The 57671-nt window shown below is 68.3% G+C and carries 45 protein-coding genes and 1 pseudogene (2 of these 46 cut by a window edge); 20 read left to right on the forward strand and 26 right to left on the reverse strand.

Going from position 1 to position 57671, the window contains the following annotated elements; translation table 11 throughout:
* On the reverse strand, positions 1-314 hold the start of the coding sequence (locus tag ACFTWF_RS27475; RefSeq protein WP_378464303.1) for a penicillin-binding transpeptidase domain-containing protein. 1495 nt of this gene lie to the left of the window's left edge; the window shows 314 of its 1809 coding nt (coding positions 1-314); its start codon is at positions 312-314; the stop codon falls past the left edge of the window.
* Positions 315-408: 94 nt separating this feature from the next.
* On the opposite strand from ACFTWF_RS27475, the gene ACFTWF_RS27480 reads away from it, so the two are divergent.
* Both ACFTWF_RS27480 and ACFTWF_RS27485 read left to right on the forward strand, forming a co-directional pair.
* Positions 409-975: a hypothetical protein gene (locus ACFTWF_RS27480; RefSeq protein ID WP_378464304.1), complete on the forward strand. Its 567-nt coding sequence runs from the start codon at positions 409-411 to the stop codon at positions 973-975.
* 140 nt (positions 976-1115) lie between these two features.
* Positions 1116-2714, forward strand: coding sequence for an ABC-F family ATP-binding cassette domain-containing protein (locus ACFTWF_RS27485; RefSeq protein WP_378464305.1), 1599 nt, complete (start codon positions 1116-1118; stop codon positions 2712-2714).
* A 39-nt stretch (positions 2715-2753) separates the two neighbouring features.
* Here ACFTWF_RS27485 and ACFTWF_RS27490 read toward each other — a convergent pair whose 3' ends face one another.
* Entirely contained in the window at positions 2754-3233 is a 480-nt protein-coding gene (locus tag ACFTWF_RS27490) for a nucleoside deaminase (protein WP_378464306.1), read from the reverse strand.
* A gap of 99 nt (positions 3234-3332) precedes the next feature.
* On the opposite strand from ACFTWF_RS27490, the gene ACFTWF_RS27495 reads away from it, so the two are divergent.
* The 3 genes from ACFTWF_RS27495 (at position 3333) to ACFTWF_RS27505 (ending at position 4850) form a co-directional block, all read left to right on the forward strand.
* Positions 3333-3623, forward strand: a complete 291-nt coding sequence (locus ACFTWF_RS27495) for a MerR family DNA-binding transcriptional regulator (protein WP_378464307.1) — start codon at positions 3333-3335, stop codon at positions 3621-3623.
* Positions 3518-3808 (forward strand): aldo/keto reductase, encoded by a 291-nt coding sequence (locus tag ACFTWF_RS27500; protein ID WP_378464308.1) that lies wholly within the window; start codon positions 3518-3520, stop codon positions 3806-3808. The genes ACFTWF_RS27495 and ACFTWF_RS27500 overlap by 106 nt, the downstream gene beginning before the upstream one ends.
* A 238-nt stretch (positions 3809-4046) precedes the next feature.
* Positions 4047-4850 (forward strand): alpha/beta fold hydrolase, encoded by an 804-nt coding sequence (locus ACFTWF_RS27505; RefSeq protein WP_378464348.1) that lies wholly within the window; start codon positions 4047-4049, stop codon positions 4848-4850.
* 4 nt (positions 4851-4854) lie between these two features.
* Here the strand turns inward: ACFTWF_RS27505 and ACFTWF_RS27510 are convergent, their stop codons facing one another.
* The 4 genes from ACFTWF_RS27510 to ACFTWF_RS27525 form a co-directional block, all read right to left on the reverse strand.
* Positions 4855-5232, reverse strand: coding sequence for a VOC family protein (locus ACFTWF_RS27510; protein WP_378464309.1), 378 nt, complete (start codon positions 5230-5232; stop codon positions 4855-4857).
* Between the two features lie 70 nt (positions 5233-5302).
* A complete protein-coding gene (locus ACFTWF_RS27515) occupies positions 5303-6541 on the reverse strand; it encodes an acyl-CoA dehydrogenase family protein (RefSeq protein ID WP_378464310.1) in 1239 nt (412 codons plus the stop codon).
* Positions 6542-6645: 104 nt separating this feature from the next.
* Positions 6646-7371 carry an ABC transporter substrate-binding protein gene (locus ACFTWF_RS27520; protein ID WP_378464311.1) on the reverse strand — a complete coding sequence of 242 codons (726 nt, stop codon included), beginning with the start codon at positions 7369-7371 and terminating at the stop codon, positions 6646-6648.
* A gap of 27 nt (positions 7372-7398) precedes the next feature.
* Complete coding sequence (locus ACFTWF_RS27525) at positions 7399-8703, reverse strand: alpha/beta hydrolase (protein WP_378464312.1); 1305 nt, start codon at positions 8701-8703, stop codon at positions 7399-7401.
* Between the two features lie 67 nt (positions 8704-8770).
* Here ACFTWF_RS27525 and ACFTWF_RS27530 point away from each other — a divergent pair, with 67 nt between their 5' ends.
* Positions 8771-9358 carry a phosphoribosylanthranilate isomerase gene (locus ACFTWF_RS27530; protein WP_378464313.1) on the forward strand — a complete coding sequence of 196 codons (588 nt, stop codon included), beginning with the start codon at positions 8771-8773 and terminating at the stop codon, positions 9356-9358.
* A gap of 1 nt (position 9359) precedes the next feature.
* On the opposite strand, the gene ACFTWF_RS27535 is transcribed toward ACFTWF_RS27530, so the two are convergent.
* From ACFTWF_RS27535 to ACFTWF_RS27555, 5 genes are all read right to left on the reverse strand, one after another.
* A complete protein-coding gene (locus tag ACFTWF_RS27535) occupies positions 9360-10256 on the reverse strand; it encodes an alpha/beta fold hydrolase (RefSeq protein ID WP_378464314.1) in 897 nt (298 codons plus the stop codon).
* Positions 10257-10297: 41 nt separating this feature from the next.
* On the reverse strand, positions 10298-10927 hold the full coding sequence (locus ACFTWF_RS27540) for an alpha/beta family hydrolase (RefSeq protein ID WP_378464315.1): 630 nt from the start codon (positions 10925-10927) through the stop codon (positions 10298-10300).
* Positions 10905-11888: an alpha/beta hydrolase gene (locus ACFTWF_RS27545; protein ID WP_378464316.1), complete on the reverse strand. Its 984-nt coding sequence runs from the start codon at positions 11886-11888 to the stop codon at positions 10905-10907. Before ACFTWF_RS27545 ends, ACFTWF_RS27540 begins: the two co-directional genes overlap by 23 nt.
* Before the next feature lie 28 nt (positions 11889-11916).
* Positions 11917-13263 (reverse strand): MFS transporter, encoded by a 1347-nt coding sequence (locus tag ACFTWF_RS27550; RefSeq protein WP_378464317.1) that lies wholly within the window; start codon positions 13261-13263, stop codon positions 11917-11919.
* Positions 13264-13387: 124 nt separating this feature from the next.
* Positions 13388-14293, reverse strand: a complete 906-nt coding sequence (locus tag ACFTWF_RS27555) for a LysR family transcriptional regulator (RefSeq protein WP_378464318.1) — start codon at positions 14291-14293, stop codon at positions 13388-13390.
* 112 nt (positions 14294-14405) lie between these two features.
* Between ACFTWF_RS27555 and ACFTWF_RS27560 the strand changes: the two genes are divergently transcribed.
* The 6 genes from ACFTWF_RS27560 (at position 14406) to couL (ending at position 19687) form a co-directional block, all read left to right on the forward strand.
* Positions 14406-14897, forward strand: coding sequence for a hypothetical protein (locus ACFTWF_RS27560; protein ID WP_378464319.1), 492 nt, complete (start codon positions 14406-14408; stop codon positions 14895-14897).
* Between the two features lie 57 nt (positions 14898-14954).
* Positions 14955-15161, forward strand: coding sequence for a hypothetical protein (locus ACFTWF_RS27565; protein WP_185727959.1), 207 nt, complete (start codon positions 14955-14957; stop codon positions 15159-15161).
* Between the two features lie 33 nt (positions 15162-15194).
* On the forward strand, positions 15195-15350 hold the full coding sequence (locus ACFTWF_RS27570) for a DUF6131 family protein (RefSeq protein WP_005263616.1): 156 nt from the start codon (positions 15195-15197) through the stop codon (positions 15348-15350).
* A gap of 129 nt (positions 15351-15479) precedes the next feature.
* On the forward strand, positions 15480-16646 hold the full coding sequence (gene couH, locus ACFTWF_RS27575) for a dihydro-p-hydroxycinnamoy-CoA dehydrogenase (protein ID WP_378464320.1): 1167 nt from the start codon (positions 15480-15482) through the stop codon (positions 16644-16646).
* A 121-nt stretch (positions 16647-16767) separates the two neighbouring features.
* Positions 16768-18096, forward strand: a complete 1329-nt coding sequence (couT, locus tag ACFTWF_RS27580) for a p-hydroxycinnamate MFS transporter (protein WP_378464321.1) — start codon at positions 16768-16770, stop codon at positions 18094-18096.
* 52 nt (positions 18097-18148) lie between these two features.
* The gene (couL, locus tag ACFTWF_RS27585) at positions 18149-19687 is read left to right on the forward strand and encodes a p-hydroxycinnamoyl-CoA synthetase (protein WP_378464322.1); all 1539 of its coding nucleotides are present in this window, start codon (positions 18149-18151) and stop codon (positions 19685-19687) included.
* Between the two features lie 7 nt (positions 19688-19694).
* Here couL and couR read toward each other — a convergent pair whose 3' ends face one another.
* On the reverse strand, positions 19695-20144 hold the full coding sequence (couR, locus tag ACFTWF_RS27590) for a MarR family transcriptional repressor CouR (RefSeq protein WP_378464323.1): 450 nt from the start codon (positions 20142-20144) through the stop codon (positions 19695-19697).
* A 114-nt stretch (positions 20145-20258) separates the two neighbouring features.
* Between couR and couN the strand changes: the two genes are divergently transcribed.
* From couN to couM, 3 genes are read left to right on the forward strand one after another with little or no spacing between them, the layout of a single operon-like run.
* Entirely contained in the window at positions 20259-21170 is a 912-nt protein-coding gene (gene couN, locus ACFTWF_RS27595; protein WP_378464324.1) for a 4-hydroxyphenyl-beta-hydroxyacyl-CoA dehydrogenase, read from the forward strand.
* On the forward strand, positions 21167-22057 hold the full coding sequence (couO, locus tag ACFTWF_RS27600; RefSeq protein WP_378464325.1) for a 4-hydroxyphenyl-beta-ketoacyl-CoA hydrolase: 891 nt from the start codon (positions 21167-21169) through the stop codon (positions 22055-22057). The genes couN and couO overlap by 4 nt, the downstream gene beginning before the upstream one ends.
* 29 nt (positions 22058-22086) lie before the next feature.
* Positions 22087-22560, forward strand: coding sequence for a p-hydroxycinnamoyl-CoA hydratase (couM, locus tag ACFTWF_RS27605; protein ID WP_378464326.1), 474 nt, complete (start codon positions 22087-22089; stop codon positions 22558-22560).
* 61 nt (positions 22561-22621) lie between these two features.
* Here the strand turns inward: couM and ACFTWF_RS27610 are convergent, their stop codons facing one another.
* Entirely contained in the window at positions 22622-22801 is a 180-nt protein-coding gene (locus tag ACFTWF_RS27610) for a hypothetical protein (protein WP_185727946.1), read from the reverse strand.
* 341 nt (positions 22802-23142) lie between these two features.
* Between ACFTWF_RS27610 and ACFTWF_RS27615 the strand changes: the two genes are divergently transcribed.
* The 3 genes and pseudogenes from ACFTWF_RS27615 (at position 23143) to ACFTWF_RS27625 (ending at position 26516) form a co-directional block, all read left to right on the forward strand.
* Complete coding sequence (locus ACFTWF_RS27615) at positions 23143-23907, forward strand: pirin family protein (protein WP_378464327.1); 765 nt, start codon at positions 23143-23145, stop codon at positions 23905-23907.
* A 70-nt stretch (positions 23908-23977) separates the two neighbouring features.
* Positions 23978-24478, forward strand: a pseudogene (locus tag ACFTWF_RS27620) (protocatechuate dioxygenase); the annotation flags it as partial.
* 88 nt (positions 24479-24566) lie between these two features.
* The gene (locus ACFTWF_RS27625; protein ID WP_378464328.1) at positions 24567-26516 is read left to right on the forward strand and encodes a M13 family metallopeptidase; all 1950 of its coding nucleotides are present in this window, start codon (positions 24567-24569) and stop codon (positions 26514-26516) included.
* A 4-nt stretch (positions 26517-26520) separates the two neighbouring features.
* Here ACFTWF_RS27625 and ACFTWF_RS27630 read toward each other — a convergent pair whose 3' ends face one another.
* From ACFTWF_RS27630 to ACFTWF_RS27680, 11 genes are all read right to left on the reverse strand, one after another.
* The gene (locus tag ACFTWF_RS27630) at positions 26521-27585 is read right to left on the reverse strand and encodes an ABC transporter ATP-binding protein (RefSeq protein WP_378464329.1); all 1065 of its coding nucleotides are present in this window, start codon (positions 27583-27585) and stop codon (positions 26521-26523) included.
* A 17-nt stretch (positions 27586-27602) separates the two neighbouring features.
* Positions 27603-28922, reverse strand: a complete 1320-nt coding sequence (locus tag ACFTWF_RS27635; protein ID WP_378464330.1) for an ABC transporter substrate-binding protein — start codon at positions 28920-28922, stop codon at positions 27603-27605.
* Positions 28923-28939: 17 nt separating this feature from the next.
* On the reverse strand, positions 28940-29794 hold the full coding sequence (locus ACFTWF_RS27640) for a carbohydrate ABC transporter permease (RefSeq protein WP_378464349.1): 855 nt from the start codon (positions 29792-29794) through the stop codon (positions 28940-28942).
* A gap of 44 nt (positions 29795-29838) precedes the next feature.
* Positions 29839-30792, reverse strand: coding sequence for a carbohydrate ABC transporter permease (locus tag ACFTWF_RS27645; RefSeq protein WP_378464350.1), 954 nt, complete (start codon positions 30790-30792; stop codon positions 29839-29841).
* Between the two features lie 75 nt (positions 30793-30867).
* A complete protein-coding gene (locus tag ACFTWF_RS27650; RefSeq protein WP_378464331.1) occupies positions 30868-31767 on the reverse strand; it encodes an Ig-like domain-containing protein in 900 nt (299 codons plus the stop codon).
* A 169-nt stretch (positions 31768-31936) separates the two neighbouring features.
* The gene (locus ACFTWF_RS27655) at positions 31937-33616 is read right to left on the reverse strand and encodes an FAD-dependent oxidoreductase (protein ID WP_378464332.1); all 1680 of its coding nucleotides are present in this window, start codon (positions 33614-33616) and stop codon (positions 31937-31939) included.
* 92 nt (positions 33617-33708) lie between these two features.
* On the reverse strand, positions 33709-33930 hold the full coding sequence (locus ACFTWF_RS27660) for a dodecin (protein WP_073362425.1): 222 nt from the start codon (positions 33928-33930) through the stop codon (positions 33709-33711).
* 18 nt (positions 33931-33948) lie between these two features.
* Entirely contained in the window at positions 33949-35154 is a 1206-nt protein-coding gene (locus ACFTWF_RS27665; RefSeq protein ID WP_378464333.1) for a serine hydrolase domain-containing protein, read from the reverse strand.
* A gap of 93 nt (positions 35155-35247) precedes the next feature.
* Entirely contained in the window at positions 35248-35763 is a 516-nt protein-coding gene (locus ACFTWF_RS27670; protein ID WP_378464334.1) for a DUF6764 family protein, read from the reverse strand.
* A 53-nt stretch (positions 35764-35816) separates the two neighbouring features.
* A complete protein-coding gene (locus tag ACFTWF_RS27675) occupies positions 35817-36845 on the reverse strand; it encodes a DNA polymerase domain-containing protein (protein ID WP_378464335.1) in 1029 nt (342 codons plus the stop codon).
* Positions 36846-37889 (reverse strand): ATP-dependent DNA ligase, encoded by a 1044-nt coding sequence (locus ACFTWF_RS27680; RefSeq protein WP_378464336.1) that lies wholly within the window; start codon positions 37887-37889, stop codon positions 36846-36848.
* A gap of 147 nt (positions 37890-38036) precedes the next feature.
* Here ACFTWF_RS27680 and ACFTWF_RS27685 point away from each other — a divergent pair, with 147 nt between their 5' ends.
* Complete coding sequence (locus ACFTWF_RS27685) at positions 38037-38633, forward strand: hypothetical protein (RefSeq protein ID WP_378464337.1); 597 nt, start codon at positions 38037-38039, stop codon at positions 38631-38633.
* 43 nt (positions 38634-38676) lie between these two features.
* Here the strand turns inward: ACFTWF_RS27685 and ACFTWF_RS27690 are convergent, their stop codons facing one another.
* Positions 38677-39807 carry a magnesium and cobalt transport protein CorA gene (locus ACFTWF_RS27690; RefSeq protein WP_378464338.1) on the reverse strand — a complete coding sequence of 377 codons (1131 nt, stop codon included), beginning with the start codon at positions 39805-39807 and terminating at the stop codon, positions 38677-38679.
* Between the two features lie 304 nt (positions 39808-40111).
* On the opposite strand from ACFTWF_RS27690, the gene ACFTWF_RS27695 reads away from it, so the two are divergent.
* Complete coding sequence (locus ACFTWF_RS27695; protein WP_378464339.1) at positions 40112-40807, forward strand: 3'-5' exonuclease; 696 nt, start codon at positions 40112-40114, stop codon at positions 40805-40807.
* A 6-nt stretch (positions 40808-40813) separates the two neighbouring features.
* Here the strand turns inward: ACFTWF_RS27695 and ACFTWF_RS27700 are convergent, their stop codons facing one another.
* Positions 40814-57671, reverse strand: partial view of a non-ribosomal peptide synthase/polyketide synthase gene (locus ACFTWF_RS27700; RefSeq protein WP_378464340.1) — the 3' portion only. The gene runs 9737 nt beyond the window's last position; only the last 16858 of its 26595 coding nucleotides appear in the window; its start codon lies beyond the right edge, outside the window — the gene reads right to left on this strand; the stop codon is at positions 40814-40816.

Here is a 57671-nt window from a genome sequence, read left to right on the forward strand (position 1 = left end):
CCGGCGTCGTCGCCGGACTTCTGCGCCTCGGTGCGGGTGAACGTGCCGTCCTTGTTTCCGAGGCCGTCGTACATCGCCGTGATCGCGGCGGCGGCCGCAGCCGGATCGGTGGTGAGGTCGGCGGCGGCCTGCACGTCGTCGCTGTTCAGCGCGTCGGCGAACTGCTGCGACACGGTGTCGGGCTGATCGGGGCCGAACAGCCCGCAGGCGGAGAGCACGGACGCCAGGACCGCGATTCCGGCCACTGCCTTGCGGGTCGAGGTGGGACGGGTGGGGCTGTGACGAACGGTTGAGGTGCGCACGGACTCGATCATGCCTGACGCGGTGGCGCGCTTCGAATAATCGGTGTAATCATGTAATCAGTGCTTCATCACCGTGATCGGGGCACCCGGCTCCCAGGAGGACGCCATGAAGAACGCACACGGTCCGGGTGGCCGCCGCTTCGGTCGGCCCGGTGGATGGCAGCAGGCGGATGTCCCCGACGCGAGCGATGCCACCGACTGGTTCACCGGACGCCTTCCCGGCGACTGGTTCACCGGCCCCGCGACCGTCGAGGTCGACCGCGAAGAAATCGTGGTCGTGGGCGAACTGCCCCCCGTCGAGTCCGCCGACTCCGGTTCCGACGCGGCGATCGACGGACGCATCTCACGGTTCCGGGAAACAACGCGGGCGGATCGGATGCGTATCGCGGACGAGGCCGAGGCGCGGTACGGCCGCAAGGTCGCGTGGGGCGTCAGCCTCGACGGCCACAAGACACTGTTCACCCACCTCGCCGTCCCGGTGATGACCCGGCTCCGCCAGCCCGAACGCAAGGTTCTCGACACACTCGTCGACGCCGGAGTGGCGAGGTCACGATCGGACGCCCTGATGTGGACGGTCCGCCTCGCAGGCCAGCACAGCGAGCAGTGGCTGACCGAGCTGCGCGAAGCCATGGCCAAGGTGGACGAACTCCGGGCCGACGGGCCCCAGATCTAATTCGATTGCACGGGCGTCGGTGGCGTCCTATCGTGAACGTCACCGATGCGCACCGGGCGCGTCAGACAGAGGGGAACGGTCCATTGCTCCTGCCGAGGTAGTCACGCGAGTCGTCATCCGCACACACCTCGGGAGTACTCATGGCCCAGTCATACCTGTCCCTGTCCGACCTCACGTTCACCTGGCCCGACGGCGAGCCCGTCTTCGACGGCCTCGACGCCGTCTTCGGCCCCGGTCGCACCGGCCTGGTCGGACTCAACGGCGCCGGCAAATCCACACTGCTCCGGCTGATCGCCGGGCGCCTGCATCCCGACCGCGGGTCGGTGACGACGCACGGCGAGGTGGCCTACCTGCCGCAGGACATCACGCTCGACCCCAGTCTGCGGGTCGACCGGATCCTGGGTGTCGCCGAACTGCGGGCATCGTTGCACCGCATCGAATCCGGTGAGGGCACGCCCGAGGATTTCGATGCGGCGACCGGCCGCTGGGACATCGAGGAGCGCGCGGTGTCGACACTGCACCGGCTCGGTCTCGAGCGCGTGCTGGGCAGCACGTCCGACCTCGACCGCACGGTCGGCACCCTGTCGGGTGGTGAGACCGTGCTGCTCGGCCTCACCGCGGAACTTCTGCGGGAACCGGAGGTGCTGCTCCTCGACGAGCCCACCAACAACCTCGACAGCGATTCCCGCAGCAGGCTCTACGACGTGGTGCGACAGTTCTCGGGAACCCTGCTGGTGGTCAGCCACGACCGCGACCTGCTCGACCTGATGGATTCCACCGCGGAACTGCGCGCGGGCGAGATCCGCATGTTCGGGGGAAATTTCAGCACCTACCGGGAGATCGTCGAGGCGGAGCAGGAGACCGCCCGCGCTGCGGTGCGCGATGCCCGCAGCGACGTGCAGAAGCAGAAGCGCGAACTCGTCGAGGCCCGCGTCAAGATCGACCGTCGTCAGCGGTACGGGCAGAAGATGTTCGAAAACAAGCGGGAACCGAAGATCGTGATGGGGTTGCGGAAGCGCCAGGCGCAGGAATCCGCGGGAAAACTGCGGAACAACCACGTCGCGAAGGTCGACGAAGCGCGAGAGTCGTTGACGGAAGCGGAGAATGCGCTGCGGGACGACCGCGAGGTGCGGATCGACCTGCCCGCCACGGAGGTGCATTCGGGCCAGGCGGTGGTCTCCGTCCCGGACGTGCGACTGCGCAGCGGACAGCAGGTGTCGCTGGACGTCGTCGGTGCCGAGCGGATCGCCCTCGTCGGACGCAACGGCATCGGGAAGACGACCCTGCTCGACGCCGTCGTGGCCGCGGGACCGCGGGTCCCGTTCCGGGCCCTGCCCCAGCGACTCGACGTGTTCGACGAGTCGCTGACGGTCGCCGAGAACGTGGCCGCCGAGGCGCCGCATGCGTCGCAGGAACAGATCCGCGCCCAGCTGGCCCGGTTCCTGTTCCGGGGCAACGATTCCGACGTGCTCGCGTCGGCACTGTCGGGCGGGGAACGGTTGCGGGCGGCGCTCGCGACTATCCTGCTCGCCGAACCCGCGCCCCGGCTGCTGCTGATGGACGAGCCGACGAACAACCTCGACCTGCCGAGTCTCGCGCACCTGACGCAGGCGCTCCGCAGCTACCGCGGCGCCCTGATCGTGGTCAGCCACGACCGGCAGTTCCTCCACGATATCGGGGTCACCCGGTGGCTGGAACTCACCGACGAGGCCCTTCGGGCTCGTGCGCCTTTTGCGTAGCCCCAGCTACCAGAAAGGCGCACGAGCGCCGGAGGCGCCTCAGTCGGCCACCCCGATGTCCTCGTTCCAGAGTTCGGGCCGGGCCTCGATGAATTCGGTCATCAGGTCGATGCAGTGCTGGTCGCGCAGGACGGTCACGTCGACACCGTTCTCGCGGAGCCAGTCGTGGGCGCCGGTGAACGTGACGCTCTCGCCCACGACGATCGCGCCGATGTTGAACTGCCGCACGAGGCCGCTGCAGTACCAGCACGGCGACAGGGTCGTGACCATGATCGTCGAGCGGTAGTCGCGCTGACGCCCGGCCGCCCGGAACGCGTCGGTCTCACCGTGGACGGACGGGTCGCCGTGCTGGACCCGGCGATTGCGGCCCCTGCCGAGCAGGGTTCCGTCGCCGGCGAAGAGCGCTGCCCCGATCGGTATTCCACCCTCGCGTCTGCCGAGTTCGGCTTCGGCGATCGCCACGGCCAGCAGTTCCTCGGGATCCAGCGTCGTCAGCGGTGACTCGAAGGGAATCGACATGCCTCTACCTTCCATCCGGGACGCAGCTCCCACAACGTACACACCGCGCTCGCCCCGACGCTTGCGCTGGAGCGCACTCCGGGTCGTACGGTTTCAGGCATGACCACCCAGCTGGAACAGTCGACCGGAACGTTTGCGAGCATCTCGGAGGTCGCGGCGATCACGGGACTCACGCAGGACACCCTGCGCTGGTACGAGCGCGAGGGGATGATCCCCGCGATCGCGCGGGGTTCGGACCGTCGCCGCCGGTACAGCGAGCGCGACGTGCCCCCGTCTACGGCGCGGTGGAACCGGAAATCGCGCTCGCCACACTTCATCACGCGGTGGATCTCGGAGTCGGTTTCCTCGACACCGCCGACGTGTACGGCGCCGGCGACAACGAGCGACTGATCGCGCAGCTGCTGAAGGATCGGCGCGAGGACGTCACGCTGGCAACCAAATTCGGAATTTTGGGCGATCCGAGGAGACGGAGCGAGGGCGGCGCCTCCACCCGCGGCGACCGCGCGTACGTCCACGAGGCAGTGGACGCCAGCTTGCGCCGCTCGGCATCGACACGATCGACCTCTATTACCTAACGCCACGCCCGCCCAGGTGGCGCTGGCGTGGCTCTACGCCCGGGGCCGCGAGTTCGGACTGCCGGTCGTGCCCATTCCCGGAACCCGCAGCGCGGAGCGGGTGACGGAGAACGCGGGCGCACTCGGTATCGCACTCGACGCGGCGCAGCCGGCTGTGCTGAATTCGGCGCGGGATCACGTGGAGGGTGCGCGTTCGGAGGATCCGCAGTGGGTGTCGGAGGGCCGAGACATCCGAGTGATGCAGACTGGGCGGGTGCAGCACGCTACCAATCCCGTCGACGGCATCCGGATCGCGTACAGGACCGTCGGCGAGGGGGAACCGCTGGTCCTCATTCACGGCACCGCCCTGTCGCACGCCATCTGGCGCGGATTCGGTTACGTCGCCGCGCTGCGTGATCGGTACCGGCTGATCCTGGTGGATCTGCGGGGTCACGGGCGCAGCGACAAGCCGCACGACGAGGGCGCATATGCGATGGATCTGGTGAGCGGCGACGTCCTGGCGGTCCTCGACGACCTGGATCTTCCCAGCGCGCACGTGCTGGGGTATTCGCTCGGCGGACGGGTGGCGCTGGCGTTGGCGGTCGGGACGCCCGACCGGCTGGAGAGCCTGATCATCGGTGGCGGCAGCAGCCGGCCGCAGGCCGGGGCGTTCGACCGCCTGTTCTTCCCCGGATGCATCGACGTCCTCGCGCGGGACGGCATGGGTGCATTCCTCGACGGGTGGAATGCCCGGCGCTCGTGGCCGATCGACGCCGGCACCCGGGCGGCGTTCCTGGCGAACGACGCGAAGGCCCTCGCCGCGTACATGCGGCGCTCCGGTGCCGAGCCGGGGGTCGACGACGACGTCCTGCGTGGAATCGCCGTTCCCACACTGCTGTTCGTCGGTTCGGACGACGCCGAACGGCTCGGCGACACCCAGCGGGTGGCGGCGCTGATTCCCGGTGCGTCGCTGACGATCCTGCCCGGTTTCGACCATTCGACGGCCGTGGCCGCGAGCACCGAGGTGCTCGCGGCCGTCGAGCCGTTTCTCGCCGCGGTGTGAGGCGCTACATCCACTCGACCAGCTGGATGATCACCCCGTTGGGGTCGCTCATCTGGAAGTAGCGTTCGCCCCACGGCTCGGTGTCGATGGGCGTCACGATCGGAACGCCTTCCGCCTGCAGTCGCTCGTATTCGCCGTCGATGCCCTCGACGACGAGTGCGATCAGCAACCCCTGGCCGGCGTCGCCCGCGATCCGCGCGGGCTTGAACGTCTCCAGTCCGGTCTTCAGGAAGATCAGGTTGAAGGCCACGTCCGGACGCTTCAGCGACACGAAGCCTTCGGCTGCCATCTCCTCGACGAAGCCCAGGTGGGTCTTGGCGAATTCGGCCGATGCGGTGGGGTCTGCGACGTTCAGCGACAGTGCGCTCGCGGTGACCTTCACGGTGGTGTCCTTTCGTTGACGACACACCACTAACGTACGCCGTACGACATTTGTTCCCGGGCGCCGCGCATCACATCGCCAGCAGGCCCTTCGCGATGTGCGTCACCTGGATCTCGTTGCTGCCGGCGTAGATCATCAGCGACTTCGCGTCGCGCGCGAGTTGCTCGACCCGGTACTCGGCCATGTACCCGTTGCCGCCGAACAGCTGCACCGCCTCCATCGCGACCTCGGTGGCGGCCCGCGAGGAGTACAGCTTCATCGCCGACGCCTCCGCGAGGCTCACCCGATCCCCCGCCGCGGTGCGCTCGATCGCGTTGAACACCATGTTCTGCACGTTGATGCGCGCGATCTCCATCTCGGCGAGCTTGAGCTGGATGAGCTGGAACTGGGCGATCTCCTTGCCCCACAGTGTGCGGGACTTGGCGTAGTCGACGCAGAGCCGGTGACATTCGTTGATGATGCCGAGCGACAGCGACGCGATGCCGATGCGCTCGGCCGCGAAGCTCTCCTTGGCGCTGGACTTGCCGTCGGACTGTCCGCCGTCCTCGGTCTCGCCGAGCAGACGGTCGCGGGTGAGGCGCACGTTGTCGAAGAACAGCTCGCCGGTCGGCGAGGAGTTCATGCCCATCTTCTTGAACGGCGCCCCCTGAGTCAGGCCTTCCATGCCCGCGTCGAGCACGAACGCGAGAACCTTGCGGTCGCGGCGGTCGACGGACGAATCCCCCTCGTCGAGCTTCGCGTAGACGATGATGACGTCGGCGTACGGGCCGTTGGTGATGAACGTCTTCTGCCCGTTCAGGATGTAGTCGTCGCCGTCGCGGCGCACGTACGACTTCATGCCGCCGAACGCATCCGATCCGGAGTCGGGCTCGGTGATGGCCCAGGCGCCGACCTTCTCGAACGTGACCAGACCGGGGAGCCACCGCTCCTTCTGCGCCAGCGTGCCGCGACTGCGGATGGTTCCCGCCGCCAGCCCGAGGCTGACCCCGAGCGACGCGACGAGCCCGAGACTCACCCCCGCCAGCTCGGCGTTCATGATGACGCCCATGCTGCCGGCACCGCCGAGGCCGCCGGACTTCTCCCCCTTCGCGTCGGACGCGGCCTCACCGCTGCGCTCGCGTTCGAGGGACTTCGTCAGCGCGTCGCGCGCCATCTCGTCGAGACCGAACGTGGCGAAGAATTTGCGGATGATGTCGAACGGAGGCAGTTCGCCGGTCTCCAGCTTGTCGACGTGCGGTCGAATCTCCTTGTCGATGAAACCGCGGATCGCGTCACGGAACATCAGGTCGGTATCTGACCACTCATACATGCCGGGCACTCCAGTCGCCGAGAGACAAAGGGTTTCCGCAAATATAGAACACGTTCCTATTCTTGGACAGGTGTCCCGGACGGTCCCCGGTCGCCCACGGCGAATCAGGCCGAGTCGCCTGTCGTTTCACCGATCCCGAGCCACGTCGACCGCAACCGGTCGAGGGTGCCGTCCGCGGCCAGGGTGCGCTGCGCACTCTCGAGGCGTTCCCGCAGCGCGTGATCGCCGGTGCGGACGGCGACCGCGATCGCCTCACGGGAGATGCCGCGTTCGACCACCTCCACGTGCGGGCGGTCCCGGACGAGCCAGGTGAGGACCGGGGCGAGTTTCATGACGGCGTCACAGCCGCCTGAGGACAGGTCGTCGAGGGCCTGTCCGATCCGGTCGTACGCGTATACCCGGATCGCTCCCGCGCGGCCGTCCGCGACCAGCCTCTCCACGATCGGCTGGCTGGTGTTGCCGTGCTGAACCCCGACCGTCAGCCCCGCGAGGTCGCCCACCCCCCGGACTCCCGGATGCCGGGACGTGTCGACGGCGAGGGACTGACCCGACACGAGATACGGTGCGCAGAAATCCGCGCGGACCCTGCGGTCCGGGGTCACGGTGGTTCCCGACGCGATGCAGTCGAACTCGCCGTCGGCGAGAGCATCGAAGATTCCGTTGAAGTCGGTGCCCGTGTACGGGACGAGCGACCATTCGACGCCGAGGACCCGCGCGATCGCCTGGGTGTACTCGACGTCGAACCCCGTGGGGACGTCGCCGTCCCGGAACTCGAACGGCGGGTCGGGCAGTGCCGAACCCACCCGCAGGACCCGCGCGGACGCCGTCATGCCGCCCCTCTCCACCCTCGTGTGCGCCTACGAACCGATCAGCCCCAACCGCTGTGCCAGCCAGGGCATTTCCTTCTCCAGTCCCGCCGACCACACGGCGAAGCTGTGCCCGCCCGGGACCTCCACGTACTGGACGTCCATGCCCGCGGCCTTCGCCGCCTGGTACACCTTCTGCGCGCCCGGCTTGTACGCGTCGTCGCCGGAACCGATCACGAAGACCCCGGCCGAGTCCGGGTATTGCTTCGATCCCATCAGATCGAGGGGGTTGACCTTGGTGAACGCGGCCTGGTCACCGCCGAATCCGTCGTCGATGGTCCGCTGGTGGTCGCCGAGTGTGGGTTCTTCCTGACCCGAGATGTCGAGGAACGTCGGGTACACGTCGGGGTAGTTGGTGGCCATCTGCAGCGAACAGGTGCCGCCGTAGGACAGGCCGCCGATGGCCCACGCCTTCGGGTCCGGGTTCACCTGCAAATTCGACTTCACCCAGGCCGGAACGTCCTTCGCGAGGTACGTGGCCACGTTGCCCATCTTCGAATCGATGCACAGCGGATTCGCGATCTGCGAACCGGTGCCGTCGGCCACCACCACGATCGGGGCGAGTCCGTCGTGTTTCGCGGCGAACTCGTTCATCGTGGTCGCGAGCTTGCCGCCGGCGAACCAGTCCTCCGGCGCACCGGGTTGACCGGCCAGCATCACCAGCACGGGCAGCAGCGGGCGGGGGTTGGTGAAGTAGGCGGGTGGGAGGTAGATCTCGGCGTCGCGGGCACCGAAGCCCGACACCGTTCCGGGTATCGCCGCCGTCAGGACCCTTCCCTCACTGGGCATTCCGAGCGGGGCCGTCCACGACGCGTCGAGAGGTGTTCCCGTCACCACCTTCTCCGTGGTGCCGCCCAGATCGTTCATCTGCACCCGGTCGAACGGTTCCGCCCCGAACGCCGTGCCCACCGTGGGATAGGCGTCGAACACGAGGTTGATCTGCGTCGCCGACACCAGGATCACCGCGAGGACCGCGAGCACCGAGACGGCGGCCGATCCCACCGTCCGGCCGGCGCGGATCCTCGGCACCAGCAGCACGATCGCGAAGAACCCCAGACCGATCCACACATAGATGGATATCTCGATCGGATCGGGGAACGGCCGGAGAACCTTCTCGACCATCACGTACAGGACGACGGTGACGACGACCGATACGGCCAGGCAGATCGGAATCGCCTTCCTGCGATACCAGGGGGCGCGGGCCGCGAGCAGCCACACGCCGCCGAGCACGCCGAGCGCCGTGAGGATCCAGGGCAGAGGCCCGGAGATCACGCTGAGGTCGCTGAGCCATTCCACGCCACGAAGCCTAGAGCGCGAACCCGCGCCACGTCGGCGACTCGCACCGACCGGTAAAATTGCCGGGGTGACATTCATCAAGGTCTGCGGCCTGCGAGACGAGGCCTCCGTCGATCTGGCGGTGCGCCTCGGCGTCGACGCCGTGGGTTTCGTCTTCGCCGACAGCGTCCGCCGCATCTCCCCCGAGGATGCCGCACCGCTGGTCCGCCGCGTCACCGCACCGACGGTCGCGGTGGGTGTGTTCAAGGGCAGTTCGGTGGCGGAGGTGATCGAGGTCGCCGCGACCGCCGGTCTCGGGACCGTCCAGGTACACGACCTGACGTCCGCCGCGGACGTGTCCCGGTTGCGGGAGGCTGGACTACGCGTGATCCGTGCGGTCGTCGCCGGTGACGCGTCGGGCGATTTCGGCGCGGACCGGATCCTCGTCGACGGGGCGACCGCAGGCGCGGGCGTGCCCTGGGACTGGGCGAGCCAGAGCAGGCCCGACGGCGAGTGGATTCTCGCGGGCGGACTTCACCCGGGCAACGTGCGGACCGCCGTCGACGCGACCGGCGCCTGGGGGGTCGACGTGTCCAGCGGGGTCGAATCCTCGCGGGGTGTGAAGGACGCGGCTCTGATCGAGCAGTTCGTCGCCGCGGTCCGATCCGGAACCTGAGTCAGTCCGGCATCCCGGCGACGGCATCGTCCGCATCCCACGACGCCAGGACGGTCCGGATGCCCACGACCAGCGCGAGCGGCTGATCGATCATCACGTGGTGCCCGGCGTCGGGGATCTCGACCACCAGGGCGCCGGGGCCGAACCGGCGCCGCATGTCCGCCATCATCGCGTCGGTGACGATGCCGTTCTCGGCGCGGAAGTAGGCGAGACGGCAACGCGGGTCGGACGCACCCAGATGGCCACTGCCCTCTCGGGAGAAGAACGCGGAATCGAACTTCCACGACCACCCGCCGTCCACCTCCTCCATCGAGTTCTCCGCCACGTGCCGAAGTACCGCCGGCACCGCCGTGTCCTGCGGCGGGACGAAACGGAACCGCTCGAGCGCGTCCGCCCGGGACGGGTAGATCTTCTTCGGGCCGAAGGCACGCTGTTTGCGCGCTTCCTCTTCTTCCGGGGTCCGGGCGAGGACGGGCGAATCGATCAGCTGGACTCCGCCGAGATCCTCGCCGAACAGCTGCGCGGCCACGTACGACACCATTCCGCCCATGCTGTGGCCGACGAACACCGGCGTCCCCGAGATGCCCGCGGGCTTGGCCACGGCCAGGGCTTCCTCCGCCCAGCGCTCGAGGCCGTATTCGTCACGCCGGTCGCTGTCGCCGTGCCCGGTCAGGTCGAGTGCGACGACACGACGGTCGGTGGCCAGCATGGGGCCCACATGGTCCCACCACCGGCTGTGGGCGGCGCCGCCGTGCACGAGCACGATTCCCGGTGTGCCCGACGGGCCCCACGCCCGGTAGTGGACCTGCGCACCGGCGATGTCGACGCGGCCGACGTCGACCGGGGCCGCCAGCGCCGTCGTGAACCAGTGGGGCGCGTCCGTCTGCACGTTGCTCATTCACCGAACATACCGACCACCCGCAGCCGCTCTCGGCCGCCCTACAGGAGGTCGAGCATGGCCGCGACCGCGCGTTCGACCACCGGAAACTTGTCCGGGGCCAGATCGTGGCGGGCGCCCTCGAACTCGACGAGCGTCGTCGGAGCGGGGATCAGTGCGAGTGCCGCCTGCAGTTCGCCGGTGGTGGCGAACGGGTCCTTCGAGCCGTGCACCACCACGGCCGGGGTGCGCAGACCCGGCAGGTGCTCGGTGCGGAGCTTCTCCGGCTTGGCCGGCGGATGCAGCGGGTACGACAACAACAACAGTGCGTCGACGAGACCCGGCCGCTCCGACGCCAGCATGGATGCCTGACGCCCGCCGTAGGAGTGCCCGCCGGCCCACACCGGAACCGTCACCAGGTCGCGCATCACGGCCACCGCGGCCGCGACGCCGTCCCGGTCCGCCGCCGCCGTGGACGGGTGCGGCGGCCCCGACGCGCGGCGCTGACGGAACGGGAGATCGAACCGCAGGACGACGACCCCCCGCTCCACGAACCCCTCGGTCACGGCGCGCAACAGCTTTGTGTCGCAATCACTTCCCGCCCCGTGCGTCAGCGTCAGCGCCGCCACGGCCTCCCCCGCCGGGCGATGCAGATGTCCGCGCACTCCGTCACGTTCCAGCAACTCGCTCATGCGGTTCACGGTAGTGGAGGCCGTGCTGTTCCGGCGCGAGCATCTCCGCCAGTTCGTCGCACAGCCCGTTCGCGAGATCGTTCGCCCGTGGCGCGACGCCCATGCTCCAGTACCCGTGCAGCATGCCCGCGGAGATCCGCAGTCGCACCGGGACACCGGCGGCCTCCAGCGCAGCGGCATAGGCGGGCGCGTGATCGCGGAGCGGATCGAACTCGGCGCCGCACACGATCGCGGGCGCCACCCCCGTCAGGTCGCCCTCGATCGGCGAGACGCGGGGGTCGGCGGTCAGGCTGCGGTCGTCGAGGTAGCCGACCCCCATCTCTTCGTCCGCGGGCATTCTGATGAAGTAGCCGTTGGCGAGTTCGTCCATCGAGGGGTACCGAGTCCCGAGATGGACCGGCGCGTACAGCAGCAGTTGCGCCCGCAGCGGAAGTTCCGCGTCGCGGGCCGCCAGGGCCACCGCCGCCGCGAGGTTGCCACCCGCGCTGTCTCCGGCGACGGCAACCCGGGACGGGTCACCGCCCAGCCGATCGATGTTGTCGTGGATCCAGCGCAGCGATGCCAGGCAGTCGTCGTAGCCGGCGGGAAACGGATGTTCCGGTGCCAGCCGGTAGTCGACGGCGACGACGACGGAGCCGGCCCTTGTACATACCCGTCGAGCGTGCGACTCGTGCGAGTCGAGGCCGCCCATCACCCAGCCGCCGCCGTGCAGGTACAGCACCGTCGGCAGGGTCGCGGCCTCCGTGTCCGGCCGGTAGATCCGGGCGGGGATGGCACCCTCAGGACCCGCGACGGTGACGTTCTCGACCTTTCCCACGTCGAGCAGTTCGGGCTCGAAGTAGAGGGCACGCATCTCCTCGATGCGCTTGCGGGCGCCCTCGATCGTCGTCTGGGGACCGGCGGCGGCGTCCCAGTCGTTCAGTTTGTCCAGCAGTACGGCCATGTCGGCGTCGAGTCTCATGATTCTCCTTGTGATGGTTCGGAATGGTTTACTTCTTGCCCAGGTCGGTGATCGCGACGCCCCGCGTCTCCGGGGCGGTGGCCGCCGAGACGCCCGCCACCAGCAGGCAGACGGAGCCGAAGGCCGCGACCGGGATCCATCCGTACGTTCCCGTTCCGAGCAGCGCATAGCCGATGCTCGGGGCGAATCCCGCGAAGGCGAAACCGATCTGCGTCGAGATGGCGATGCCGGAGAAGCGCACTCGGGTGTCGAACATCTCCGCGAAGAACGTCGAACCGACGCCGCTCACACCGGATGCGGCGGCACCGAAGAAGGCCGACACCGCGAAGATCAGGGGAACGGAACCGGTGCTCATCGCCTCGAAGTAGAAGAAGAACGCGGCGATGGCCCCGGCGATTCCGGCGAGATACACGGGGCGGCGGCCGATCCGGTCGCCGAGCATCGCCCACAGCGGAATGGTCGACAGCTGCATGACGTTCGCGACGACGCCCGCCCACAGCAGGGTGGGGCGTTCGAGCCCGGCCTCACCGGTTCCGTAGGCGAGCGCGAAGACCGTCATGATCGTGCCCGACACGGCGAAGAGCGAGCACGCGATCACCCGAAGCATCTGCAGCCGATAATTTCGGAACAGTTCCACGACGGGGATCGCCACCAGCTCGTCGTCGAGTTCGGCCTCCCGGAATACCGGCGTCTCTTCCATCGTCCGGCGGACGAACAACGCGACGATCGTCAGGATTCCACTGGCGAGGAACGGGATCCGCCAACCCCACGTCATCAGCACGTCCTCGGGCAGCGCGGCGACGGGGATGAACAGCAGGGTCGCGATCAGCTGCCCGGCCTGCGTTCCGCTCATCGTGAAGCTGGTGTAGAACGCCCTCGAACCCTCCGGCGAATGCTCGAGAGTCAGCGAGTTCGCGCCGCTCTGCTCACCTGCCGCCGACGCGCCCTGCATGAGGCGCAGGACCACGAGCAGGATCGGCGCCGCGATCCCGATGCTCCCTAAACCGGGCAGGCAGCCGATGAGGAACGTCGAGACACCCATCAGGATCAGCGTGAAGACGAGCACGCGCTTGCGTCCGATCCGGTCGCCGTAGTGTCCGAGTGCGACGGCCCCGATGGGGCGTGCGATGTATCCCACGCCGAATGTCGCCAGTGCCGCCAGCGTGCCGGTCGCCGGACTCTCCGACGGGAAGAAGACCGTCGGAAAGATCAGGGCGGCCGCCGACCCGTAGATGAAGAAGTCGTAGTACTCGACGAGGCTGCCCAGGAAGCTCGCGAAAGCCGCTTTGCGGGGCTGGCGCGGAGGCACACTCGCCGGGGCACCGACAGATTGCCGCGCGTTCGGGTGCGCGGCAGAACCAGCTCGTACGCTCATGGGGGACCTTTCGGACCGGAGTGAAGGGAGGGACGTGCGGTGGATCACACCACCGCTGCGCCGACGACTCTGCCAAACGTCTTCATCACAGTCCAAGATCAAATCGGCATAATTTCGATAAGAGTTACTTATCGAACTCGTCGATCGTCGGCATGAGTTCCTCCGCGAGCGTGATGACCGTCTCGAGCAGCGGCGTCCGGGGTCTGTCGGCCCACGCCAGCGCACCGCGGATACGGTGGCGTCCGCCGTCCGTAGGCACGACGACCGAGTCGACGGCACCGGTGCGATGGGAACCGACGGGGATGAGCGACACTCCCACACCGGCCGCCACCAGCGCGGTCAGCGTCGTACCGTCCGAAGTTTCCTGCGCGATCTCCGGCGTGAACCCCGCCTCGTGACATGCGGCCAGCACGTCCAGACGCAGAGTCGACCCCGACGCCGCCGGGTTGGTGACGAACGGATCGTCGCGCAGTTCCGACAGCGAGATCTCCGAACGCTTCGCCAGAGGATGGTCGACGTAGAGCAGCGCACCCAGCGACTCGACAGAGATCAGTCTCGTCGAGATCTCGGGATGCGACAGCGCTGCCGAGACGAAACCGAGATCCAGCTTGCCGGAATAGATGTCGTCGAGGATCAGCCCGCTCGGCCTGGCCCCGTCGAGAATCAGCTCGAGTTTGGGATATCGCCGACGGACGGTGCGGGCGAACAGCGGCAACTTCGACTGCCCGTACGCACCGCTGAATCCCACCCGCACGCGGCCCTCCTCCGCCGGATTGCCGACCGACGCCGACTGCTCGGCCCAGGCAACGGCTTTCAGCGCGGCCCGGCACGGCTCGAGAAACTGCTCGCCCGCGGCGGTCAGCCGAATCGGCCGCGTGCCGCGGTCGAACAGCTTCACTCCGAGATGCCTCTCCAACTGCTGGATCTGCTGACTGACGGCGGGCTGAGCGATGCGCAACGACTCGGCGGCCCGACCGTAGTTCGACATCTCGGCTACGGCGAGGAACGCGCGCATCCAGCGGATTTCCATGCCCGCACCCTATGTCGTGCCGAAATCCGACGTTTGATTGCGATTGGCTCTCGGTCTGTTTGCCAGGTTTGAGGGCTGGGTACTTGAACATCACGACTGCTGGGAGTAGCCAATGGACACCATGACCATCATCTGGATCATCGTCGCGATCGTCGTCGTACTCGCTGTGATCGCGCTGCTCGTTGCGGCATCACGCAAGCGCAACGAGCGCCGCCATCAGGAGGCCGACAGCATCCGCGCAAAGGCGCAGGAGCAGACATCCGTCGTCGAGAAGCGCGAAGCGCTGGCGGAGGAAACCGCGGCCAAAGCACGGAAGGTGCAGGCAGAAGCCGAGGCCAAGGCCGCGGAAGCCAAGCGGCTGCAGGTCGATGCGCAAACGCATCGGAACACGGCGACCACGTCCCGTGACGACCTGAAGAACGAGTGGAAGCGGGCCGATGAACTCGATCCACAGGTGAAGACGACGGATACCCCGTCGACCGACGCCCGGACCACCGATGCCCGCACTGCCGACACCGGGTCCGCCACCCCTCGGACCAACGGCACCACCTCCACGAATACCCATGGCGCGCACGCGAAGCCGACGGACACCACGTCGACGTAACTTTTCATTACTACAGGTGCACCGGCCCGGCGCCGGCGCCCACACGGAAGGTCGGAAATGCGGATCGGACGACTCGTGACGCTCATCGTGATCATCTGGCTGATCATCGGTGCGGTTGCCGTGTGGCAGCGCGGTTATTTCAAGGACACGACGGCCGACTGCGCCAGTGCCGGAACCATCGCCGTCACCGTCCTCGCAGGTCCGCTGAATTACGCGGGCGTGAATCCGAAAATCAATTGTGAAGTGCCGCAACCGAGTCAGTAGCTCCAGCCCGTTCAACCGAAAAGAGGGAACACTGTGATCGTTCTCGGAATCATCTTGCTGGTCATCGGTCTCGTCGCAGGGATCTCGATCCTCACGACGATCGGGATCATCCTTCTCGTGATCGGTCTCGTCCTCCTACTGCTGGGCACGACCGGCCGCGCGGTGGGTGGGCGGAAGTACTGGTATTGACGTCGGCGTTCCCTTCGCCGGCACTGTAGCCTACACCCATCAATCATTGACAATGTCAACGATTGATGGATAGGTTTCTTTCGGGCAGGTATGCGTGCGCCGTACGCGTGCCGACGAAAGGAGCCATGCATGACCTCGGTTGCACTGCAGCGGAACATCTTCGACGCCGATCACGATGCGTTCCGGGAAACGGTCCGACGATTCGCCGAACGTGACGTCGCGCCGCGACTGCGCGAGTGGGCGGATACGGGGCAGGTCGACCGCGACATCTACCGCCAGGCCGGCAAACTCGGACTTCTCGGGATCAACGTCGACGAACGATTCGCCGGTGGCGGCACGGACGACTTCCGGTTCAACGCCATCGTCATCGAGGAGTTGTGCCGCGTCGGCGCACCGGCCGTAGTGATGGGCTTGGCAGGAATCAACGATCTCGTCACGCCGTACCTCGTGTCGCTGGCGAGCGACGAGCAGAAGCATCGATTCCTGACCCCGCTGTGCACCGGCGAGAAGATCGGCGCCATCGCCATGACGGAGCCGGGCGCGGGCAGCGACCTGGCCGCGATCTCCACGACCGCCCTGCGCGACGGCGACGAACTGGTTCTGAACGGCACGAAGATCTTCATCAGCAACGGAATGCTCGCCGATTTCGTGATCGTGGTGGCCAAGACGGATCCCGCCGCGGGCAAGAAGGGCGTGAGCCTCCTGGTGGTCGAAGAGGGAATGGCGGGATTCACCCGCAACGGACCACTCCACAAAGTGGGCCTGGCCGCGCAGGACACCGCGGAACTCGTGTTCGACAATGTTCGCGTCCCCGTCGCGAACGTCCTCGGCGAAGTGAACGACGGCTTCGGCTACCTGCGCCACAATCTGCCGCAGGAACGCCTGAGCGTGGCGGTGACGTCGATGGCGTCGATGCGGCGCACCTTCGACCAGGCGCTGACGTACAGCTGCGACCGCACGGCGTTCGGCCGGCGGGTGGCCGATTTCCAGGCCAATCGCTTCTACCTCGCGGAACTCGCCACCGAGATCGAGATCGCGCAGTGCTTCACCGACCGCTGCATTCTCGACGCCGCGCACGGCACGCTCGACGAGGTGACCGCGGCGATGGCCAAGTGGTGGATCACCGAATTGCAGCAGCGCGTCGTCCAGCGCGCGGTGCAGCTGCACGGCGGCTACGGGTACATGCGGGAATACGACGTCGCCCAGGACTACCTCGATTGCCGCGGCGGGCCGATCTACGCCGGTACCACCGAGATCATGAAGGAAATCATCGGGCGCAAGCTCACCCGGGCGTAGCTCCCCGAGCGCGGAAGCGTTGTCGATCTCTTCCATTGACATCTTCAATGATTAATGTTTAATTGTGATCCGCGCTACATGCGCGATCCGCTCTGATGTCCCGCTCGGCCAAGGAGTATCGATGACGGTCACCGCCACCGCCGGCACCATGTCGGCCACCCGCCGCAAGAAGGAAGTTCGCAGGGTGATCCTGTCGAGCTACCTGGGCAGCACCATCGAGTTCTACGACTTCCTGCTCTACGCCACCGCCGCATCCCTCGTCTTCGGCCCCGTGTTCTTCGCCGGCCTCGACCCCCTGGCCGCGAGCATCGCCTCGATGGGAACGTTCGCCGCCGGCTACGTCGCGCGCCCCCTGGGCGGAATCGTCTTCGGGCACTTCGGCGACACGGTCGGCCGCAAGGCGATGCTGCTGATCTCCATGACGGTCATGGGCATCGCGTCCTTCGCGATCGGGCTCATTCCCCCGCCGGAGATGATCGGGTCCTGGGCCGCGGTGATTCTCGTCCTCCTCCGGGTCTGCCAGGGTCTGGCCGTCGGCGGCGAATGGGGTGGCGCAGCGCTCATGTCGCTCGAGCACGCCGAATCCGGTAAGCGCGGTTTCGCTGCGGCGTTCACCAACGCCGGGGCCCCGACCGGCGCGCTGCTCGGCACCCTCGCGCTGGCAGCCGTGTCCCTCCTCCCGGACGAGCAGTTCCTGACGTGGGGCTGGCGAATCCCCTTCCTGATCTCCGCTTTCATGCTGGCCCTCGGCCTGTTCATCCGTGCCAGAGTGTCGGAGAGCCCGCTGTTCACGGCGGCGCTGAAAGAGTCCGCGAAGAAGGAGACCGCCCCGCCGATCGTCACGATCCTCAGGCGTCCCCGCGCGGTGGTCGTGGCCGCGATGAGCTGCATCGCGAGCTTCGGAATGCAGACCGCGTTCACCACGTTCGCCATCACCTTCGCCGTGTCGAGCGGCGCCCAGCGATCCGACGCACTGCTCGCGTTCTCCTTCTGCCAGTTCTGTGCGATCTTCCTGGTACTCGGTTCGGCGCGACTGTCCGACCGGATCGGGCGCCGACCGGTCATGCTCGCGGGACTCGGCGCGATGATCGTCAGCGTCTACCCGCTGTTCCTGCTGCTGAGCACGGGACAGTTCCTGTTCATCGCGCTCGCCTTCGTCGGCTACACCGTCTGCCACTCGGCCACCTACGGGCCGATGGCGGCATTCATCTCCGAGCAGTTCGGCACCCGGGCGCGCTACACGGGAGCGTCACTCGGATATCAGCTGGCCACGCTCATCGGCGCGGGATTCACCCCGGTCATCCTGGCGTCGCTGTTCGCGTCGTCCGGCAAATCGATCCTCCCCGTCGGGTTGTTCGTCATCACACTGTGTGTGGTGAGCGCGGTCTTCCTCGTCGCGACGAAGGAGAGCAAGGACAACGACCTGAGCGCCGACACCCCGTCGGCCTGAACAATTTACCGACCACGCTTGCGAGTAGTTTCGAAGAGAACGAGGAGTCACCATGAACAACGAAGGCATCGGCTCGTGGCTCGAGCGCCGCATCGCGATGACGCCGAGGAACGAGGCGCTCGTCTTCGACGGACAGGCCGTCACCTACGAGGAGATGGCCCTGCGGACACGTCGGCTCGCCCACGGCCTGCGCGCCCTCGGGGTCGACAAGGGCGACTGCGTAGGCTTCTTCGGATTCAACGATCCCGCGGCACTGGAAGTGATGTTCGCGGCCGGCTTGCTCGGTGCCACCTATCTTCCGCTCAACGCCCGCCTCACCGCCGAAGAGGCGCGCTACGTCCTCCGCGATTCACGATGCGGCACAGTCGTCTTCGGCGATCAGCAGTCCGACGTCGCGCAGGAGCTGGCGCAGTCGGAGACACCCGTGACCACCTGGATCGGCCTGGACGACTCGTGGTCCGGCCTCACGTACGAGGGGGTGCGGGCCGGCCGGCCCGACACCCGCATCGACGAGCGGGTGGGCCTCGACGACCTCTCGGTGCTGATGTATTCGTCGGGCACCACCGGCGCACCGAAGGGCGTCATGCTCAGCCACGGCAACATGCTGTGGAACGCACTGAACCAGCTTCTCGCGCAGGACATGACGTCGAAGGACCGCACGCTGTCGGTGGCGCCGCTGTTCCACATCGGCGGTATCGGCGGTGCCGTCACACCGACGCTTCTCAATGGCGGCACCGTGGTGCTGCTGCGCAAGTTCGATGCCGGAGTCGTCCTCGACACGATCGAGAAGGAACGCATCACCACGTTCTTCGCGGTTCCCACGATGATTCAGGAACTGTGGCACCACCCGCGGTTCGCGGACGCCGATCTGTCCAGCCTGCGGGCCATCTGCGTCGCCGGGGCACCTTTGCCCGAAGCGTTGATCTCACCGTGGCAGGAACGCGGCGTCGCGATCGCGCAGGCGTACGGGCTGACCGAGACCGCGCCGTCGGTGACGATGCTGTCGGGTGACGACGTGCGCGCGAAGGTCGGATCGGCGGGCAAGCGGACGTTCTTCACCGACGTCGACGTCGTCCGCCCGGACGGGTCGAGCGCCGAACCGAACGAGATCGGCGAGATCGTCGCCCAGGGACCGAACGTGATGCTCGGCTATCTGAATCAGCCCGACGCGACCGCCCGCACCGTCGTGGACGGCTGGCTGCACACCGGCGACGCCGGCTACTTCGACGACGAGGGCTTCCTCTTCATCTGCGACCGCTACAAGGACATGTACATCTCGGGCGGCGAGAACGTCTACCCCGCCGAGATCGAGGCGGCACTGCTGAAACTGGACGGAGTCCGGGAAGCGGCGGTGATCGGCGTCCCCCACGAGAAGTGGGGCGAGACCGGCATGGCGTTCGTCGTGGCCGCCGACGGCACGTCGCTCGACGCGGAGACCGTCCGCACCCGGCTGCGAGAGAAGCTCGCGGGGTTCAAGATTCCCACGTTCGTCCAGGTCGCAGAGGAACTCCCCCGCACCGCGACCGGGAAGATCCGCAAACCCGATCTGCGCTCCCGCGCCCGTGAGTACTTGTTAACCGCGGGCGGTTAACAAGTACTCACGGGTGCGGCAGCGCAGATGACGGGAAGGCGATGCTCTGCAACGTGTCTCGCATCTGAGTGACGACTTCTTCGGGGATGCCCTCGAAATAGCGCCCGTGCGCGGCGTCGACACGTGCCTTCGCGTCGTCGCGGAGCCGACGCCCTTCGTCGGTGGCGGCGATCAGCTTGTTGCGGCGATCCGAGGGGTCGAGGGTGCGGACGACGAGTCCGCGTTCCTCGAGTTCGTCGACGAGGCCCACGATCTGGCTGGGATCGAGCCCCATCGTGGCGGCCACTCCGCGCTGGTTGACACCCTCGGCCTGTTCGCACGCGAGGACCAGGACCGAATAGGAGCGCACCCGCAGGCCCGTGGGGACGAGGGCCTTGTTGACCGATCCCAGCACCATCCCGCCGACGCGCGAGAGCAGGAACCCGATGTCGTCCGATAACGCCTGCGAGTCGGCCATGCGACGACCCCCTTCTGATGATTGCCGGTAGCGTAGCAGACCTTAATCATTGACATTATCAATCATCAATGATTACGTGTGATTCAGCGAACACGACCTTAGGAGAATCGCGACATGGACCTCAGCAACAAAGTCGCCGTCGTCACCGGCAGCGGGCAGGGCCTCGGGCTCGCCTACGCCAAGGACCTGGCACGCCGCGGCGCCGCGGTCGTGATCAACGACGTCAACCAGGCCACCGCCGACGCCGCCGTCGCGGAGATCACCGCCGCGGGCGGGCGCGCCGTCGCCGTCGTCGCACCGGTCGGCAGCACCGACACCGCCCAGAAACTCGTCGCCGGCGCGGTCGAGGCGTTCGGTCGCCTCGACATCATGGTGACCAACGCCGGCATCCTGCGCGACAAGGTGCTGTGGAAGATGACCGACGACGATTTCGACGCCGTCGTCGGCGTGCACCTGCGGGGCACGTTCACCTGCGTGCGTGAAGCGGTCCTGCGCTTCCGCGAGCAGGGTGGCGGCGGCCGCATCATCTGCATCGGCTCCCCCGCCGGGCAGCGCGGCAACTTCGGGCAGACCAACTACTCCGGTGCCAAGTCGGGCATCGTCGGCATGGTCCGCACCTGGGCGCTCGAACTGCAGCGCGCCGGGATCACCGCCAACGCCGTTTGCCCCGTCGCTGCCACCACGATGACCGAGACCGTCCCGTTCCTCGCCCCCTACATCGAGGGCATGAAGAACGGCGAACCGCTACCCGACATCATCCGCCGCGAGGTCGGGATGGGCACTCCCGACGACGCCGCAGGCATCATCTCGTTCCTCGCGTCCGACGACGCCGCCGACATCACCGGGCAGGCGTTCGCCGTCGGCGGCGACCGCCTCGCATTGTGGTCGCATCCGGAACTCACCGCGGTCGAGTACCACGACGGCGGCTGGTCGGCCGAAAACATTGCGGACCGGTGGGCTCGCACGTTCGGCGACTCCGTCCAATCCGTCGGCGAGGAGTTCCCCGAGGAGCTGATGGCGAAATGAGCCGCTACGAGTACGGCATCGACTTCGACAAGGTCGACGCCATCGACATCCACACCCACGTCGAGATCGACGGCTGCGGACACCGGTCCCTCGACGACGAACTGATGGCCGCGTCGGAGAAGTACTTCAAGTCCGGCGAGGAACGCACCCCGACCATCGACACCATCGCCGACCACTACCGGGCCCGGAACATGGCCGCGGTCGTGTTCACCGTCGACGCCGGGGCCGCCACCGGCCACGCCGCGAACTCCGTCGAGGAAATCGCCGAGGGCGCGGCCCGCCACAACGACGTCCTGATCCCGTTCGGGTCCGTCGACCCGTGGCAGGGCAAGGCCGCCGTGCGGCGCGTGAACCGCCTCGTCGACGAGTACGGCGTCAAGGGGTTCAAGTTCCACCCCAGCATGCAGGGCTTCGAACCGAACGACCGCCGGTTCTACCCGCTCTACGAGGCCATCACCGAGGCCGGAGTCCCCGCCCTGTTCCACACCGGGCAGACCGGGATCGGCGCCGGACTACCCGGCGGGCACGGCATCAAACTGCGCTACTCCGACCCGATGCTCCTCGACGACGTCGCCGCCGACTTCCCCGACCTCACCGTGATCATGGCCCACCCGGCGGTGCCGTGGGTCGACGCGCAGATCTCCATCGCCACCCACAAGGCGAACGTCTTCATCGACCTGTCCGGGTGGTCGCCGAAGTACTTCCCGCCGCAACTGGTCAAGGCCGCCAACAGCATGCTCCGGGGCAAGGTGCTGTTCGGCTCCGACTTCCCCGTCATCCAGGTCGACCGCTGGATGAGCGACTTCGACAACCTCGACATCAAACCCGAGGTCGCGCCCCTGATCTTCAAGCAGAACGCGCTGCGCGTCCTCGGCATCAAGCACTGACCGGGCTCACCGAACCACCAGGAGACATCGTGACCACCGCAACCACCACCCGGGTCGCCACCCTCGCCGACCTCACCGCCCTCGAAGGGCAGCCGCTCGGCACCAGTTCGTGGATCGACATCCCCCAGCAGCGGATCGACACGTTCGCCGACGCCACCGACGACCACCAGTGGATTCACGTCGACCCCGAACGCGCGAAGGCGGAGAGCCCGTTCGGTGGGCCCATCGCGCACGGCTACCTGACGTTGTCGCTGATCATCCCCATGTGGGACGAGGTCCTGACCGTCGACAGCGTGACCATGGCCGTCAACTACGGGCTGAACAAGGTGCGGTTCACCAGCCCGGTGCCGGCCGAGGGACGCGTCCGGCTCAACGCGACGCTGCAGTCCGTCGAACAGCTGCCCAAGGGCGGCGTCCAGGTGACCGTCGCCGGGCAGATCGAACTCGAGGGCAGCGAGCGACCCGCCGTCGTCGTCGAGGCCGTATACCGCTTCTTCGAGTAACCGACCCGTGAGTACTTGTTAACGTCGGGCGGTTAACAAGTACTCACGGGCGCCGGAGGCGCTACTCGGGAGCCTGATCCTCGGGCTCGACCTGTTCCACCTGCTCGCGCTCGGACGCGTTGCCCGCGATCCCCTTCGCCTCGCGTTCGGCCGCCAGACGGTCTTCCATGTCGTCGACGAGATCTGCGATCCGCTGGTGCTCGGGGAGGTGCTGATCGTGTCGATCCGAATTCGCCTTCATCACGCTCCTTCCGCTGTGTGCGACGTGCCGGAATCCTGTGACTTCCGTAACGCACAATTCGAACTGTACGCCGCGGGTTCGGTCGAAGCGGGCATTCGGGGCAGGCGAACTGGACGCTCGTCTCCATGCACTTTTCGGCGACGGCGAAACCTCTTGCCGAACAGAGCCTTACGGACGCTCGGCGCGCCAATGTCACACTGCGCAACCTCATTTCACCGTCGAGGCGGATCCTCCACCGCATCGGGCAGGCGATGATTTCGATGCACAATCGACACCGTCTTGCGAGAACGTGCAGCCGGCACCTCGTACTCTGGACCGGTACCACCCGAAGGAGGACCGATATGCCAGCAGTCACCACACCTCACGTTTATGTTCACCGCGCCGGCGATCGGCTGAAAACGAAGATTTCCTGGTTGGATTCGAAGCACTCGTTCTCCTTCGGCCAGCACTACGACCCCGACAACACGCACCACGGACTGCTCCTCGTGAACAACGACGACACCGTGCTCCCGGGCCAGGGATTCGAGACGCACCCGCACAAGGACATGGAGATCGTCACCTGGGTCCTGCGGGGATCGCTCGTCCACCAGGACTCGATCGGCCACTCCGGCATCATCTATCCCGGCCTTGCGCAACGCATGAGCGCAGGCAAGGGCATCATGCATTCCGAGAAGAACGACAGTTGGCGCCTGAGCGGTGAGCAGCACCACGAGCCGGTGCATTTCGTCCAGATGTGGGTGGTACCCGACGAAGCCGGTCTCACACCGAGTTACGAACAACTCGAGATCGAGGACGAGATCCTCAAGGGCGGCCTGGTGCCGGTTGCGTCCGGAATGCCCGAATACAAGGACAATTCGGCGATTCGGATCAACAACAAGCACGCGGCCCTGCACGTCGCGCGCGTCTTCCCCGGCTCGCCTGTCACGCTTCCCGAGGCGCCTTTCCTCCACGTCTTCGTCGCCCAGGGCACCGCGGAGATGGAGGGCGTGGGCACCGTGTACGAAGGCGACGCCGTCCGGCTGAGCGCCTCCGGTGGCCAGCAGATCTCGTCGCACTCCGGCGCGGAGGTCCTCGTCTGGGAGATGCACGCCCGCATCGGCGGGTGAGTTCCCAGCGACTTCACAGCCTGACGGCACGGTGCCAGCAGGTTCGTGCGCCACGATCGGGTCACAGCCCGACCTCGGCGGCAACGGTGGGCCCGCGGGGGCGCCGCCGGCAGGCGGTCCCGGTGGCGACATGTCCGGCGGTCCCGGCGGGGGCGGTCCCGGTGGCGACATGTCCGGCGGTTCGGGTGCGACGTCCGGCGGGTCCTACAGTGTCGGCGACAGCGAGGCGACCACCACGGACGACGGCACCTACCTGCGCGGGGCCCAGACCACGGACGTGAACGGCATCGCCCAGTTCACCACCATCTTCCCCGGCTGGTACCAGGGCCGGACCACCCACATCCACCTCGAGGTGCACATCGACAAGAAGACGGTGCTCACGACGCAGCTGTTCTTCGACGAGGCCCTGCTGAACGAGGTGTACGCGACGGCGCCGTACTCCGACCACACCGGCCGCGAGAACAACGTGACCAACGCCACCGACGGCATCTACGACGACGCAGGTCTGCTGACCGTCGCCAAGCAGTCGGACGGCTACCTCGCGGCGATCAATCTCGGCGTCGACGTCTGATCGATCTCCGTTCTCTCGCCCCGACCGCGGTTTCGCCCTGAGCGCAGTGGTGGACCGCTCCCCGAGAAACGGTGTAAGGATGGAACGCATGACCACGGCTCAGCGCTCCGGCATCGACCTCACCCACCTCGACAGCGACACCCGCGCCCAGGACGACCTGTTCGTTCACGTGAACGGCAAGTGGATCGACGACTACGAGATTCCCGCGGACCGGGCGATCGACGGCGCGTTCCGCACGCTGTACGACAAGGCCGAGGTCGACGTCCAGACCATCATCGAGGAGGCGGCGGGCTCCGGCGCGGCGCCGGGCACCGACGCGCAGCGCATCGGCGACCTGTACGGCAGCTTCATGGACGCGGACGTCGTCGAGGCCGCGGGGCTCGCCCCGATCGCCGCGGAACTCTCCGACGTGGCGTCGGCCGCCGACCTCTCCGCCCTCGCCGCCGTGCTCGGCCGGCTGCAGCGCACCGGGGTCGGCGGGGCCGTCGGCGGCTACGTCGACACCGATGCGAAGAACTCGGAGCGGTACCTCGTCCACTTCAGTCAGTCGGGGATCGGCCTGCCCGACGAGTCGTACTACCGCCAGGACGATCATGCGGAGATCCGGACGGCGTACGTGGCGCACATCGCGAAGATGTTCGCCCTCGCCGGCGTCGACTACGACGCGCAGCGGGTGTTCGACCTGGAAACGAAGATCGCGGCAGGTCACTGGGACGTCGTGAAGCGTCGCGACGCCGAACTGAGCTACAACCTGCTCACCCTCGACCAGCTGCCCGCCGGGTTCGACTGGTCCGCGTGGATCGACGCGCTCGGCGGCACGCCGGAGCAGTTCGCCGAACTCGTGGTCCGCCAGCCCGACTTCCTCACCACCCTCGCCGGGCTGTGGACGTCCGAAGCGTTCGACGACTGGAAGGCGTGGGCCACCTGGAACGTCATCCGGTCCCGGGCCCCGTACCTCACGCAGGCCCTGGTCGACGAGAACTTCGCCTTCTACGGGAAGACGCTGACCGGCGCCGAAGAGATCCGGGACCGCTGGAAGCGCGGCGTGTCCCTGGTGCAGGACCTGCTGGGCGAGGCCGTCGGCAAGCTGTACGTCGAGCGGCACTTCCCGGCGGACGCGAAGGCCCGCATGCAGGAACTCGTCGCGAACCTGCAGGAGGCGTACCGGCGCAACATCTCCGACCTCGACTGGATGAGCCCCGAGACCCGGCAGGCCGCGCTGCGCAAGCTGGAGAAGTTCACGCCGAAGATCGGGTACCCCGACAAGTGGCGCGACTACTCGGCCGTCACGATCTCCCGCGACGACCTGGTCGGCAACTACCGCAGCGGGTACGCCGCCGAGTACGACCGCGACCTCGCGAAGCTCGGTGGGCCCGTGGACCGCGACGAGTGGTTCATGACACCGCAGACGGTCAACGCCTATTACAACCCGGGCATGAACGAAATCGTCTTCCCCGCAGCCATTCTGCAGCCCCCGTTCTTCGACGCCGCGGCCGACGACGCCGCCAACTACGGGGGCATCGGTGCCGTCATCGGCCACGAGATCGGGCACGGATTCGACGATCAGGGCGCGAAGTACGACGGCGACGGCAACATGATCGACTGGTGGACCGACGACGACCGCACCGAATTCGGCAAGCGCACGAAGGCACTGATCGAGCAGTACAACGTGTTCGAGCCGAAGGCACTGCCCGGTCACACCGTGAACGGCGAATTCACCATCGGCGAGAACATCGGCGACCTCGGTGGCCTGTCCATCGCCATCGCGGCGTACCGGATCGCCACGGACGGGTCCGAGCCCGAGACCCTCGACGGTCTCAGCGGTCTCCAGCGGGTGTTCTTCGGCTGGGCTCAGGTGTGGCGCACCAAGGCCCGGGACGCGGAGGCGCTCCGCCGCCTCGCCGTCGACCCGCACTCGCCGCCCGAGTTCCGGTGCAACGGCGTGGTCCGCAACCTCGACACGTTCCACGAGGCATTCGACGTCCGGCCCGGGGACGCGCTGTACCTCGACCCGGAGGAGCGCGTGAAGATCTGGTAGCCGGCTATCGCAGGCGGTTCCCCGTCGCCGCGGAGAAGAAGTACACCTCGCCCGGCTTCGGCTGCAGGTGCACCCTCTCCCCCGCGGCGACGGTGCGGGCGCGGTCCACCCGCACCACCACCTTCCCCGACGTCCCGGACGCGTACACGAACGACTCTGCGCCGAGTTCCTCGAGCAGGTCGGTCTCCACCGTGTAGGAGTCTTTCCGCCACGACCCGACCAGCGTCCACGACTCCGGCCGCACGCCGACGATCACCGACTCGTCTCCGATCGCGGAGCGCGGCACGGGAATACGCAGATCACCCAGTTCCGCGACGCCGTCCCGGATCGGGGTGTCCACGAGGTTCATGCCGGGTGAGCCGATGAACCCGGCGACGAACGTGTTGACGGGGTTGTCGTACAGCTCACGCGGGCGGGCGACCTGCTGGAGCCGCCCACCCTGCATGACCGCCACCCGGTCGCCCATCGTCATGGCCTCCACCTGGTCGTGCGTGACGTAGACGGTGGTCGTGCCGAGCCTGCGCTGCAGCCCCGCGATCTGCGAACGGGTGCTCACGCGCAGCTTGGCGTCGAGATTGCTCAGCGGTTCGTCCATGCAGAACACCTTGGGATGCCGCACGATCGCCCGGCCCATCGCCACCCGCTGACGCTGCCCGCCGGACAGTTTGGCCGGTTTACGATCCAGCAGGGGTTCGAGCTCGAGCATCCGCGCCGCCGCCAGCACCCGCTCGGTGCGTTCGACCTTTCCGACGCCGGCGTTGCGGAGCGCGAACCCCATGTTGTCGGCCACCGTCATGTTCGGATACAGCGCGTAACTCTGGAACACCATGGCCACGTCGCGGGCCCGGGGCGGCAACGCGGTGACGTCGCTGCCGCCGATCTCGATCCGCCCTGCCTCGACGGCCTCGAGGCCGGCCAGCATCCGCAGGCTGGTCGACTTGCCGCACCCCGACGGACCGACGAGGACGAGGAACTCGCCGTCCTCGATGTCGAGGTCCAGCCGATCGACCGCGGGTCGATCGGCTCCGGGGTAGCGGTGGGTGACACCCGCGAACTGCACGTTGGCCATAAAAGTTCCTTCTCCTCCTACTGGGGCAGCTTGGGTGTGATCTGACGGTCGATGATCTGCTGCAGTTGCGTCCCGACGCCGGCGAACGTCGCCGCCACATCCGCGTTCTGAAGGGCGATCTGTTCGAGTCCGGTGCCGATGATCTGGTCGCCGCCGGGCACGAACACCCGGGCGTAGTCCTGCGACCGGGTCTTCGCGAGCTGGTCGACGGCGGTGCGCGCGTTGGGATTCGCGTCGAGATACGCCTTCATCCCCGGATCCTCGACCGCGGATTTGCGGACCGGCATGTACCCGACGTTCTGCGAGAAGTACGCGGTGTTCTCGCCGTTCGTCACGAAGTCGATGAACTTCAGGGCGTTCGTCTTCCGTTCGTCGGAGATCCGCGACGGAATCGCGAGGCCGGCGCCGCCGGTCGGGCAGCCCGGCGCGCCCGACGCCGGCAGGAAGGCGGTGCCGAAGTCGAAGGTGGCGGACTTGGTGATCCCCGACAGGTCCCCGGTGGAGGCGATGGTCGACGCGAGGATGCCGGCACCGAACTCGTTGGCGATGTCGCTGGACACGGCCGCGTACTTCTTCGTGTGGATCATGTCCTTCAGGAACGTCCCCGCGGCGAGCGTCTTCTCGTCGCCGAACTTCAGATCCCACTGGTCGGAGTAGGCACCGCCGAACGTCCACACCGGTCCCTCGAACGTCCAGCCGAGGTAGTTCTTGGCGTCACCCCAGCCGTGGGCCAGCTTGCCGTTGCCCATCACCCGCTGCAGTTCGGGACCCCACTCGTCGAATTCCTGCCAGGTGGCGGGACCGCGGTCGGGCAGGCCCGCCTGCGACCACACCTGCTTGTTGTAGTAGAACAGCGGCGTCGACCGGGCATACGGGAGCGCGTAGTGCTTGCCCTCGAACAGGTAGTCGGCGAGCAGCGAGTCGACGTAGTCGGCGGAGTCGACACCGACCTCCCCGAACAGGCCGTCGAGCGGCTCGATGGCACCGGTCAGGGCGTAGTTGAACCACCAGACGTCCGACAGGACGACGACGTCGGGGAGTTCGCCGCCGGACAGTGCCGCGTTGAATTTCTGCGACACCTCCTCGTAGTTCTTGCCGCCGTCGACGAGATTCACCGTGAGGTCGGGGTACTTCGCCTGGAACCGGTTGATCAGCTCGCGCTCGACGTCCTGGGACTTACCGGGGTGGTTGGACCAGAACGTGATGGTGTTCGCGTCGCCGGCCGCACCGGAGGTCGTCGGCGAACCCGACCCGGACCCCGCACATGCCGTCAGCGCGGCGCCGGCCGCGACCGCGCCGGCCAGCCCGAGGAATCCCCGGCGATTCATCCGATTCATGTCTCTCCTCGTGTCCGCTATCCCTTGACCGCACCCGATGTGAGGCCTTTGATCATGTGCCGTTGCAGCACAAGGAAAACCGCGAGGATCGGCAACATCGTGAGCACCGTCCCCGCCATCACCGGGCCCCAGTTGGTGAGCCCGTCGTTGTTCTGGAGCTGGGTCAGCCCGATCGGCAACGGCGCCACGGACGCGTCGTCGGCCATCAGGAACGGCCACAGGTATTCGTTCCACTCGGTGACGACGGTGATGATCGCGAACGCCACCATCGTGGGGCCGGACACGGGCAGGACCACCCGCCACAGCAGCCTGAAATGGCCGGCGCCGTCCATCCGGGCAGCCTCGATGATCTCGGTGGGTATCGACAGGAAATGGTTGCGCATCAGGAATGTTCCGAACGCGACTCCCGCCAGCGGAACGATGATGCCGTGAAAGGAGTTCCGCCAACCCCATTCGGCGACGAGCGCGTAGTTGGAGATGACCGTGATCTGGTTCGGCACCATCAGCGCCGCGATGATGCCGAGGAACACGAGGTTCTTACCCGGGAACCGCAGGAACACCAGCCCGTAGGCGCTGAGGACACCGAGCGTGAACTTCACGACGGCGAGCACGCCGGTGATGATCACCGAGTTGCGCAGGAACGTCCAGAACGGCACCGACGTGGTGGCCTCCGAGTAGTTCTCGGGATGAAAGGTCGCGGGCCACCACGTGACCGGGAGCGTGTACACGTCGGGGCGATCCTTGAACGACGTCATCACGATCCAGTACAGCGGCAGGGCCACCATCACCAGCACCGCCACCATCGCGGCGTACCCGAGGGCGGTGACGAGCACTTCCCGACGCCGGTGGCCGCGGGTGAGATCTGCCGTCACCGGCGAAACAACCTGGCCGCGCTGATCGCGCACGGTGTCCACACTCACCGGCCGTCACCCCGATCCATGATCCGCACCTGATAGACGGTGATCCCGAACAGGACTAGAAACATGATCGTGGCGACCGTGGCGCCGTAACCGGCGCGGAAGTTACGGAACGACTCGTTGTAGACCTGGTAGACCATGGTGGTCGTGCCGGCGCCGAGTGGACCACCGCGGGTCATCACGTTGATGATGTCGAACACCTGAAGTGAGCCCAGCATCACCGTGATCGAGAGGAAGTAGGTGGTGGGACGCAACTGCGGGAGCACGACCCGGCGGAACGTCGTCCACGTGCTCGCCCCGTCGATCTCCGCGGCCTCCGCCAGCTCGCGTCGCGTACCCTGCAGTGCCGCAAGGTAGATCACGAACGTGTAGCCGAGGTTCTTCCACATGTAGGTGACCGTCACCATGAACAGTGCCCAGTGCGGATCCTGATAGAAGTCGGGAACGGAGTCGATCCCCACACGGTGCAGCAGGTCCTGGATCAGCCCGAACCGGGGATCGAACACGAATTGGAAGGCCACCCCGATCGCGGCGCCCGAGATGACGAACGGCGCGAAGATCGCCGAGCGAACAAGGTTGCGGCCGTGCAGCTTACGATCGAGCAGCAGGGCGAGCGCGAGACCCGCGACCATGGACCCCGCCACCGTGGCGACGGTGAACACGACGGTGTTCCCGACGATCTGCCAGGTGTCGGGGCGGCTCCACCATTCGCGGTAGTTGCCCCAGCCGATGAACGTGGCGACGGGGTCGGCGATGTTCCAGTCGAAGAACGACAGCCGGATGTTGTCGACCAGCGGGCGGTAGGTGAACAGAACGAGCAGAACCAGATTGGGGCCCACCAGCGCCACGAACAGTGCGTGGTCCCGCCACGGACGCCCGAGGAATCCCTGCTTTCCCGGCGACGGCAGGGTTCGTTCCGGACTCGATCTCACTGCGGCAGTCTGACGAGCGATTACGAATAGCCGGTGAATTGCCGTAGCCCGCACATTGAACTGTGCGGGCTACGGGAAAACGCGGTCGGATCGGGGTCAGCGGTTCCAGTCGCCGAGTCCGTCGGAGCCGCTCAGCGTGCCGCCCGCGGTGTTCTGCACGACCACGGCGTCGCCCTTCTTCGAGTTCTCGTAGAACCACTTGGCGTCCTCGGTGCTCACGTTGAGACAGCCGTGGCTGGTGTCGGTGTTGCCCTGCGCGTTCACCGACCACGGTGCCGCGTGGACGAAGATGCCGCTGTACGACATGCGGGTGGCGTACTCGACGTAGGTGCGGTAGCCCTCCGCGGAGTCGACCGGCACGCCGTACGTGGAGGAATCCATGTACATGTCCCGGAACTTGTCGCCGATGATGTACGTGCCGTTGGGGGTCTCGTGATCGGTCTTGCCCATCGACGTCGGCATGGTCTTGACCACCTCGCCGTTGCGGGTGACGGTGATCTGCTTGGTGTTGTCGTCCGCGGTCGCCACGAACGCGTCACCGATGGTGAACGTGGAGTGCGAATCGCCGGCATCCACCGTGACCTCGGTGTTCGCGGGCCAGAACTCGGTGGGCTTCCACCGCACCTGGCTGTCGTTGATCCAGTAGAAGCCGCCCTCGACCGGCTGGCTGGTGGTGACCTTGATGGCGCGCTCGGCGGCGGCGCGGTCGCCGATCGCCTCGTTGAACCGGATGATCACCGGCTGAGCGACACCCACGACCTCGCCCGCACCCGGGTTGAGGGAGGGAGCCGAGAAGTTGGCCGGCGCGGGAGCCGGTTCCGGAAGCGGCAGTTGCGGCGTGCCGGGGAGACCGGGCAGCGCGGGAATGGCCGGGATCTCGGGTCCACCGGGAAACAGCGGTGCGGCCTGTGCGGCCCCTACCAGCGCCGTTCCCGACACGACAGCGCCGGTCAGTGCGACAGCGACGCGCGACGACCAGATTCCTGACTTGCTCATATGACCACTCTCGTTCGACGACGTGTACAACGCGCGTCCCCGACGGACCTATCACTCGCGCACTGCCATTAACACACATCATCCGGCCACGAGCAATTTGCCCGCAATCGTTGCCGCTCCGCGGCCTGCGCGACCTGGGTGTCACCGCGTGGTCAAGAAGTGCTCACGATCAGGTCTCGGCCCGGGCGGCCGCCAGCATGCTCTCGATGGTGATCAATTTGGCGCGGGTGCGGCCGGTGGCCCTGCCCCCGGCGCGCTCGGTCTTGTCGATCCGCTGCCAGCCCTGGTAGTCGACGGCGTCCGGCGCGCGTTCGGCGATGAGCCGGTCGAGCCCCTCACGATCGGCGGGCGCGTCGAGCCGCCCGGCGGCGAAGTCGTCGATCAGCATCCTGACCGTTTCCGCGGAGCAGTACTTGTTGGTGCCGATGACGCCGGTGGGCCCGCGCTTGATCCAGCCCGCCACGTACACGCCCGGCACCGGCGTGCCGGTCTCCGGGTCGATGACCCGGCCGTTCTCGTTGGGGATCACGCCCCGCCGGTCGTCGAAGGGGAGACCGGCCACCGGCTGACCGCGATAGCCGATCGACCGCAACACCAGGCCGGTGTCGAGAGTCGTGGTGTCGTCGGAGGGTTTGGCGCTGAGAGCGCCGGACGCGTCCGCGACCATCTCGTTCCGTGCGATGCGCACCGATTCGACGGCGTCGGTGCCGAGGATCTCGACGGGCGACGTCAGGAAGCGCAGCACGATCCGCTTCTTCGCCGGGTCGGCGGTGCGCCGGGCGAAGTCCTCGACCTGGCGTACCTTGTGGCGCTGCCACGGCTCCGACTCGTCGCCGTCGATGAACGCACGGCTCGCGGGGTCGAGGACCGCTTCGTCCGGGTCGACGACGATGTCCACGTTCGGCATGCGCCCGAGCGCCAGGAGTTCGGGGTTGGTGTAGGCGGCCTGGGCCGGACCCCGGCGGCCCAGGATCACGACTTCGCGGATGTTGCTCGCCCGCAGGGCCTCGAGGGCGTGCTCCGCGAGATCGGTCGTGGCCAGGACGTCCGGGTCGGTGACGAGGATGCGGGCCACGTCGAGGGCCACGTTGCCGTTGCCGACGACGACGGCCCGCTCCCCCGACAGATCGAACGTGCGGTCGGCGTAGTCGGGATGGCCGTTGTACCAGGCGACGAACTCGGTGGCAGCGTGGCTGCCGACCAGATCCTCGCCGGGTATGCCCAGCGCGCGGTCGCCGGCCGCACCGACCGCATAGATCACGGCGTGGTGGTGCGCGAGCAGGTCCTCGTGGCTCACGTCCCGGCCCACTTCCACGTTGAAGTGGCAGTGCACCGTGCGCTTACCGACGACCGAGCGGAACTGGTCGGTGACCCCCTTGGTACCCGGGTGGTCCGGCGCGACACCGGCACGCACCAGCCCGTACGGGGTGGGCAGGCGGTCGAAGATGTCGACCTCCACGCGCGGTTTCGCGGTCAGTTCCATCGCGGCGTAACAGGCGGCCGGACCGGACCCCACCACCGCGACGTGCAGGGTGCCGAGCTCCGCATCGATCTGCGGGAACTTGAGCGGCTCCGGCCAGTCGGGGCCGATGGGGTGTTTGGTGTAGTACTGCGCGTTGATGTCGAGATACGGCTCGTCGACCTCCTCGAGGTCGTTCTCCGCGTAGATCGCCTCCACCGGGCATTCCTCGACACAGGCTCCGCAGTCGATGCAGGTGTCCGGGTCGATGTACAGCATTTCCGTGGTCGCGAACGGTTTCTCGTCCGGCGTGGGATGGATGCAGTTGACCGGACACACATCGACGCACGACGCGTCGTTGCAGCACGGCTGCGTGATCACATAAGCCACAGTTATCCCCTACCCGAGTACGCGCAGTCAGACGTCGAAATGTGACATCAGACTATAACGTGTTCCATTTTTGCGCGAGAACCCACGGACGGTCAGACGGCGTCGCCCGGCTCCACCCGGAATCCGACCTTCAGCGTGACCTGGTAGTGCGCGACGGCGCCGTTCTCGACGTGGCCCCGCGTCTCGACCACCTCGAACCATTCGACGTTGCGCACGGTTTCGTTGGTCCGCGCGATGGCGTTCTTGATGGCCGCGTCGGTGCTGTCGCTCGACGAACCGACGACCTCGACGACCCGGTACACGTGATCACTCATCAGGGATTCCTTTCGTGGTTACTTGTCGTTCCGGACGATCGCCTGCGCCTCGACACCGAGCCGGGCCAGACGAAGATCACCGAGTGCCGTGAACGAACTGCCGAGCCGGTTGGTGACGAAACCCAGCGCCAGTCCGCTCTCCAGGTCGGCGTAGGCGCCGGATCCGCCGACGCCGTAGTGCCCGATCGCGTTCACGGGTTGTTCCCGCGTCATGAAGATCGGCCGGTGGTAGCCGAGCGACCACCGCGGCCGGATACCGAGAACGTAATCGCGGTCGTTGGTCTGCACCTGCGACATCTGCGCGATGGTGGACTTGCGCAGGAATCGGCGGCCGTCGAGTCTGCCGCCGTTGGCGATGGCGCCGTACATGCCGGCGAGCGCCCGTGCGCTGAACACGCCGTTCCAGCCGGGCATCACCGCGTCGTGCACCGCGGGATTGCGGACCAGCACGTCGAAACCCTGCGGCATCGCCGCCTCGGCGAGACCTCGGGTGGGTCCGACGAGCGACAGCACGTTTGACGTGAGTTCCCAGTTGAGTCCGGCCGGGTTGATGTGCGGGAACAGTTTCGCGATCCGCGGACGATGGTGTCCGGGTACCTGGTACCAGAAGTCGTCGACGCCGAGCGGACCGGCGATTTCGTCCTGCACCACCTGGACGAACGGCTTTCCGGTGACGCGGGCGATCAGTTCGGCCACCAGCCACCCGTAGGTGACGGCGTGATATCCGGGACCGCGCAGGCGGCGCGGATCCGCCGGTGCGGCCGCCAGCGCCTCCACGACGGCGTCGTATTCGAGGAGGTCGAGCGGGCTCCGCATCAGCCCCCGCACCTTGTGCAGCCCGGCCCGGTGGGTGAGGAGGTCGCGGACGGTGATGTGGTCCTTGCCCGCCGCGCCGAATTCGGGCCAGTAGCGCGCCACCGGTGCGTCGTAGTCGATCAGGCGGCGCTCGGCGAGCCGGTGGACGACCGTGCTGGCCACGCCTTTTCCCGTCGAGAACGACAGGGCCATCGTGTCGCGGTCCCACCGGCGGTCCCGGTCGGCCCAGCCCGCCCAGATGTCGAGGACCTTCTCGCCCCGGAAGTAGACGGTGAGGGCACCGCCGCCGTGCTGAGGCTGCCGGTACATCGCGAAGAACCGGTCGGCGAGCGGCAGGAACCGTGGATCGACGTGCAGCTCCGTCCGTGGCACGGACAGGGGCCGGCGAACTCGAACGCTGGTCGACATCGACCACCTCCGATCTCGCTGCCGTATGTCCTACGGCAGTTGCGTCAACCCATTGTGACTACCGTCACCATACGACGCGGACCGGGGTGGTGTTCAGGGAAGCCGCCACACAGTTGTGCCGTCGCTGATACATGCTTGACCTGCAAGGAAATTGATGGCCAGCGACGGTCCCGCGGCGCACACGACGCCCTTGGCCGGATCGGCGACGAGCGCCTGCCCTCCCGGACCGCTCAGGACCAGCGCGGGACCGGCGGTGTCGACCGTCCCGATCGCCACGCTGTCGGGCCCGACCGCGACCGCGGCAACCACACCTCGGCGCGACTCGGCCGCTCCGACACCGCCGCCCAGTCCGGCGCCGAGCGCCGTTCCCGCATGCGCCGCGTCGGCGAAACCGACACCGTCGGTGCCGAACGCCGCCGAATTGCTGCTCGGGTCGGCGTTGGCCCCGCACGCGGTGCGATCGACGACCGTGGTGTGGCCCCGGCCCGGCGGGGACACGCAGGAGAGGGAGGCGGCCGACGCGGTGGCCGGCGCGAGCATCAGGGTCCCGAGAGCCGTCGCGACGACCCCGAGGACGAGTCCGGTAGTACCGACCGTCGTGCGTTCCATGGCGACCTCACATTGTTCCCGACCCGACCGTCCCGAGCCTACGTGAGTGCCGGCTATTTGCGGTCTCGGTCCCGACTCGGTTGTACCCGCTTGGGTTCCCCCGGCATCTTGGGGTAATTGGGTGGGTACGGGAGATCGCCGAGACCGTTCGCGGTGTCGCGTTCGGCCATCTCCAGCAGCACGTCCAGGGACTGCGCCACGTCACCCATGGTCGCCATGGGGTCGCCGCGCTTCGCGAGCAGGGCGGGCACGGTCGCGATGGTGAAGTCGTCGGGGTCGACGTCGACGAGTTCCTCCCAGGTGACGGGGGTCGACACGGTGGCGATCGGGGTCTTGCGGGCCGAGTAGGCGGACGCGATGGTCTTGTCGCGCGCGTTCTGGTTGAAATCGAGGAAGATACGTTCGCCGCGTTCCTCCTTCCACCACGACGTGGTGGCCCGGTCGCCGCTGCGCCGCTCGACCTCCCGGGCGAGGGCGATGCCGGCGCGCCGCACCTCGACGAAGTCCCAGCGCTGCTCGATGTGGAGGTACACGTGCAGACCGCGGCCGCCCGACGTCTTGGGGTAGCCGACGAGGCCCAGCTCGTCCAGCAGCGGCCGGAGCACGTCCAGCGCGACCGCGCGGGCGTCGTCGAATCCGGTGCCGGGCTGCGGGTCCAGGTCGATGCGCAGTTCGTCGGGGTGATCGACGTCGGGACACCGGACCGCCCACGGGTGGAACGTGATGTTGCCGAGGTTCGCCGCCCACACGATGTTCGCGGCGCTGCGCACGCGGAGCACGTCGGCCTTGCGGCCGGACGGGAAGGTGACCTCACACGACTCGACGTGGTCGGGACGCTTCGCGGGGACCCGTTTCTGGTAGATCTCCTCCCCCTCGACGCCGTCCGGGAACCGTTGCAGGTGCGTCGGCCGGTCGATCAGGGCGCCGAGCAGCGCACCGTTCAGTGCCACCGTGCGGTAGTACTCCACCAGGTGGCGTTTCGTGCCGCCCTCGGTGCCGAGTTTCGGGTAGTAGATCTTGTCGGGACTCGACAGCCGCACGGCGACACCGTCGACGTCGAGTTCTTCGGCGGGACTCGCCATCTAGGAACCTCCGGCCAGAACGTCGGCAAGGTCGTATCGCACCGGGACCTCCAATTGCTGGTATGTGCATTCGTCGGGCGTCCGGTCCGGACGCCAGCGCAGGAACCGCGCGGCGTGCCGGAACCGCGCGCCCTCCATCTGGTCGTACGCCACCTCGACCACCCGTTCGGGGCGCAGCGGCACCCAGGTGCGGTCGTTGCCCGACTGCCACCGCGTCGGCGCGCCGTCGGCGACGACATCATCGCCGACCCGCAGCTCGTCGAGTTCGGCGAGCAGTTCGATCCGCCGCGCCGCCGTGAACGCCGACGCGCCACCGACCATCGCCATCTGGTCGCCGTCGTACAATCCGAGCAGCATCGACCCGATCCCCGGCTGGCTCTTGTGCGGCCGGTATCCGATGACGACGCAGTCGGCGGTGCGGGCGTGCTTCACCTTCACCATCTCCCGCTTGTTCGGCAGGTACGGACCGACCAGCTTCTTGGCCACCACCCCGTCCAGGCCGGCGCCCTCGAACGCCTCGAACCATTGCGTGGCGACCGCGCTGGATTCGGTGGCCGCGGTGACGTGGCAGCTCGGTCCGCCGCCGACGGTCGCGACGAGTTCCGCGCGCCGGACGGAGAAGTCCTCCCGGCTGAGGTCGCGGTCGCCGAGGGCCAGCAGGTCGAATGCGACGAACTGGGCAGGCGTCTTCTCCGAGAGCATGGTGACGCGGCTCTCCGCCGGATGGATGCGCTCCGACAACGACTCCCAGTCGAGTCGGGTGCGGCCGTCGATGTCGCGGGGGACGACGAGTTCGCCGTCGACCACGCACCGTTCCGGCAGCTCCTCTCGCACCGCCCGCACGAGTTCGGGAAAGTACCTGGCCAGATCCTTTCCGCCCCGCGAGCCGAGCACCACCTCGTCGCCGTCACGGAACACGAGGGTGCGGAAACCGTCCCATTTCGGTTCGTACGACCAGACGAGCCCGGACTCCGGTTGCGCCGGAACGGACGACGCAGCCTTCGCGAGCATCGGCTGTAACGGAGGCATCACGGGGAGATCCACCCGTCCATACTGTCACCACGATTGGCAAATCGGACAGCGATGTAATCAAATAATGCGCGACACGGCATTTGCGGTGGACACGGTCGAGGTGGCGACGGTCATCTCAGAGGAACGGGTGGCGGGACGTCGCCCGACGGAGGGTCAGACATGACAGGGTTAGTTCGGCGGGTGTGTACCGCAGTCGTCGCGGTGTCGGCGACGGCAGTGCTGGTCGCGGGGTGCGGTTCGGACACCACGCCCACCGCGGTGCCGGAGTCGGGTGCCTCCGCGGCCACCTCGTCCAGCCATTCGACCACCGTGATCGACGGCCAGGAGGGCGAGGACGCCGGCGGCGACGTCGACTTCGAGGTCGAGATCGGTGAGTGCGTGAAGCTCGGCGGCACCGTCAGCGACGCCGAGATCGACAAGGCCGTGTGCGGCAGCGCCGACTCGAACTACAAGGTGATCGCCAAGGCCCCGAAGAACAGCCAGTGCATCAGCGACGCCGACTCGTACTACTACGAGACCCTCGGCGGTGTCGAGCAGGGCGCGATCTGCCTCGACGTGGACTGGGTCGTCGGCGGATGCATGGATGTCGGCGGCGAGGATCCCGCGCGCATCGAGTGCACCGACACCAAGGCGGTCGACGGTGTGAAGGTGACGGAGATCGTGCAGGGCGCCACGTCCGTGGACTCGTGCAACACGTCGTCCAACGGATACGAGTACCCCGAGCGCAAGTTCGTCGTCTGCGTCGACGAAATCTGACCGGGCGCCGGCCGGCTGCGGACCGATCCTCAGCCGGCCGGCCTCACAGCCAGCCCCGGCGTTTGAAGATCGTGTACAGCCCGGCGCAGGTGAGCATCATCAGCGACAGGGCGAACGGATAGCCACCCGCCCAGTGCAGTTCGGGCATGTGGTCGAAGTTCATGCCGTAGACGGTCCCGATCAGGGTGGGCGCGAAGAGGATCGCCGCCCACGCCGACACCTTCTTGATCTCCTCGTTCTGCGCGTAGCTGGCCTGCGTCAGGTTGCGCATCTCCTCGTTCTGCTCCTGCGACACGAGGGTGGCGTTGACGGTGAGGATGTTCCCGAGCAACTGCCGGAAACCGTCCGCCCGCTCGACGACCACGGTCGCGTGGTCGGTGACGTCCCGCAGGTAGCGCTGGAGTTCCTCGTCGGTGTTGTACTTCTCGAATCCATCCGACAACCCCCGCAGCATCCCGAGCAGCGGCCTTGTGGCCCTCTGGAATTCGATGACCTCGCGGGTGAGTTCGTAGATGCGCCGCGACACGCCGGGCGCTCCGCTGAACACCTCGGTCTCGATCTCGTCGATGTCGTTCTGCAGCCCGGCGATCACCGGCGCGTACCCGTCGACCACCGCGTCGAGGATGGCGTAGAGGACGGCCTCGGGTCCGAGCCGGAGCAGGTCCGGATTGTTCTCCATCCGCCTGCGGACCGCCGACAAGTCGGGAGATTCACTGTGCCGGACGGTGAGCACGAACGTCGGACCGCAGAAGACGTGCAGCTCACCGAATTCGACGCGCTCCGTCTCGTCGCAGTACCGCGCGGCGCGCAGGACCACGAACAGCGTCTTGCCGTACCGCTCGAGCTTGGGTCGCTGATGGGCGACGATCGCGTCCTCGACGGCCAGCTCGTGCAGATCGAATTGTCGTGCTGCCGCGTACAACTGGGCGTCGTTCGGCCGATACATCCCGATCCACGCCATCGACGACGAGTCCGGAAGATTCCCGAGGGCCTCCGACAGCGTGGCGGGTGTGGCGGTCTTCCGGCCGTCGCGGTAGACGGCGCTGTTGACGACGGTCTCCTCGGCCGGCGTCGGCTCGAGGGGCCGGCGCGGGGCCGCATGACCGGCGGCGGCGTCGGACAGCCCGGCGGAGCGGCTGGGCAGGAGGGAACGGATCGGGCGCAGCTGAGGCATGGCACGGTGCTTTCGAGGAAAGTGGGCAGCGCGGAACTGCGCTGAGGAACACGGACCGTGAAACCGTGCCCCTACCGGTGGAACGGTTTCAGTTGGTACTCGGAGGTCGGCTTCTCATCGGATGCCACACCTCCTTGCTCTCTCGAAAAGGCAGCTCACGACGTGGGCGAACTGCAGACCGCAGGACACGATACCCCCGGCGACCGGCCGCGACAACCTGGGATGTCTGCCGTGTCGGTCCCGGATCCGGCGCGTCGGGCGGCAGATACTGGGCCGGCACCGAATCACCACCGAGAGGCCCCTGATGACCAGCTGGTCGGACAGACCGATCTGCGCGTTCGATCTCGAGACGACGGGGCCCGACCCCACCGATGCCCGCATCGTCTCCGCGTGTATCGCCCTCGTCGACGCTCACCACTTCGAGTCGCGAACCTGGCTGCTCGATCCGGAGATCGCGATCCCGGACGGCGCGTCGGCCGTGCACGGCATCTCCACGGAGTACGCCCGGGCCCACGGACAGGACTACGCCACCGGGTACGGCGAGATCCGCGACGCCCTGTACGACGCGTGGACCCGGGACTTCGCCGTCGTCGCGTTCAACGCGTCGTACGACCTGACCGTCATGCACACCGAGGGCATGCGCCTCGGGCGTCCCGAACTCGTCACCGGCGTCGTCGTCGACCCGTACGTCATCGACCGCGAGATGGACCGGTACCGCAAGGGCAGGCGCACCCTGGGGGCGGTGTGCGAGCACTACGGCATCGCGCTGGAGAACGCCCACGAGGCGGAGGCCGACGCGGTCGCCGCCGCGCACCTCGCCCGGACCCTCGCGCAGGAGTACCCGAACCTGCGGGCCCTCGACATCATGACCCACCAGGCCGACTGGCATGCCGACCGCCAGCGCGACTTCGCCGACTACCTCGTCCGGCAGGGACAGGACGCATCGGATGTCAACGGCGAGTGGCCGATCCGCGGTCTCACACGGTTCCGCATCGCCTGACCGGGGTCACGGCCCCGCGGAGAGCGCACGCGCCAGCACCGGACCGATGACGGCGAGTGATTCCGGCTCGATCATGTCGTTGTGCCCGCAGTCGACGGCGTGCTCGTCGATGCGTCCGGTGACCAGCGGCCGCCACTCCTGCGCCGACCGCGCACGGGTGGCGCCGCCCCCGTTCCGGGCAGCGGGGAAGATCAGCAGGTCGCCGTCGTAGACCTGGGGCACGAACCGGCGCCCGATGAGCCGGGAGTTCTCGTATCCCCGTGCGATCCGTTCGAGATCGCGCCCGCGCACTCCGGTCTCGGCCCCCAGCGTGTCGTCGATCAGCCGCGCCGCCCGTTCGTACGTGAGCTCACCGGTGTCGTCGATCTCGAGCCCCAGCCCGCGCAGCAGGTCCCGCAGATCGAGTTCGCCGGGCGGTGCGCTGTCGCCGTCGTCGGGGTAGCTGTCCATGAGCGCGAGCGTCGCCACCGCGTCGCCACCGCGTTGCAGTTCGACGGCCATCGCATGGGCGAGGACACCGCCGAGCGACCAGCCGAGCAGGTCGTACGGTCCCTCGGGCTGGATGGCCTTCATCTCCTCGACATAGCGGTGAGCCAGTTGCTCGATCGACCGGTACTCGTCGTCGCCACTGATCGTGGGCAGTTGCAGCCCGAACACCGGTCGATCGGGAGGAAGATGCCGGACGAGCCCGGCGTAGCCCCAGGACAGCCCGATTCCCGGGTGCACGCAGAACAGTGGTCTGCCATCGCCCTGCGCACGCAGCGGGATCACCACGGCGAGCGCCTCTTCCACATCGGGACCGACGGCGGGAGCGTCGAGGCGACGCGCGAGGCCGGCCGGGGTGGGGTCGAGGAACATCCACTGCAGCGGAACCTTCCGGCCCAGTGCGGTCTGCAGGGCGCCGACGATCCTGGTGGCGAGGAGGGAGTTTCCGCCGAGGTCGAAGAAGCTGTCCGCGGTACCTACCCGGTCCACCCCGAGCACCTCCGCGAACGAGTCGACCACGATGCGCTCGGTGTCCGTGTCCGGCGCCCGGAACGTGGCAGCGGACGAGCCGAACTCGGGGGCGGGCAACGCCTTCCGGTCGAGCTTGCCCGCCGGGGTCGTCGGAATCTCGTCGAGCACGACGACCGCGGACGGCACCATGTGCGCGGGTAGGCGCTCGGACACGTAGGCCCGCAGTTCCGCGGGATCCACGTCCCGACCGTCCTGCGCCCGCACGTACGAGGCGAGCACGGTGTCGCCCGACGGTCCGGTGTGTCCGAGGGTGGCGGCGAAGGCGACCGCGGGGTGGCGGGCGAGCACGGTGTCGATCTCCCCGAGTTCGATCCGGAAACCGCGCACCTTGACCTGGAAGTCGCTGCGGCCCAGATATTCCAGGGTGCGGCGTGCGAGAGTGCGGCGCCAGCGGACCACGTCGCCGGTCCGGTACATCCGGCGCCCCGGCTCACCGAAGGGGCAGGCCACGAATCGCTGCGCGGTGAGCGACATGCGGTTATGGTACCCGCGTGCCACACTCGGTCCGGCGATGTACAGTTCGCCCGGCACCCCGACGGGGACGGACTGCAGTCGCTCGTCGAGAACCAGGAACTCGAATCCCAGGGCGGGCGATCCGATGTTCACGCCCTCCCCGGGGCGCATGGCGGCGCTGACACTCGCCTGCACGGTGGTCTCGGTGGGCCCGTAGCCGCTGTGCAGGCTGCGACCCGGGGCCCACTGCGCGACCACGTCCGGTGGGCACGCCTCCCCCACCAGATCGAGGACTCGAAGTGAATGGAGGCGGTCGTTGTCGAGCGCCGCCAGTGCGGTCGGCGTGATGGTGGCATGGGTCACCTGTTCGCGCCGGAACAGTTCCGCCAGTTCGCTGCCGCCGACGACGGTGGGCGGCACGATCACGACCCGCGCCGAGGCGCTGAACGCCATCATCAGTTCGAACACCGAGGCATCGAAACTCGGGGACGCGAGATGTGAAACTCGGGAATCGTGGGTGACCTCGAACCGCTCGTGTGTCTCCGCCGTGAAATTCGCCAGGCCGAGGTGGGTGACCGTGACCCCCTTCGGTTGTCCGGTCGAGCCCGACGTGTAGATGAGGTAGGCCGGGTGGTCCAGGTGCAACGGGATCGTCCGGTCCGCGTCGGTGACCGGCGCCGGGGACATCCCGGCCACCTGATCGGCGACCTCCTGGTTGTCGAGCACGAGCCACGGCACCGTGCCGGGCAGATGGTCGCGGCGGTCGCGCACCGTGAGGCCGAGCGCGGCCCGGCAATCGGTGAGCATGTAGTCGATCCGCTCGCGGGGGTAGGTGGGATCGACGGGGACGAAGGCCGCGCCCGCCTTGGTGACCGCCCAGACCGAGAGCACGGCCTCGACCGACCGGGGCATCCCCAGCGCCACGAACGTCTCCGGTCCCACGCCACGGTCCCGGAGGACCCGGGCGAGCCGGTTCGACCATTCGTCGAGTTCGCGGTAGCTGATCCGCCGGTCCTCGTACGACAGGGCCACCGAGTCGGGATCGAGCGCGGCCGCGGCCGTCAGCAGGTCGGGCCACCGCTGCGGGCGCACACCCGGTCCGCCGTGGGCCGGGACCAGGTCGCGGATCTCCGCCTCGTCGAGGAACGGCAGATCACCGACCGGCAGGTCGGGGTTGCCGGTGACGGCGTCCAGGATTCGCACCAACCGGTCGGCGAAACCCTGGACGGTGGCGGCCTCGAAGAGATCGGTGGCGAAGTCGACGGCGCCGGTCATCCCCGCCGGGTCGCCGTTCGCGTCGAACTCCTCGGCCACGAGGAATTCGAGATCCATCTTGACGACGGCCAGTTCGGGGTCGATACCGCGGACTTCCAGTTCCGGCAGGGTCAGCACCGGTCGCTCGTTGTTCTGGAATTCGAGGGAGACCTGGACGATCGGCGAATACGCCGTCGACCGGGTGGGCCCGACCGCCTCCACCACACGCTCGAAGGGAACGTCGGAGTGCGCGAAGGCCGCGAGGTCCACGTCGCGGCAGTGCGCCGACAGGGCGGCGAACGACGCGGCCGCGTCCACGTGCGTGCGCAGGGCGAGCGAGCCGACGAACATGCCGACCAGATCGTCGAGCGCGGGCTCGCCCCGGCCGGCGATCGGTGTTCCGATCACGATATCGCCGGTGCTGCCGAGCCGTGCCAGCACGACGGCGAGCGCGGCGTGCACGGTCATGAACTCGGTGGAACGCAGGCGTCGGGACAGGTCCCGGATCCGCCTGTGCAGGTCGCTGTCGACGGAGAAGTGGACACGCGCACCGCGGAACGATTGCCGGGCGGGCCGGTCCCGATCGGTGGGCAGTTCCAGCAGATCGGGCACGCCCGCGAGGGCCGTCCTCCAGTAGGCGAGTTGCGTCGCGGTCAGGGAGCCGGGGTCGTCGTCCGAACCCAGCAATTCTCGTTGCCACAGAGTGTAATCGGCGTACTGCACCGGGAGCGGTGCCCACTCGGGTGCGCCGCCGAGGCGGGCACCATAGGCCGTCATCACGTCGCGCACGAGTGGGGTCATCGAGAACCCGTCGGCCGAGATGTGATGCACCACGACCGCGAGGACGTGGTCGGTGGCGGACAGGGTGAACAGCCCGACCCGCACGGGACGCCCCACCGTGACGTCGAAACCCGCCGAGACCAGGCGGGCGAGTTCCTCACGCAGCAGGTGCTCGTCCCCGACCGGGACGGGGACCAGCGCGGGCACGGCTCCCTCGGCGGGCAGGATCTGCTGGACCGGCCCGGCGCCCCGGACCGGGAACACCGTGCGCAGCGACTCGTGCCGGGCGACGACGTCGACGAGGGCCGAGTTCAGCGCTCGCACATCGAGTTCACCGCTGAGCCGCAGCACGATCGGGATGTTGTAGGCGGGCGACGCCGTGTCCAGCTGGTTGAGGAACCACATCCGCTGCTGCGCGAACGACAGCGGGATGTCACCGGGCCGGGTGCGGGCCGTGAGCGCAGGGCGTCCGGTCGGCTCGGTCTCGGTGTGCTCGATCCGGGCCGCCAGCCCGGCGACCGTCGGCGCCTCGAACAGGTCGCGCACGCCGATGTCGGCGCCGAGCAGCGCCCGCAACTGCGCCGTCACCCGGGTGGCGCTCAGGGAGTTGCCGCCGAGGTCGAAGAAACCGGTGTCGGCACCGATCCGCTCCTGCCCCAGCACTTCCGCGAACACGTCGGCCACCGTGTCTTCGATCCGGCCCGTGGGCGCCCGGTATTCGCCTGTCCCGGAACGCAGGTCGGGCTCGGGCAGGGCCGCGCGGTCGAGCTTGCCGACCGCCGTGAGGGGGATGCGGTCCAGCAGCGTGATCGACGAGGGCACCATGTGGGGCGGCAGGCGGTCGGCCAGGTGCCGGGTGAGGTCGGTGGTGTCGAGGGAGCGGCCCGCCGCCGCCACGACATACGACGCCAGCAGCATGTCGCCGTGGGGCGTGCGGTGCGCGATCGTGGCAGCGAACCCGACGTTCGGCTCCGCCACGAGGGTGGCGTCGATCTCGCCGAGTTCGACGCGGAAACCTCGTACCTTGACCTGGAAGTCGCTGCGGCCCACGTATTCGATGCTGTGGCCGGCCGTCCAGCGCACGATGTCGCCGGTACGGTACATCCGCTCACCGGGACGGGAGGGGTCGGCGACGAAACGCTCGGCGGTGAGGCCCGGCCGACGGTGATAGCCGCGGGCCAGACCGGCCCCCGCGAGATACAACTCGCCCGGAACCCCCGCCGGCACCGGCTGCAACCGAGAATCGAGCACCAGTTCCGTGACACCGCGGATGGGTCCGCCGACGGTGATCGGCGCTCCGGGGACCATCGGTTCGCTGATGTTGGACATGATCGTCGTCTCGGTCGGTCCGTACGCGTTGTACAACCGGCGGCCCGGCGCCCAGCGGGCGACGAGGTCGGGCGGGCAGGCCTCGCCGCCGAACACCAGGTCGGTGAGATGCACCAGCCCGGCCGGATCGACGGACGCGAGCGCGGCGGTGGTGATGAACGCGTGGGTGACCTGGCGGTCCGACAGGAAGCGCGCGAGTTCCTCGCCGCCGAAGACTGTGGGCGGCGCGATCACCATCGTCGCGCCGGCCCCGAAGGCCTGCAGGTACTCGAACACCGACCCGTCGAAACTCGGTGTGGAGAAGTGCAGGGTGCGGGACTGCCATGTCGCACTGAAGCGTTCGAGTTGGTCGAGCGCGAAGTTGTCGAGTCCGCGGTGCGTAACCACCACGCCCTTGGGCACGCCCGTGGAACCCGACGTGTAGACGACGTACACGGCGGTGTCCAGCGTGACCCGGCCGGTTCGATCGGCGTCGGTCAGCGGTGCCGCCGACCGCCGGGCGCACTCGGTCGCGAAATCCGGATCGTCCAGGGCCAGCCACTGCGCCGTGCCGGGGAGGCTGCCCCGGTGCCCGGTGGTGGTCACACCGAGGGTGACTCCGGAATCGCGGAGCATGTGGGTGATCCGCTCGGCGGGATAGTGCGGGTCGATCGGCACGAACGCCGCCCCGGTCTTCGCCACCGCCCACACCGAGAGCATCGAGTCGAGCGACCGCGGTATCCCGATGGCCACGAACGTCTCCGGACCCGCACCACGCGCGACGAGAGCGCGGGCGAGGCGATTCGACCGCTCGTCCAGATCGCCGTAGCTCACGTCGCCGTCCTCGGACGACAGTGCGATCGCCTCCGGGTCGAGTGCGGCCGCCTCGGCGAGAATCTGCGGCAGGGTGCGGACCGACCCACCCGGACGGCCGCGGACCGGCACCAGCTCGGCCCGCTCCCGGTCGGTCAGCAGCGACAGCGCGGCCACCGGCCGGTCGGGACGAGTGCACTCGTCGACCATCCGCACCACGCGTCCGGCAAGGTCGGCGATCGTGTCCGTCTCGAAGATGTCGGGGAGGTACTCGAACTTCAGGTGCAGCCGCGCGTCGACGGACGCCACCAGGCTCAGCGGATAGTGGGCGGCGTCTCGCGCGTCCACCTCGTCGACCCGCAGTCCGGCGACGTCGGTGGCCGTCGACAGCCCGGCGCGATCGACCGGATACGACTCGAACACCGTCAACGTGTCGAACGAGCCTGCGGCGCCGTCGATCTCGGCGAGTCCGAGATGGTGATGATCCGACAGCGCGGCCTGCTCTGCCTGGACTCGTTCCAGCAGGGCGCCCACCGTTTCGGCGGGCCGCAGCCTGATCCGGACGGGCAGCGTGTTGATGAACAGTCCGATCATCGTCTCGATGTCCGCCAGGTCCGGGGGCCGCCCCGACACGGTGGCGCCGAACACCACGTCGTCGCGGCCGGTCACCGTGCCCAGCACGAGTCCCCACGCGACCTGGACGAGAGTGTTGACGGTCAGTCCCCGCGCACGGGCGAGGCCGCGCAGGCGCGTGGTGCGCTCCTCGTCCAGGTCGAACACCCACTCCCGGGACATCACGGACAACCCGCGGCCCCGATCCGCCGGTGCAAGCAGGGTCGGGCCTTCCACCCCCTCGAGGGCTCGCGCCCACACCTCCCGGGAGGCGCGTCGATCGCGGTCGTGCATCCACGCCAGATAATCGCGGTACCCACGCACCCGCGGCAGCGCCGACGGGTCGGCGTCGGTGGCGTAGAGCGTCAGCAACTCCGTGACCAGCAGCGGCATCGACCAGCCGTCGAGGAGGATGTGGTGGTTCGTCGACACCAGCCGGTACCGGTCGGGCGCGGTCGCGATCAGCATGAACCGGATCAGCGGGGCGCGGGTCATGTCGAACGGGCGGACGCGGTCCGCGGCCAGCAGTCTCTCGATCTCTGCCTCCGTCGCGGCGGTGTCGAGAGCGGTCAGGTCGACCTCACACCAGGGCGCGTCCACTCCGTGTCGGACGACCTGGACCGAGTGGCCGTCGGCATCGTGCAGGAAGGCGGCGCGCAGATTCGCGTGCCGGTCCAGCAGCGCATCGGCCGCACGGCGCAGCCGTGTCGAGTCCACCACGCCGGCGAGGTCGAGGCTCACCTGCACCAGATAGGCGTCGAGGGAGTCGGCGGCGAGTTCGGCGTGAAAGAGCATGCCGGACTGCAGCGGCGACAACGGCCACACCTCGGCCAGATCCGGGCAGGCGTGTTCGAGCGACTCGATCGCATCCTGCCGAAGGTCGACGAGATCGAAATCCGACGGCGTGAACCCGCCGCCACCCGACTCCGCGTGCGCGCCGAGGGCAGCGAGTGCCTGCACCCACAGCTGCGCGAGTTCGTCGACGTCCTCGTGGGTGAGGACGCCCGGCGGATACGTCCAGGTGGACGTCAGCCGGGGCCCGTCCGCCGCATCGACGGTCATCGCGTTGACGTCGACGGCCGACGCGACGGGGATCGCGGCTTTCTCGCGCAGTCCGGGTTCGTCGACCGGCACCCAACCCTCCGGGGTCGCCGTGGCGGTCCGGCCAATTCTGCCGAGATAGTTGAAGCTGACCTGCGGCATCGGCAGCGGCGAAAGAGCCTGCGCCGTCTCGTCGTTCAGGTAGCGCAGCAGTCCGAAGCCGATGCCGTGGTCGGGAACGGCGAGGAGTTGCTCCTTGACGGCCTTGATCGCGGCCCCGGCCGACGGGCCGCCGGCGAACGCGTCGTCGAGGTCCACCCCGCGCAGATCGAGTCGCACCGGGAACAGGGTGGTGAACCAGCCGACGGTGCGGGCGAGTTCGGCCCCCGGAACCACGTGCTCCTCGCGACCGTGACCTTCGAGGATCACCAGTGCCTCCGGGACGTCCATCTCCCGCCGGCCCCGCCACCGGATGAGCGCCATGGTCAGTGCCGTCGACAGGGCATCGCCCACAGTTCCGTGGAATGCCTGCGGCAGGGTGGTGAGCAACGTCCCGGTCAGCGACGCGGGAACCCGGACCTCGACGTGCGCGGTGGTGTCGGCGGTGTCCGACGCGGCCACCGGGCGGGACCCCAGCAACGGGTCGGGTGCGGTCAGCATCTTCTGCCACAGCGCGAGTTCGGCGGTGCGGTGGGGTTGGTGCGCGGCGTCGACGAGTGCGTGCGCCCACCGGCGCATCGACGTGCCCACCGGTGCCAGTGCGCCACCGGACGCGCAGGCCGTCGCGAGGTCGGGGATCAGAATCCGCCAGGACACCCCGTCGATCGCCAGGTGATGGACGACGATCAGCAGGCGACCCGTCCGTTCGCCCGCGTCCAGCCACACCGCCTGCACCATCACACCCGACTCCGGGTCGAGCCGATCGAGGGCCGTATCGAGTTCGGCGGCGACGTCGTCTCCCCGGCCCCGGCGAAGCACCGTGTCGGCCCGCACCGACCCTGCGGCCGCCGCCTCCCACGACCATCCCTCCTCCGTACCGGAGGTGCGGTACAGACGGGCCCGCAGGAGGTCGTGCCGGTCCAGCACCGCCTGCAGTGCCCGCGTCAGGGTGTCCTCGTCCAGCGTCGCGGGAACCGTGACCAGTGCGGACTGCGAGTAGCGGCGGAAGTCGCCGCCGCGGGCCAGCATCCACCGCACGATCGGTGTCAGCGGAATGTCGCCGACCCCCGCGCCGGGCAGTTCCGGGAGAACCACGGCGCCGTCCCCGGATCCGGCGATCTCGGCCAGCCCGGCGACGGTTCTGCGCTCGAACACATCGCGCGGCGACAACAGGACCCCGGCGGCCTTGGCGCGGGTGACCAACTGGATGGACATGATCGAATCCCCGCCGAGGGTGAAGAACGAGTCGTCGACGCCCACCGATTCGAGGCCCAGCACGTCGGCGAACAGATCGGCCAGAACACGCTCCGTCGCGCCGACCGGACTGCGCCCCGCCGTGACCCGTTGCCCGAAGTCCGGCGCGGGCAGCGCAGAACGATCGAGTTTGCCGTTCACCGTGAGCGGCAGGTCATTCAGCACCACCACCGCGGCAGGCACCATGTGCGACGCCAACCGCGCCGCAGCCGTTTCGGTGATCGTCGCCGCGTCGATCGCGGCACCGGTCTCCGGGACCACATACCCCACCAACCGGTCGCCGTGTGCGGTCACCACCGACTGCGCCACGCCGTCGCAGGCGAGCAGGGCCGACTCGACCTCGCCGAGTTCGATCCGGTAGCCCTTCACCTGCACCTGGAAGTCGTTGCGGCCGAGGTACTCCAGTTGCCCGCCCGTATCCCACCTGCCGAGGTCGCCGGACCGGTACATCCGCGCCCCGGGTTCGGCGGGGTCGGCGACGAAGCGGGACGACGTGAGCCCGGGCCGGTCGAGGTAGCCGCGAGAGACCTGCGCGCCGGAAACGTAGATCTCCCCGACCACTCCCGGCGGCACCGGATGCAGACGTCGGTCGAGCACGTGCACACGCAACCCGGGCAGGCCCCGGCCGATCACCGAGGCCGACCGGCCCTCCACGAGGTCCCGTTCGATCGGCAGGTGGCTGACGTGCACCGTGGTCTCGGTGATGCCGTACATGTTGACCAGCGCCGGCGTATCGCCCCGGCGTGCGTACCAGCGCGCCAGCTGCCCGAATTCGAGGGCCTCCCCGCCGAAGATCACGTATCGCAGCGACAGTCCGGGACCGCCGCCGAGCCGGTCCGCCTCGGCCAACTGGGCGAAGGCCGTGGGAGTCTGGTTGACGACCGTGACGTGTTCGTCCCGCAGGAGTTCGAGGAATTTCTCGGGCGAGCGGGCCGTGAAATAGTCCACCAGCACCAGTCGGCCACCGTGTGCGAGCGCACCCCACATCTCCCACACCGAGAAGTCGAAAGCGGCGGAATGGAACATGGTCCACACATCGTCCGGCCCGAACCCGAACAGCGTCTGGGTGTTCGCCAGCAGGGTGACCACGTTGCGGTGCGAGACCTGCACACCCTTCGGGCGTCCGGTCGAGCCCGACGTGTAGATCACGTACGCCACCGAGTCGGGGTACACCGGACGGCGGCGGTCGTCGTCGGTCAGTGGGTGGGACGCGCAGTGCCGCAACGCGTTCACGGTCACGTCGTCGTCCACCGCCACCACCGACACCCCGGCGTCCCGGAACATCTCGGCGTCCGCGGTGGTGGTGAGCACGCACCGCGGACGGGCGTCGCCGAGCTGGAAGGTCAACCGTTCGGCCGGGGACGCCACGTCGACGGGAAGGTACCCGGCGCCCGACTTCACCACCGCCAGCAGGGCCACCACCAGATCGATCGACCGTGTCATCCCCACGGCCACCAGCGTTTCGGGGCCTGCGCCCTGCGTCACCAGCAGTCGTGCGAGCCGGTTCGCCCGCTCGTCCAGTTCCCGGTACGTCACCGACGCGCCGTCGCAGCGCACCGCGACGGCTCCGCCCCGGGCGGCCACCGCCCGATCGACGACGTCCGCCAGCGACAGTGGCGCGATGGAGGTACCCGGCCGATGCACGGTGCGCAGCAGCTCGTGTTCCGCCGCATGCAGGATGTCGATGTCGCCGACCGGGACGGCCGGGGCGGCGGTGACGGCCTCGATCACCCGCACGAAACGCGCCGCGAGACCCGTCACAGACTCCCGGTCGAGCACATCCGTCGCGTAGCGGAAACCGGCGCTGATCCCGGCCGGCATCCCGTCCTCGTCGATCCGCTCCGCCAGGCTCACCTGCAGATCGAATTTCGCGACGTCCAGGTCGACGTCGAGAGACCGGGCGGTGAGCCCGGGCAACTCCAGGTGTGTTCGGGTGGCGGTCTGGAACTCGAGCAGCACCTGGAACAGGGAGGCGTGCGCAGTGGACCGCTCGGGTGCGAGTTCGTCCACCAGGCGCTCGAACGGAATGTCGGCGTTCTCGAACGCGCCGAGGTCTGCCGACCGGACGTCGGTGAGCACGTCGGCGAACGACGCTCCGGCCCGCACCGGGGTGCGGAGTACCAGGGTGTTGACGAACATCCCCACGACGTCGTCGAGTGCCGCGTGCCCCCGGCCGGCGACCGGCGTGCCCACCACCACGTCGTCCGATCCCGACACCCGTTCGAGCAGCACTGCCAGTGCCGCGTGCACCACCATGAACAGTGTCGAATTGCTGTGGCGGGCAATGTCGGCGAGTGCGCGGTGCACCGCCGGCCCGATGTCGACGGTGACGACGGCACCGTGGAACGACCGCTGCACGGGCCGCGGCCGGTCCAGGGGCAGGGGCAGCACCTCCGGGATGCCCGACAGCGTCCGGGTCCAGTAGTCGAGTTGCCCGGAGATCACCGCCCCGGGTTGCTCCTCGGCGCCCAGAACCTCACGCTGCCAAAGGCTGTAATCGGCGTACTGCACGGGTAACGGCACCCAGCCGGGCGCCTGCTGCTGTGCGCGTGCCGTGTAGGCCAGCATCACGTCCCGCGCCAGAGGTGTCATGGAGACGCCGTCGGCCGCGATGTGGTGCACGACGAGGGCGAGAACGTGCCGGTCGGGGCCGAGCCTCAGCAGCCTCACCCGCAGCGGAAGTTCCTCGGCCACATCGAATCCCGCAGCGAAGAATTCGGTGAGCGAGTCACGGAGATCGTGGTCGGTGACCGGTATCGGGGCCAGGTCGGGCGTGGCGAGCGCCGAATCGACGATCACCTGGGAGGGACCGTCGGGTGAGCCCGGAAAGACGGTGCGGAGCGACTCGTGCCGCTCGACGACGTCGCCGAGTGCCGCTCGCAGTGCGGCCACGTCCAGCGCACCGTCCAGGCCCAGGGCGACCGGGATGTTGTATGCCGGTGAGGACGGGTCGAACTGGTTGAGGAACCACATGCGCTGCTGCGCCAGCGACAGCGGCACTCGCTCGGGCCGCGACCGCGCCCCGAGCACCGGAGAGCCGGAGCTCGTCATCACGGTCGAGTCGATCCGCACGGCCAGATCCGACACCACGGGTGCGTCGAACAGCGCTGCGACACCCACATTCGCGTCCAGCGCGCTGTTGATGCGTCCCACCGTGCGGGTGGCGCTGAGCGAGTCGCCACCGAGGTCGAAGAAGTTGTCGTCCGCGCCGACGCGGTCGATGTCGAGGACGGCGGCGAAGGCCGCGGCGACCGCCTCCTCCGCGGGTGTGGTGGGGGCGCGATATCCCACGGTTCTCGTGCCGAAGTCGGGTTTCGGGAGGGCTTTTCGGTCGAGTTTGCCGTTTCCCGTCACCGGCAACTCCGCCAGCACCGTCACCGTCGACGGCACCATGAACCCCGGAAGCACCACCGCCGCCTCCGCCAGGACCACCCGCTCCTGCACCACCGCACCACCCGCCGGCACCACATACCCGGCCAGATACTCACCCGCAGCCCCGTCACCCCGTAACACCACCACCGCCTGCGCCACCCCCGCGACGCGCGACAACACCGCCTCGATCTCCCCCAACTCCACCCGCTGACCCCGCAGCTTCACCTGAAAATCCGTACGCCCCAGATACTCCAACTCACCCGACGACAACCACCGCACCCGATCCCCGGTCCGATACAACCGCGACCCCACGCCCCCGAACGGATCCGCCACGAACCGATCCGCCGTCAGATCCGGCCGACCCTGATACCCCCGCGCCAACTGCACCCCACCCAGATACAACTCCCCCGCCACCCCCACCGGCACCGGCCGCAACCGCCCATCGAGCACCAGCACCCGCGTATTCCACACCGGCGCCCCGATCGGCACCACCACCACATCCGCCGCCGACACCTCGTGGAACGTCACATCCACCGACGCCTCCGTCGGACCGTACAGATTGTGCAACTCCGCCCCGCTCACCCGGCGCAGTCGTGCCGCGGTGGCCGGCGGCAACGCCTCACCACTGGCGAAGACCCGGCGCAGCGAACCGCATCCCGCCACGTTCGCACCGGTCAGAAACACCTCGAGCATCGACGGCACGAAATGTACTGTGGTGACCGACTCCTCGCGGATCACCCGCTCCAGATACCGGGGATCGCGGTGACCGTCCGGCACCGCGACCACCAACCGCGCCCCCACCAGCAACGGCCAGAACAACTCCCACACCGACACATCGAACGTCACCGGCGTCTTCTGCAACACCACATCCACCGACGACAACCCATACTCCCCCTGCATCCACAACAACCGATTCACCACCCCCGCATGCGGCACCACCACCCCCTTCGGCCGCCCCGTCGACCCCGACGTGAACATCACATACACCGGACTCTCCGGCCGCACCGAACCCAACCGATCCACATCCCGCACCGGACCACCCGAGAACCCCGACACCACCACCGTGTCCAACTCCACCACCCGAACCGAACCCGGCAACACCCCCCGATCCCCCGACATCACCAACACCAACACCGGATCCGCAACCCCCACCACATACCCCACCCGCTCCGCCGGCTGATCCGGATCGATCGGAACGTACGCCCCACCCGCCTTCACCACCGCACAAATCCCCACCACCATCTCCACCGAACGCCGCACCGCCACACCCACCAACGACTCCGGACCCACCCCCGCACCGATCAAGAACCGCGCCAGCCGATTCACCCGCCCATCGAACTCCGCAAACGACAACACCACCCCCTCGAACACCACCGCCGGCGCACCCGGACTCCGCAACACCTGCGCATCCAACAGATCAACGAGCGTGGTACCCCGAACCGGATGCCCCGTCGCATTCCACGACTCCACCACCAGTTTCCGCTCGTCGGCCCCCATCACCTCGACGTCACCGACCGGAACGTCCACATCGCGGGCCAGGGTGCCGAGGATCCGGACGAGGCGATCGGCGAAGGCGCCGACGGTGTCCCGGTCGAACAGTCCCGGCTGGTAGCGCAGACTCAGTCGGAGTCGTGGTTCGAGGATCGACACGAGCGTGAGCGGATAGTGGGTGGCGTCGCGGGCGTCGAGTCCGGTCACCCGCATTCCCCGGATGTCGGTGTTCTCGTCCAACCCGGACGCGTCGATGGGGTACGACTCGAACACGGACAGCGTGTCGAACAGGTTGCCCACGCCGACCCGCGACTGGATCTCCCCGAGCCCGAGGTGATGGTGGTCGAGCAGGGCGGTCTGCTCCCGTTGCAGTCGGGCGAGCAGACTCCCGAACGATTCGTCCGGGTCCACCCGCACCCGGACCGGCAGGGTGTTGATGAACAGCCCGAGCATGTTTTCGACGCCGGCGAGTTGCGGCGGCCGACCGGAGACGGTGGCCCCGAAGACCACGTCGTCGCGGGAGAGCAAGCGGGACAACAGGACACCCCACGCGGCCTGTATCACCGTGTTGACGGTGACGCCGGTGCGCTCCGTGACCGCGGCGAGCGCGTCGAGTACGGGGCCGGGCAGTGCGACGTCGATGTCGTGCGGCACACCGTGGATCGCCGTGGACGCCTGCGGCGCCACCAGCGTCGGTTCCTCGACGCCGTCCAGGGCACGTTCCCACGCTCGGGCCGACGCCACCGTATCCTGCCGCGACACCCAGTCCAGGTAGGCGCGGTAGGTGGGCGGCTCCGGCAGACCTTCCGGTTCGCCGTCGGCGGCGTAGCGCTGCAGCAACTCCCGCACCAGCAACGGCATCGACCACCCGTCGAGGATGATGTGATGGTTGGTGATCGCCAGCACGGCCTGATCCGGTGCGGTACGGAACAGTGTCAGCCGGAGCAGGGGCGGCCGGGCGAGATCGAATCGGGCGCCGCGGTCCTCGTCGAGGAGCCGTTCGAGACCCGCGTCGGCGTCGGGTCCGTCGACGGTGAGATCCACTTCCCGCCAAGGCACCTCGACCGTGTCGACCACCACCTGCGCGGGCACTCCGTCGTCGTAGACGAATGCGGTCCGCAGGTTGGGGTGCCGGGCGAGTAGTCCCGCGGTCGCGGCGCGCAGCCGCGTCGTGTCGACGACACCCTCGAGGTCGATGCGCAGTTGCGCCGTGTAGACGTCCATCGACTCCGCGGCCAGCGACGCGTGGAATAGTAACCCCGACTGCAGTGGTGAGAGTGACCACACGTCCTGCAGGGCCGGGAACCGCTGTTCCCACCGCTCGATCTGCCGCTGGCTCGCCGGCACCAGCGGAACGTCGGACGGTGTCAGCCCACCGGTGCCCGGCCGGGACGCGTGCGCGGCGAGCGCTCCGAGCGCCCGTCGCCAGCTATCCGCGAACGATGCGACCTCGGCCTCGTCGAGAACTCCCCGGGGAAAGGCGAAGGACGCCTTCAGCCGGGGACCCTCCGGACTGTCGGTGACGACGGCGTTGACCTCGATCACGGACGCGACGGGCATGTCGGCGTTCCGGGTGCCGCCGACCGTGCTCTCCACCGGCAGCCAGTCCTCCGCGCCGTCCGTGGTGCTCACTCGGCCGAGATAGTTGAAACTTATCTGCGGGGAGCGGAATCGGCGCAGCGCGGCCGACGTGTCGCCGTCCAGGTAGCGCAGCATTCCGAAGCCGATCCCGTGATCCGGAACCGCGAGCAACTGCTCCTTGACGGCCTTCACCGCCCGGCCTGCCGCGGGCCCGCCGGCCAGGGCGTCGTCGACGTCGACGTCGACGTCGGTGAGATCCATCCGCACCGGGTACACGGTGGTGAACCAGCCGATCGTCCGGGAGAGATCCGCTCCGGCGACGGCCTGCTCCTCGCGGCCGTGCCCCTCGAGGGTGAACACGGCGCCCGACGTGGAGACTCCGCTGTCGCGCCGCCAGCTGATCAGTGCCAGGGCCAGCGCGGTGAGCAACCCGTCTCCCACGCCTGCGCGGAACGCGTCCGGCAGGGTGGTCAGCAGGGTGCCGGTCACGCTCGGCGACACGTCGGCGGTGACGGTCCCGACCGTCGCGTCGACGTCGACCTCGGGATCGAGTGGACGCGAACCGATCAGCGGATCCGGACCGTCGAGGATCTTCTCCCACAGTTCGAGCTCTGCGGTTCGGCTCCGCACGGCGTCGGACAGACCGTGCGACCACCGCCGCATCGACGTGCCGACCGGCGGCAGGTCCGGTGTCCGGCCGGCCTGCAGTCGGCCGCACGCCGACGCGAGGTCCTCGACGAGGATCCGCCACGACACACCGTCGACGACGAGGTGGTGCACGACGATCAGCAGTCGCCCGGGCCCGCGCGGGACGTCGAACCACACAACCCGCACCATTGCCGCGGTGGCCGGATCGAGGCGGTCTGCCGCCGCGTCGAGTTCGGCTTCCGCGAGCGCGGCGAAGTCTTCGCCGTCCACCGCGCCGACCGGGACCCGGCGGACGTCCGCCCGCACCGAGCCCTCCGGCAGCACCTCCATGCCGCCGTCCGCCACCACCCGTGCACGGAGCATGTCGTGCCGGTCCAGTACCGCCGCGACACCCCCGACGAGTACCGCGTGGGTGAGTCCGGTGGGGGCTGCCAGCACCACCGCCTGCGAGAACCTGTCGATCCTGCCGCGGCTCCCCTCGACCATCCACCGGGCGACGGGTGTGAACGGTAGCGGCCCGACGCCACCACCCGGCAGCTCGTCCAGCGCGACCGTGCCGTCGTCGTCGAACCGCGCCGCCTCGGCGAGTCCCGCGACTGTCCGGTGGTCGAATACGTCTCGGGGCGAGAGAAGCACACCGGCCGCCCTGGCGCGGGCCACCAGTTGGATCGACATGATGCTGTCGCCGCCGAGGGCGAAGAAGTCGGCGGTCGCACCCACCGAATCCAGTCCGAGCACGTCCGCGAACAGTCGGGCGAGCAACGCCTCGGTCTCGGTGCGCGGCGGCCGGCTGTCGGGCACGGCGAGGTCCGGCGCGGGAAGCGCTGCGCGGTCCAGCTTTCCGTGGACCGTCAGCGGCAGCGCATCGAGTATCACCACCGCAGCGGGCACCATGTACGACGCCAACCGGCGGCCGGCGACGTCGAGGACGGCTCGCGAATCGAGGGTCGTACCCGGTTCGGGCACCACGTATCCGATCAGCCGATCGCCGCCGCCGTCGTTCCACACGCTCGCCACGGCCTGCGCCACGTCGTCGTGGGCGAGCAGGGCCGACTCGACCTCACCGAGTTCGATCCGGAAG

This window comes from Rhodococcus sp. NPDC056960, assembly GCF_042674125.1.
Classification (GTDB): Bacteria; Actinomycetota; Actinomycetes; order Mycobacteriales; family Mycobacteriaceae; genus Rhodococcus_F.

Excerpts from the sequence above, each read along its gene's own strand:
- ACFTWF_RS27545 (WP_378464316.1), bottom strand. The coding sequence starts at position 11,888 with ATGAGACTCGACGCCGACATGGCCGTACTGCTGGACAAACTGAACGAC.
- ACFTWF_RS27610 (WP_185727946.1), bottom strand. The coding sequence starts at position 22,801 with ATGAAGGCGAATTCGGATCGACACGATCAGCACCTCCCCGAGCACCAG.
- ACFTWF_RS27490 (WP_378464306.1), bottom strand. The coding sequence starts at position 3,233 with ATGTCGATTCCCTTCGAGTCACCGCTGACGACGCTGGATCCCGAGGAA.
- ACFTWF_RS27565 (WP_185727959.1), top strand. The coding sequence starts at position 14,955 with ATGCGGATCGGACGACTCGTGACGCTCATCGTGATCATCTGGCTGATC.
- ACFTWF_RS27480 (WP_378464304.1), top strand. The coding sequence starts at position 409 with ATGAAGAACGCACACGGTCCGGGTGGCCGCCGCTTCGGTCGGCCCGGT.
- ACFTWF_RS27685 (WP_378464337.1), top strand. The coding sequence starts at position 38,037 with ATGACAGGGTTAGTTCGGCGGGTGTGTACCGCAGTCGTCGCGGTGTCG.
- ACFTWF_RS27630 (WP_378464329.1), bottom strand. The coding sequence starts at position 27,585 with ATGGCCAACGTGCAGTTCGCGGGTGTCACCCACCGCTACCCCGGAGCC.
- ACFTWF_RS27505 (WP_378464348.1), top strand. The coding sequence starts at position 4,047 with ATGCAGACTGGGCGGGTGCAGCACGCTACCAATCCCGTCGACGGCATC.
- couH (WP_378464320.1), top strand. The coding sequence starts at position 15,480 with ATGACCTCGGTTGCACTGCAGCGGAACATCTTCGACGCCGATCACGAT.
- ACFTWF_RS27650 (WP_378464331.1), bottom strand. The coding sequence starts at position 31,767 with ATGAGCAAGTCAGGAATCTGGTCGTCGCGCGTCGCTGTCGCACTGACC.
- ACFTWF_RS27635 (WP_378464330.1), bottom strand. The coding sequence starts at position 28,922 with ATGAATCGGATGAATCGCCGGGGATTCCTCGGGCTGGCCGGCGCGGTC.
- couL (WP_378464322.1), top strand. The coding sequence starts at position 18,149 with ATGAACAACGAAGGCATCGGCTCGTGGCTCGAGCGCCGCATCGCGATG.
- ACFTWF_RS27535 (WP_378464314.1), bottom strand. The coding sequence starts at position 10,256 with ATGAGCAACGTGCAGACGGACGCGCCCCACTGGTTCACGACGGCGCTG.
- ACFTWF_RS27660 (WP_073362425.1), bottom strand. The coding sequence starts at position 33,930 with ATGAGTGATCACGTGTACCGGGTCGTCGAGGTCGTCGGTTCGTCGAGC.
- ACFTWF_RS27555 (WP_378464318.1), bottom strand. The coding sequence starts at position 14,293 with ATGGAAATCCGCTGGATGCGCGCGTTCCTCGCCGTAGCCGAGATGTCG.
- ACFTWF_RS27615 (WP_378464327.1), top strand. The coding sequence starts at position 23,143 with ATGCCAGCAGTCACCACACCTCACGTTTATGTTCACCGCGCCGGCGAT.
- ACFTWF_RS27540 (WP_378464315.1), bottom strand. The coding sequence starts at position 10,927 with ATGAGCGAGTTGCTGGAACGTGACGGAGTGCGCGGACATCTGCATCGC.
- couN (WP_378464324.1), top strand. The coding sequence starts at position 20,259 with ATGGACCTCAGCAACAAAGTCGCCGTCGTCACCGGCAGCGGGCAGGGC.
- ACFTWF_RS27520 (WP_378464311.1), bottom strand. The coding sequence starts at position 7,371 with ATGACGGCGTCCGCGCGGGTCCTGCGGGTGGGTTCGGCACTGCCCGAC.
- ACFTWF_RS27550 (WP_378464317.1), bottom strand. The coding sequence starts at position 13,263 with ATGAGCGTACGAGCTGGTTCTGCCGCGCACCCGAACGCGCGGCAATCT.
- ACFTWF_RS27485 (WP_378464305.1), top strand. The coding sequence starts at position 1,116 with ATGGCCCAGTCATACCTGTCCCTGTCCGACCTCACGTTCACCTGGCCC.
- ACFTWF_RS27675 (WP_378464335.1), bottom strand. The coding sequence starts at position 36,845 with ATGGCGAGTCCCGCCGAAGAACTCGACGTCGACGGTGTCGCCGTGCGG.
- ACFTWF_RS27665 (WP_378464333.1), bottom strand. The coding sequence starts at position 35,154 with ATGTCGACCAGCGTTCGAGTTCGCCGGCCCCTGTCCGTGCCACGGACG.
- ACFTWF_RS27625 (WP_378464328.1), top strand. The coding sequence starts at position 24,567 with ATGACCACGGCTCAGCGCTCCGGCATCGACCTCACCCACCTCGACAGC.
- ACFTWF_RS27515 (WP_378464310.1), bottom strand. The coding sequence starts at position 6,541 with ATGTATGAGTGGTCAGATACCGACCTGATGTTCCGTGACGCGATCCGC.
- ACFTWF_RS27690 (WP_378464338.1), bottom strand. The coding sequence starts at position 39,807 with ATGCCTCAGCTGCGCCCGATCCGTTCCCTCCTGCCCAGCCGCTCCGCC.
- ACFTWF_RS27560 (WP_378464319.1), top strand. The coding sequence starts at position 14,406 with ATGGACACCATGACCATCATCTGGATCATCGTCGCGATCGTCGTCGTA.
- couR (WP_378464323.1), bottom strand. The coding sequence starts at position 20,144 with ATGGCCGACTCGCAGGCGTTATCGGACGACATCGGGTTCCTGCTCTCG.
- ACFTWF_RS27695 (WP_378464339.1), top strand. The coding sequence starts at position 40,112 with ATGACCAGCTGGTCGGACAGACCGATCTGCGCGTTCGATCTCGAGACG.
- couT (WP_378464321.1), top strand. The coding sequence starts at position 16,768 with ATGACGGTCACCGCCACCGCCGGCACCATGTCGGCCACCCGCCGCAAG.
- ACFTWF_RS27495 (WP_378464307.1), top strand. The coding sequence starts at position 3,333 with ATGACCACCCAGCTGGAACAGTCGACCGGAACGTTTGCGAGCATCTCG.
- ACFTWF_RS27670 (WP_378464334.1), bottom strand. The coding sequence starts at position 35,763 with ATGGAACGCACGACGGTCGGTACTACCGGACTCGTCCTCGGGGTCGTC.
- couO (WP_378464325.1), top strand. The coding sequence starts at position 21,167 with ATGAGCCGCTACGAGTACGGCATCGACTTCGACAAGGTCGACGCCATC.